Annotated in this window: 40 protein-coding genes and 3 pseudogenes; 19 read left to right on the top strand and 24 right to left on the bottom strand. The window is 73.3% G+C overall.

Going from position 1 to position 48,786, the window contains the following annotated elements; all coding sequences use genetic code 11:
* Positions 1 to 372 precede the first annotated feature (372 nt).
* Complete coding sequence (locus tag ACIPXC_RS31020; protein ID WP_401624688.1) at positions 373 to 1,029, bottom strand: hypothetical protein; 657 nt, start codon at positions 1,027 to 1,029, stop codon at positions 373 to 375.
* A 194-nt stretch (positions 1,030 to 1,223) separates the two neighbouring features.
* Between ACIPXC_RS31020 and ACIPXC_RS31015 the strand changes: the two genes are divergently transcribed.
* Both ACIPXC_RS31015 and ACIPXC_RS31010 read left to right on the top strand, forming a co-directional pair.
* Complete coding sequence (locus ACIPXC_RS31015; protein ID WP_401624686.1) at positions 1,224 to 2,216, top strand: helix-turn-helix domain-containing protein; 993 nt, start codon at positions 1,224 to 1,226, stop codon at positions 2,214 to 2,216.
* Positions 2,217 to 2,339: 123 nt separating this feature from the next.
* Positions 2,340 to 2,855: a hypothetical protein gene (locus ACIPXC_RS31010; RefSeq protein WP_401624684.1), complete on the top strand. Its 516-nt coding sequence runs from the start codon at positions 2,340 to 2,342 to the stop codon at positions 2,853 to 2,855.
* A gap of 61 nt (positions 2,856 to 2,916) precedes the next feature.
* Here ACIPXC_RS31010 and ACIPXC_RS31005 read toward each other — a convergent pair whose 3' ends face one another.
* Positions 2,917 to 4,176, bottom strand: a complete 1,260-nt coding sequence (locus ACIPXC_RS31005) for an amidohydrolase (RefSeq protein ID WP_401624682.1) — start codon at positions 4,174 to 4,176, stop codon at positions 2,917 to 2,919.
* A 166-nt stretch (positions 4,177 to 4,342) separates the two neighbouring features.
* Here ACIPXC_RS31005 and ACIPXC_RS31000 point away from each other — a divergent pair, with 166 nt between their 5' ends.
* Positions 4,343 to 4,516 carry a thiazolylpeptide-type bacteriocin gene (locus tag ACIPXC_RS31000; RefSeq protein WP_007268044.1) on the top strand — a complete coding sequence of 58 codons (174 nt, stop codon included), beginning with the start codon at positions 4,343 to 4,345 and terminating at the stop codon, positions 4,514 to 4,516.
* A 78-nt stretch (positions 4,517 to 4,594) separates the two neighbouring features.
* On the opposite strand, the gene ACIPXC_RS30995 is transcribed toward ACIPXC_RS31000, so the two are convergent.
* The 14 genes from ACIPXC_RS30995 to ACIPXC_RS30930 all read right to left on the bottom strand — a co-directional run bounded on the left by ACIPXC_RS30995 (position 4,595) and on the right by ACIPXC_RS30930 (position 23,953).
* Positions 4,595 to 6,532 carry a TOMM precursor leader peptide-binding protein gene (locus ACIPXC_RS30995; protein WP_401624680.1) on the bottom strand — a complete coding sequence of 646 codons (1,938 nt, stop codon included), beginning with the start codon at positions 6,530 to 6,532 and terminating at the stop codon, positions 4,595 to 4,597.
* The gene (locus tag ACIPXC_RS30990) at positions 6,529 to 7,284 is read right to left on the bottom strand and encodes an ABC transporter permease (protein WP_401624678.1); all 756 of its coding nucleotides are present in this window, start codon (positions 7,282 to 7,284) and stop codon (positions 6,529 to 6,531) included. Before ACIPXC_RS30990 ends, ACIPXC_RS30995 begins: the two co-directional genes overlap by 4 nt.
* Positions 7,281 to 8,249 carry an ABC transporter ATP-binding protein gene (locus tag ACIPXC_RS30985; RefSeq protein ID WP_401624676.1) on the bottom strand — a complete coding sequence of 323 codons (969 nt, stop codon included), beginning with the start codon at positions 8,247 to 8,249 and terminating at the stop codon, positions 7,281 to 7,283. The genes ACIPXC_RS30990 and ACIPXC_RS30985 overlap by 4 nt, the downstream gene beginning before the upstream one ends.
* A gap of 68 nt (positions 8,250 to 8,317) precedes the next feature.
* Positions 8,318 to 9,427, bottom strand: coding sequence for a peptidase M50 (locus ACIPXC_RS30980; RefSeq protein WP_401624674.1), 1,110 nt, complete (start codon positions 9,425 to 9,427; stop codon positions 8,318 to 8,320).
* Entirely contained in the window at positions 9,424 to 10,500 is a 1,077-nt protein-coding gene (locus ACIPXC_RS30975) for a lantibiotic dehydratase C-terminal domain-containing protein (protein ID WP_401624692.1), read from the bottom strand. Before ACIPXC_RS30975 ends, ACIPXC_RS30980 begins: the two co-directional genes overlap by 4 nt.
* A complete protein-coding gene (locus ACIPXC_RS30970) occupies positions 10,497 to 13,241 on the bottom strand; it encodes a lantibiotic dehydratase (RefSeq protein WP_401624672.1) in 2,745 nt (914 codons plus the stop codon). The genes ACIPXC_RS30975 and ACIPXC_RS30970 overlap by 4 nt, the downstream gene beginning before the upstream one ends.
* A 13-nt stretch (positions 13,242 to 13,254) precedes the next feature.
* Positions 13,255 to 14,811: a SagB family peptide dehydrogenase gene (locus ACIPXC_RS30965; RefSeq protein WP_401624670.1), complete on the bottom strand. Its 1,557-nt coding sequence runs from the start codon at positions 14,809 to 14,811 to the stop codon at positions 13,255 to 13,257.
* A 40-nt stretch (positions 14,812 to 14,851) separates the two neighbouring features.
* Positions 14,852 to 16,846, bottom strand: coding sequence for a TOMM precursor leader peptide-binding protein (locus ACIPXC_RS30960; protein WP_401624668.1), 1,995 nt, complete (start codon positions 16,844 to 16,846; stop codon positions 14,852 to 14,854).
* Complete coding sequence (locus ACIPXC_RS30955) at positions 16,836 to 19,193, bottom strand: TOMM precursor leader peptide-binding protein (RefSeq protein ID WP_401624666.1); 2,358 nt, start codon at positions 19,191 to 19,193, stop codon at positions 16,836 to 16,838. The genes ACIPXC_RS30960 and ACIPXC_RS30955 overlap by 11 nt, the downstream gene beginning before the upstream one ends.
* 144 nt (positions 19,194 to 19,337) lie before the next feature.
* On the bottom strand, positions 19,338 to 21,053 hold the full coding sequence (locus tag ACIPXC_RS30950; RefSeq protein ID WP_401624664.1) for a BTAD domain-containing putative transcriptional regulator: 1,716 nt from the start codon (positions 21,051 to 21,053) through the stop codon (positions 19,338 to 19,340).
* Between the two features lie 553 nt (positions 21,054 to 21,606).
* On the bottom strand, positions 21,607 to 22,155 hold the full coding sequence (locus ACIPXC_RS30945; RefSeq protein WP_401624662.1) for a GNAT family N-acetyltransferase: 549 nt from the start codon (positions 22,153 to 22,155) through the stop codon (positions 21,607 to 21,609).
* Between the two features lie 102 nt (positions 22,156 to 22,257).
* Positions 22,258 to 22,524, bottom strand: coding sequence for a DUF4235 domain-containing protein (locus tag ACIPXC_RS30940; protein ID WP_401624660.1), 267 nt, complete (start codon positions 22,522 to 22,524; stop codon positions 22,258 to 22,260).
* Positions 22,525 to 22,862: 338 nt separating this feature from the next.
* A complete protein-coding gene (locus ACIPXC_RS30935) occupies positions 22,863 to 23,135 on the bottom strand; it encodes a hypothetical protein (protein WP_401624658.1) in 273 nt (90 codons plus the stop codon).
* A 110-nt stretch (positions 23,136 to 23,245) separates the two neighbouring features.
* Positions 23,246 to 23,953 (bottom strand): TetR/AcrR family transcriptional regulator, encoded by a 708-nt coding sequence (locus tag ACIPXC_RS30930; protein ID WP_401624656.1) that lies wholly within the window; start codon positions 23,951 to 23,953, stop codon positions 23,246 to 23,248.
* A 113-nt stretch (positions 23,954 to 24,066) separates the two neighbouring features.
* Between ACIPXC_RS30930 and ACIPXC_RS30925 the strand changes: the two genes are divergently transcribed.
* The 5 genes and pseudogenes from ACIPXC_RS30925 to ACIPXC_RS30905 all read left to right on the top strand — a co-directional run bounded on the left by ACIPXC_RS30925 (position 24,067) and on the right by ACIPXC_RS30905 (position 28,771).
* A complete protein-coding gene (locus ACIPXC_RS30925; protein WP_401624654.1) occupies positions 24,067 to 25,314 on the top strand; it encodes a saccharopine dehydrogenase C-terminal domain-containing protein in 1,248 nt (415 codons plus the stop codon).
* Between the two features lie 255 nt (positions 25,315 to 25,569).
* Positions 25,570 to 25,695, top strand: a pseudogene (locus ACIPXC_RS30920) (serine hydrolase); the annotation flags it as partial.
* 133 nt (positions 25,696 to 25,828) lie between these two features.
* Entirely contained in the window at positions 25,829 to 26,578 is a 750-nt protein-coding gene (locus ACIPXC_RS30915; protein ID WP_401624652.1) for a DUF72 domain-containing protein, read from the top strand.
* 178 nt (positions 26,579 to 26,756) lie between these two features.
* Complete coding sequence (locus ACIPXC_RS30910) at positions 26,757 to 27,674, top strand: class I SAM-dependent methyltransferase (protein ID WP_401624650.1); 918 nt, start codon at positions 26,757 to 26,759, stop codon at positions 27,672 to 27,674.
* A complete protein-coding gene (locus ACIPXC_RS30905; RefSeq protein ID WP_401624648.1) occupies positions 27,671 to 28,771 on the top strand; it encodes a hypothetical protein in 1,101 nt (366 codons plus the stop codon). The genes ACIPXC_RS30910 and ACIPXC_RS30905 overlap by 4 nt, the downstream gene beginning before the upstream one ends.
* Positions 28,772 to 28,849: 78 nt before the next feature.
* On the opposite strand, the gene ACIPXC_RS30900 is transcribed toward ACIPXC_RS30905, so the two are convergent.
* From ACIPXC_RS30900 to ACIPXC_RS30875, 6 genes are all read right to left on the bottom strand, one after another.
* Positions 28,850 to 30,226 (bottom strand): cytochrome P450, encoded by a 1,377-nt coding sequence (locus ACIPXC_RS30900; protein ID WP_401624690.1) that lies wholly within the window; start codon positions 30,224 to 30,226, stop codon positions 28,850 to 28,852.
* A gap of 38 nt (positions 30,227 to 30,264) precedes the next feature.
* Positions 30,265 to 30,885, bottom strand: a complete 621-nt coding sequence (locus tag ACIPXC_RS30895) for a GTP-binding protein (RefSeq protein ID WP_401624646.1) — start codon at positions 30,883 to 30,885, stop codon at positions 30,265 to 30,267.
* Positions 30,866 to 31,225 (bottom strand): DUF742 domain-containing protein, encoded by a 360-nt coding sequence (locus tag ACIPXC_RS30890; RefSeq protein WP_401624644.1) that lies wholly within the window; start codon positions 31,223 to 31,225, stop codon positions 30,866 to 30,868. The genes ACIPXC_RS30895 and ACIPXC_RS30890 overlap by 20 nt, the downstream gene beginning before the upstream one ends.
* On the bottom strand, positions 31,222 to 31,626 hold the full coding sequence (locus tag ACIPXC_RS30885; RefSeq protein ID WP_401624642.1) for a roadblock/LC7 domain-containing protein: 405 nt from the start codon (positions 31,624 to 31,626) through the stop codon (positions 31,222 to 31,224). Before ACIPXC_RS30885 ends, ACIPXC_RS30890 begins: the two co-directional genes overlap by 4 nt.
* Before the next feature lie 6 nt (positions 31,627 to 31,632).
* Positions 31,633 to 33,138, bottom strand: a complete 1,506-nt coding sequence (locus ACIPXC_RS30880) for an ATP-binding protein (protein ID WP_401624640.1) — start codon at positions 33,136 to 33,138, stop codon at positions 31,633 to 31,635.
* Between the two features lie 639 nt (positions 33,139 to 33,777).
* A complete protein-coding gene (locus ACIPXC_RS30875; protein ID WP_401624638.1) occupies positions 33,778 to 34,380 on the bottom strand; it encodes a TetR/AcrR family transcriptional regulator in 603 nt (200 codons plus the stop codon).
* Positions 34,381 to 34,490: 110 nt separating this feature from the next.
* On the opposite strand from ACIPXC_RS30875, the gene ACIPXC_RS30870 reads away from it, so the two are divergent.
* The 4 genes from ACIPXC_RS30870 to ACIPXC_RS30855 all read left to right on the top strand — a co-directional run bounded on the left by ACIPXC_RS30870 (position 34,491) and on the right by ACIPXC_RS30855 (position 38,697).
* A complete protein-coding gene (locus tag ACIPXC_RS30870) occupies positions 34,491 to 35,273 on the top strand; it encodes an SDR family NAD(P)-dependent oxidoreductase (protein ID WP_401624636.1) in 783 nt (260 codons plus the stop codon).
* Between the two features lie 585 nt (positions 35,274 to 35,858).
* Entirely contained in the window at positions 35,859 to 36,296 is a 438-nt protein-coding gene (locus ACIPXC_RS30865) for a hypothetical protein (protein ID WP_401624634.1), read from the top strand.
* Positions 36,293 to 38,104, top strand: coding sequence for an alpha/beta hydrolase (locus ACIPXC_RS30860; protein WP_401624632.1), 1,812 nt, complete (start codon positions 36,293 to 36,295; stop codon positions 38,102 to 38,104). Before ACIPXC_RS30865 ends, ACIPXC_RS30860 begins: the two co-directional genes overlap by 4 nt.
* On the top strand, positions 38,101 to 38,697 hold the full coding sequence (locus ACIPXC_RS30855; RefSeq protein WP_401624630.1) for a hypothetical protein: 597 nt from the start codon (positions 38,101 to 38,103) through the stop codon (positions 38,695 to 38,697). Before ACIPXC_RS30860 ends, ACIPXC_RS30855 begins: the two co-directional genes overlap by 4 nt.
* Positions 38,698 to 38,798: 101 nt before the next feature.
* Here the strand turns inward: ACIPXC_RS30855 and ACIPXC_RS30850 are convergent, their stop codons facing one another.
* The gene (locus ACIPXC_RS30850) at positions 38,799 to 39,992 is read right to left on the bottom strand and encodes a glycoside hydrolase family 64 protein (protein ID WP_401624629.1); all 1,194 of its coding nucleotides are present in this window, start codon (positions 39,990 to 39,992) and stop codon (positions 38,799 to 38,801) included.
* 87 nt (positions 39,993 to 40,079) lie between these two features.
* Between ACIPXC_RS30850 and ACIPXC_RS30845 the strand changes: the two are divergent.
* Together ACIPXC_RS30845 and ACIPXC_RS30840 are read left to right on the top strand one after the other, a co-directional pair.
* Positions 40,080 to 40,442, top strand: a pseudogene (locus ACIPXC_RS30845) (amidase family protein); the annotation flags it as partial.
* 127 nt (positions 40,443 to 40,569) lie between these two features.
* Positions 40,570 to 40,824: a hypothetical protein gene (locus tag ACIPXC_RS30840; RefSeq protein WP_401624627.1), complete on the top strand. Its 255-nt coding sequence runs from the start codon at positions 40,570 to 40,572 to the stop codon at positions 40,822 to 40,824.
* A gap of 153 nt (positions 40,825 to 40,977) precedes the next feature.
* Here ACIPXC_RS30840 and ACIPXC_RS30835 read toward each other — a convergent pair whose 3' ends face one another.
* On the bottom strand, positions 40,978 to 41,883 hold the full coding sequence (locus tag ACIPXC_RS30835) for an oxidoreductase (protein WP_401624625.1): 906 nt from the start codon (positions 41,881 to 41,883) through the stop codon (positions 40,978 to 40,980).
* A 101-nt stretch (positions 41,884 to 41,984) separates the two neighbouring features.
* Between ACIPXC_RS30835 and ACIPXC_RS30830 the strand changes: the two genes are divergently transcribed.
* From ACIPXC_RS30830 to ACIPXC_RS30810, 5 genes and pseudogenes are all read left to right on the top strand, one after another.
* Positions 41,985 to 42,983 carry an ArsR family transcriptional regulator gene (locus tag ACIPXC_RS30830; protein ID WP_401624623.1) on the top strand — a complete coding sequence of 333 codons (999 nt, stop codon included), beginning with the start codon at positions 41,985 to 41,987 and terminating at the stop codon, positions 42,981 to 42,983.
* A gap of 522 nt (positions 42,984 to 43,505) precedes the next feature.
* Positions 43,506 to 45,035, top strand: coding sequence for a xanthine dehydrogenase small subunit (locus ACIPXC_RS30825; RefSeq protein ID WP_401624621.1), 1,530 nt, complete (start codon positions 43,506 to 43,508; stop codon positions 45,033 to 45,035).
* Positions 45,032 to 47,503, top strand: coding sequence for a xanthine dehydrogenase molybdopterin binding subunit (gene xdhB, locus ACIPXC_RS30820; RefSeq protein ID WP_401624619.1), 2,472 nt, complete (start codon positions 45,032 to 45,034; stop codon positions 47,501 to 47,503). The genes ACIPXC_RS30825 and xdhB overlap by 4 nt, the downstream gene beginning before the upstream one ends.
* Before the next feature lies 1 nt (position 47,504).
* A complete protein-coding gene (gene xdhC / locus ACIPXC_RS30815) occupies positions 47,505 to 48,362 on the top strand; it encodes a xanthine dehydrogenase accessory protein XdhC (RefSeq protein ID WP_401624617.1) in 858 nt (285 codons plus the stop codon).
* Between the two features lie 175 nt (positions 48,363 to 48,537).
* A pseudogene (locus tag ACIPXC_RS30810) lies at positions 48,538 to 48,696 on the top strand (class I SAM-dependent methyltransferase); the annotation flags it as partial.
* Positions 48,697 to 48,786: the final 90 nt, after the last annotated feature.

Raw genomic sequence — 48,786 nt, 5'->3', positions numbered from 1 at the left:
GTCCCGCACCGAGAGGACCACTGCCGGACCCTGGCGAACGCGCGGGGCCGGGCCGGAACGTCCCCCCTCGCGGCAGGGTGTCCAACCTCACGGCTCAATCGGCTGTGGCGCGTCCCGCAGGGCTGGGGCTGGGACTGGGGCTGGTACGGCGACACCCCCTATCCCCATGAAACCGAGTATGGCAGTACCCGGCTTGGCAGAGTGGGCACCTGGTGTGCGACAGGCGTCGTGCAGGGCACGGATCGCGGTGCGACGTGCCAGAGTCCGGCCGAGGTGAGGACGGGCCCGGCCGGACTCTGCGTGCGTGGGGTGCTCCGGTTCAGGGAACAGGGGGCTGTTGACGCCGTCGTGGCGGGGCGCCGGTGAACGTCGTCAGCCGGCGCAGGAAGCGCGCTCCTTGTCGGTCATGGGACGCGAGCGGGCGATGAGGGCGCCGTTCCCAGTGGGCGCGGTGAAGTCGGCGTCGGTGACGATGAACGCCCGGTACTTCTTACCGTGGATCTTGAATGTGTGGCTCTTGCTGAACTGGAGCCGGAACTGCCCCGTCGCATGACCCATTTCGGCGGCGCGGCTGAGCCAGCCCACGCTGCAGGCGGGCACCGGAAGGCTGTTGGTCTGCGTGACCGTGCTGGAGCGCGACCAGGTCTTGGTGTAGGTGGAGGTCACCGCGAACTCGACGGTCTTCCACAGCTGGGTCTTGGCACTGGTGCTCACGGCCAGGCTGTCCGTGCTGCCCACGGTGTCCGACCAGCTCATGGAGTGGGTGAGTACCTGCGCGCTGTAGTTGAAGGCGGTGTCTCCGACGGGTCGTTCGGCCGCGTGCGAGGTCTGGTACGTGGAGGTGTCCCACGTGACCGTGCAACCGGTCCCCTGCTGTTCGAACTCCGCGCACATCTGCAGGATAAAGGCGCCCTGCTCGGTGTTGGCGCTGACCGTGTACACGCCGGCGGCGGAGGCCGGCGAGGCGACGGACGCGAACAGGCCGGTGACGAGCCCTGTCACAACGACAGCACGTCGGGTTCTACGCACGGAAGGTCTCCTTCTAAGGAAAACGGAATGGCAGCAGAGGACGGCGGGGCCCACGGGCCGGGAGCCGGGAGCCGGGAGCCGGGTCCAAGGCCGCTTCCCCGCGTCCCGCCCGACAGCGCGGGCCCGGTTCGCCGCTCGGCAGGAACCCATCGTCCGATGCCGGCGGCGTCAGGCGTGAGTGCTAGAACATGCACATGCCGAAAGAATTCTTGCAAGCCGTGAAGACGGCACCCCCACACCGGGTCGCGGCACTTGTCGACGAGAACACCAACCCGTTCGAACTCGGCTGTGCGATCGAGCTCTTCGGCCTGCCCCGACCTGAAATCGGCAAGCTGCTGTACGAGTTCACCCTCTGCGCACCCGACACCCACACCCCGATGCGCAACCGTTTCTTCGCGCTGTCGGAGGTCGCCACCCTGGAGGCGGCCGACGCGGCCGACACCCTGATCGTCCTCAGCAGGCCCGACGTACACGCGCCGCGCCGGCCCGCGGTGCTCGACGCCATCAGCCGGGCCCACGCGCGCGGCGCACGGCTGGTCTCCTTCTGCAGCGGTGCGTTCGCCCTCGCCGAGGCCGGTGTCGTCGAAGGGCGCCGTGTCACCACGCACTGGCAGTGCGCGGACGCGCTCCGGTCCCGCTTCCCCGGCGTCATCGTCGAGCCCGACGTGCTGTTCGTGGACGACGGGGACATCCTCACCTCGGCAGGCAGCGCCGCTGCCCTCGACCTCGGGTTGCACATCGTCCGCCGGGACCACGGTGCGGAGACGGCCAACGACGTCAGCCGGCGTCTGGTCTTCGCCGCCCACCGCGACGGCGGGCAGCGGCAGTTCGTGGAACGCCCGGTGCCCGAAGTACCCGACGCGTCCCTGGCTCCCGTCCTGGCCTGGGCCCAGGAACGGCTCGACACCCCGCTGACGGTGTCCGACCTCGCAGCGCGGGCGGCCGTCAGTACCACGACGCTCCACCGCCGCTTCCGAGCCCAGCTGGGCACCACTCCCCTCGCCTGGCTCACCGGGGAACGCGTCACCCTGGCACGCCGGCTGTTGGAGCGCGGCGAGTCCCGCATCGAGCTGGTCGCGCGCCACAGCGGCCTCGGCACTCCGGCCAACCTCCGCGTCCTGTTACGCCGCGAGACCGGGCTCTCGCCGTCCGTCTACCGGCACCGCTTCGGCCCGGGAGCCGTGTGACGGGTCCGGCGACCCGCGGCAGCAGTTCACGTCCGGTGGCTGCCGGCCCGCTGCCCCTTGATCCCCGCAGCTGAGTCCGACCAGGTTTGCCGCCGACAACGGACGATCAAGCAGGTGGGGAGGATGGCGGGGCTGGACGACCTGGTGCGACTGTTTGGCCTGCCACCGGCCCGAGTGTCCTCTCCGGACGACTGGGCCGAGGTCGAGAGCCATCTCGGCTCGGCGCTACCGGACGACTTCAAGGCGTTCCTTGACTCCTATGGCACCGGCGCGATCTGCGGCGAGCTGGTGGTCTTCCACCCCCTGGGATCCAGCCCGCTGCTGGAACGGATGCGGAAGATCCACGAGTCGTTCGGCCAGTCGTGGCGACGCGGCTCGGACGCCTACCCGTTCCGCTTCCACCCCACCTCGGGCGGCCTGATCTCCTGGGGATACGACTACTCCGGTGACGAGCACACGGCCGTGCCCGGTGCTATCGCGGTGGTCGACCCGCAGGGCGCGGTGGTTGCCGTGTACACGCCCGGGGCGGTTGCGCAGCCGCAGTCGCGCGTCGACAACGAGAACACGATGAGGCTGGACCCGATCCGGTCCGGGAACGGCGCCGCGGAGCACGCGGCGGGCACCCGGGCCGGCCGCTGACCGCCCGCGCCCGCCCGCCCGCGCCCGCGCCCGGGCCTCGTCCGCCGACGACCGGAGCGGGTCAGGGGCGGGTCAGGCGGGTCAGGGCCGCGGCGGTCAGGGCGCGGACGGCGGACGGCAGGGCGGTGCGGACGTCCGGGGCGAAGTCCGGGGCGTGGTTGGCGGGGAGGGCGGCCAGCTTCTGCGCCGCCGTCGAGCCGGGCGCACGGGACCAGGCGGCCGGGCCGACCGTGCCCACCATCCAGTAGCCGAGCCGGATGCCCCGCTCGCCGTGCACGTCCGCGCCCGCGTCACCGAAGAGCGCGAAGTCCTCCGTCGCGAGCGAGGGCGGCCACATCGCCACCCGCTCCGCCCCGAACTCGGCCGTGTGCGCCTCCCGTACGGCGGACGTCAGTGCCGGATCCGGGTGCGTGACGGGGGACCCCGACAGCCGGACGACTTCCGGATCGCGGGGGCAGGCCGCGGCGGCGCACTCGGCGCGCACGATCCGCTCCACGGCCGCGGCGGCCCGGGCCAGCGAGGCCTCGCTCACCGCCCGTATCGTCAGGGCCAGTTCGGCGCGGTCCGGGATGACGTTCGCCCGCTCCCCCGCCCGGAAGGAACCGACGGTCACCGCCACCTGGTCGGCCGGGGCGGCCTCCCGTGCCACCACCGTCTGGAGCCTGGTCACCACGTGTGCCGCGGTCACCACCGGGTCCACCGCGAGGTGCGGGGCGCCCGCGTGCCCGCCCCGGCCGTGCACCACCACCCGGAGGGTGAGGCTGCCCGCCGTCATGGGCCCGTACCCGTGCGCCACCATCCCCGCGGGCAGCGGCGCCGCGTGCTGGGCCAGGACGTCGTCGGGCCGGCCGCACCGCCGGTAGAGACCGTCGGCCAGCATCGCCCTGGCCCCCTCCAGCGTCTCCTCGGCGGGCTGCCCGGCCACCACGAGGGTGCCGCGCCAGGCGTGCGGCGTCCGCGCGAGCAGTTCGGCCGCGCCCGCCGCCGCGGCCAGGTGCAGATCGTGCCCGCAGGCGTGCGCAGCCTCCCCGTCGGCCGCGTACGGCAGCCCGGTCGTCTCCCGTACCGGCAGGGCGTCGAGTTCGGCCCGCAGCAGGACCGTCGGCCCGTCCCCGTTGCGCAGCACGCCCGCCACACCGTGTCCGCCGATGCCGCGCACGGTCGCGTACCCCGCCGACTCCAGCCGTCCGGCGAAGCGGCCGGCCGTGCGCCGTTCCGCTCCCGACAGCTCCGGGTCACGGTGCAGTTCCAGGTAGAAGGCCGTCAGGTCGCGCAGGTGCTCGTCGAGCCCGGCGAGCGGTACGGGGGCGTGGCCGGTCATGGGGCCATGATCGGCCCATGGGACCGCGGCGGGCACGGCAGGGCGCTGACATCCGGTGTCAGAGGAGTGTCAGCACTGCGACGGGTCCGTTGACGGCGGCACCGGCTCTGATGGGTGCAGGCACCGGGCACGGCCCGGTGCGGTCCCCTCACCAGAAGGAGTCACCATGGAGAAGTCGCCCCTCGCCTCGCTCGCGGACGAGATCCTGGAGCTGGAGTCCGAGACCTTCGAGATCTCCGACTACTCGGACGCCAGCGAGGTCGTGCTCGCCGGTTCCACGAGCTGCAGCTCCACCTCGACCTGCTCCTCCACCACCAGCACCACCTCCTGCTCCGCCTGACCCGTCGGGCCGCGGACAGACGGATGCCCAGGTCCCCGCAGCCGCGGGGACCTGGGCATCCGCCCGTCGGGCACGTGCCTACGGGAACGGGTGCGGGACCAGGCGGACTTCGGCGTCGGTGAGGTCGGCCGTCCGCAGTCCCGCCCGCCGGGGCGCGGTGCGCAGGCGCGGCAGGTACGGGGCGCGCTGCCGGGACCAGCCGAAGTCGATCGGCAGCAGACCGGGCACCACCGCGCAGACCGTGTGCAGACCGATCCGCCGCTGTTCCGGGGTGGTCTGGTCGACGACGATGACGTCGTGCCCGGCACCCGTCAACTCCCTCACCACGTACAGCAGATCGTCGCGGAGGTCGCCGGTGCGGGGCCGTCCGTGGTCCGTCCAGGACCGGTAGATCTCGTCCATCGCACGGACGGCGACCGGCTCCCGGTAGGTCCGTACGTGCTCCGCCATCACCGGCAGCCCGTACAGCTGGGCGTGGTCCTTCAGGTGCAGCACCCTGGCGAAGTCGGCGGCCATCGCCTCCAGTTCGCCGCGTCGTTCCTCGACCTGGCGCGGCAGGTGCGGGATGTAGGTGAGCACCTCCGACAGCGCGGCCTCCACCGCCGTCGCCGGGTCGAGTGCGGCGCCTGCGCCGAAGGAGAACAGTCCGGGGCCGCCGTCGCGCCGCACCGCGAGCCCGGTGACGACCGGGACCGCCAGGTCGACTCGGTTGTCGAAGGCGTGCACGTCGTAGCCCTGGAGCGCCGCCCGGTCGGCCATCGTGCGCACCGCGCTCCCCGGTACGCTCGCCAGGTCGATCTCGGTCAGCGGCAGGCCGCCGTACCAGGCGAGGAGGAACGCGTCCCGCTCGACGAGTTCGAGCAGGGCGCCGAGCAGCGCCTCCTCCGGGCAGCTGCCGATGGCGCAGCCGTTGGAGCACTCGAAGACGAAGTTGTCGGCGGCGACACCGGCGCTGTAGTGCACCAGCCGGGCCGGGACCAGGACGGGACGGTCGTCGCGCAGCGAGTGCCCGTACACCCACGGGATCGGCCGCTCGGGGTCGAAGGGGGACACCAGCGGGTCGTCGCGGTAGGTCTCCGGTGCGTAGAACCCGCACTCGGCCGGGTCGAGCGCGCGCTCGCCGAGTTCCGCGTAGGAGGCGGTGAGGAGGGTGTTCCCGGTGCGGCGGTGGGTGCCGGCGTACCGTTCCAGCCCTTCCAGGTGGGCGAGGTCGCGGCTGGCGGCGAAGCTGTTGGCCTGTCCGCTCCACGTGACGTCCGTCAGGCCCGCGTACCCGCGCATGAAGACGCTCCCCGCGACCGGGGCGGTGGTCGGCGAGGTGACGTTCAGCCAGGTCCCGCCGCCCAGCGCCCCGGTCACCGGGTTGGCCAGCGCCGCGTACGGCATCGGGTACGAGGAGGCGGCGCGCAGCCGCTGTCCGCCGGGGCCGGGCCTGGGCCGGGACGCCGGGGTGAAGGGCCGCGGCGCGTCGGTGCCCCGCGGGCCGCAGTCCGGGCACAGCGGGTCGGCCAGCAGCGGGTACGTCCGGATCCGCAGCGTCCCCAGGTCCAGGCGGGACACCTGGGGCAGGGCGCGGTCGGCCGCGGCCCCGGCGGGTGCGGCGACCCGGCCGCCGTGGACGGCCTCGTGCAGCGCGTACACCGCGTCGTGCGCGTACGGGGAGAGCCGCGGCCATTCGGGGCCGGTGGGCGTGCCGGGCCCGTTGCCGGTCTCCAGCGCGTCGCGCTCGCTGCGGCTGCGCAGCCGCTGGCGGCGCATGGCCAGGCACTGGCCGCACGCCGGTGCGCTGCCGTCGCCGCCCCACGGGCCGACCAGCACCTCCCGGGCGGTGAGGTGGACGGTGGCCCGGGGGCGGACCGCGGCGAACGGGTCGGCGGTGCGCGGTCCCAGGGCGTCGTGGACGCCCAGGGTCACCACGACGGCGCCGAGCGGCTCCAGCGCTGCCGCGAGGTTCCGCCGGGCGGCTTCCAGGGGCGTCCCGTCCGGTGCGGGCGGAGGTGGCGGGGGCGTGGTCATGTCCGGTTGCTCCAGCGGAAGGTCCTCAGCCCGATGGCGCCGAAGAGCAGGGCGAAGCCGAGGAGTACCGCGCAGCCGGTGCCGATGTCGGCGAGGGTCCCGGCGCCGGTGAGCGCGCCGGTGGCGGCGTCGTTGAGGTAGCGCAGCGGCAGGACGAGGGAGACCGACTGCAGCCAGGACGGCATCATATCGAGCGGCAGGAACGAGCCGGACAGGAAGGCCATCGGGACCATCAGGCAGTTGGCGATGGCGGCGACGGCCTCCGGGGTGTTGGCGTAGGTGCCGACGATGACGCCTATGGCGAGGAAGGCGGTGATGCCGAGCACCAGAGCGGGCAGCACCAGCGGCCAGCGTCCGTCCAGGGTCAGCCCGAAGCCGGGGAGCATGGCCACCGCGACGAACACGGCCGCCTGTGCCACGCCCACGACCAGGGCCAGGACGTAGCGCGAGGCGAGTACGGTCGTCAGCGGGGTCGGTGTCAGCCGGATCAGGCGGAGCAGGTCGTCGCGCCGCCACTGCATCAGGGTGAAGGCGATGCCGAAGACGGCCGCGTTGGCGACGCCCCAGGACATCACCCCGGGCGCGATGTACGAGATGTAGGGGCGGCCGGTCTCCTCGACGTCCTGCCCGCTGAAGATCAGGCCGAAGACGACCAGGAAGAGCAGCGGGAAGGCGAAGGTGAAGAAGAGGGTGGCCTTGTCCCGGACCTGCGCCCGGTAGCCGGCGCCGGTCAGGGCCGTGTATGCGCTCATGCCTGGTGCTCCGTCTGCGTGTGGGGGTCGGCCTGGGGGCCGGGGTGTGCGGCGCCGGTGAGTTCGAGGTAGACGTCCTCCAGCGTCGCCGTGCGGGTCATCACCCCGTCCAGTCCGGTGAGGGTGTCGACGGCCTGGAGCACCTTGCCGGGTGTCGCGGTCTCCAGGACGAGCGAGCCGCCCTGGAGGACGGCACGGTCCACGCCGGGGAGCGCCGCGGCCTCCTCGACGGCGAGCCGGCCGGCGGGCAGCAGCAGGCGCGAGGGCGCGCCGGCCGCCGTGACCAGCCGGTGGGGCGAGTCGAGTGCGGCGATCCGGCCTCCGACGAGGATGGCGACCCGGTCGCACAACGCCTCGGCCTCGTCGAGGTGGTGGGTGGTGTAGACGATGGTGCGGCCCTGGTCCTTCAGGGCGCGCAGCACCTCCCACAGGTCGCGCCGGGCCTGTGGGTCCAGGGCGGCCGTCGGCTCGTCCAGGAAGATCAGCTCCGGTTCGTGGACGAGTGCGGAGGCGATGGCCAGGCGCTGGCGCTGGCCGCCGGAGAGGTTCTCCACCATGACGTCGCGCTGTCCGGTGAGTCCGACGCTCTCCAGGGTGCGGTCCGCGGCCGCCGGGTCCCGGCGGTAGAGGCCGGCGACGGTGGCGAGGTGCTCGCGCGCGCTCTGGCGTACGAAGAAGGCCGAGGCCTGGGTCTGGACGCCCATCCGGGGCAGCAGGGCGGTGTTGCGGGGCCAGGGGCTCTGGCCGAGGACGGTGACCGTGCCGTCGTCGGCCTGGCGCAGGCCCTCCATGATCTCGATGAGGGTGGTCTTGCCGGCTCCGTTGGGGCCGAGGAGCCCGAAGAACTCACCGCGGATCACGTCGAGGGAGACCCCGTCCACCGCCCGGCGGTCGCCGTAGCGTTTGTGGACGTCCCGGACGGCGATGGCCGGGGAGTCGGGCGGCTGGGTGCTGTCTGTCGTCATGGGTGGTGCGTCCCTCTGTGTCTGTCGTACGGGATGTTCGGGGTCTCGTGGTTCGGGGTGTCGTGGGTTCAGGTGGTGGCGGCGTACCAGACCGCTCCGGTGAGGCCGGCCGCCAGCAGCAGGACCAGCGCGGTGGAGCCGACGGCGTATCCGAGGTAGAGCCTTCTGGCGCGCGGCGGGTATGCGGCGGCGGCGGTCCGGTCGCGCATCCGTAGTCGGAGGTACCCCGAACTGGCGGGTGCCAGCCGGGTAACGCGCAGGCCGTGGCCGAGCATCGTGTAGCCGTCCAGCGGGGGCAGCGGGATCAGGTTGACGAGTGCCTGGGCACTGCCGATGAGCAGCAGTGCGGCGAGGGTCCGCCGGGTGGGGTCGTCGCCCGCGGGCAGCGCCGCCCACCAGAGCCAGAACGGCAGCAGGAACAGCAGGTTGGCGAAGGCTCCGGCGGCGGCGACCGCCAGCTGGTGCCGACGCCGTTCCAGGAAGCGGTAGTTGTCGACGGTGCAGTACATGATGGCGACGGGCAGCCGCCAGCGCAGTCCGATCTCGCCGACGGTCCCGCCGACGTGGCGGGCGGCGATGCCGTGTGCGAACTCGTGCAGGGCCGTGCTCAGCCACATGAGGGTGGCCACGGCGAGCAGCGGCGCCGGATGGCGCAGCAACCAGACGAAGGCGGCGCCGAGTTCACCCAGGGACAGGGCGAGCACGGTCTCCATGGCGAGGCAGCCGAGCAGCAGTGCGCCGAGCACCGCCGGGTGCAGGAGCGGTCGCAGCGCGCGGTGCAGCCGGGCCGTGGTGGCGTCGGCGTCCGCGACCAGGCGCAGCGTGCCGCGCAGGAGGGTGCCCCGCAGCGGCCTGCCGGAGGTCCCGGGGGCCGGGACGGGGTCCGGGTCCGGGCCGCCGGCGAGCAGCCGGCGGCTGCCGAGGAGGGCCAGCAGGTGCTGCCAGTTGCCCTCGCCGAGCCGTCGCCCGAAGACGCGTCCGTACTCGGTGCCGATCTCCGCCAGGCTGCGGGTGCCGTCCAGCCGGGAGACGAGGAAGTGCTCCTTGGGGCCGATCTCGAACGAGGCCCCGGAGACCGGGTCCTTGACCAGGTGCACGGTCGCGGGCCCGTCCAGGAGCGGCGGGGAGAGCAGGACCTCGGGCCGCAGCGCGGGCCGGTGGTCCAGGAGGCCGGTCATGTGGCGGCCGCCGTTCCCCCGGCCGGGACCCCGTCCTCGCGCAGGACCCGCCCGAGCAGGTGGGCCAGGTAGGCCTCGTCCCGGATGGTGACGTGCAGCCGGTTGTTGGTCATGTGCATGTACGGGGAGAGCAGCAGCGGCAGGGCCTCGGCGGGGTCCGTCACCCGTTCGTCGCGGGTGCCGTCCCAGGAGCGGAAGACGAGTTCCCCGGCGACGGCGAGGGCCTCGGCCCGCTCGCGCAGCTCCTGGCAGTGCTCCGCCCACCCGGCGAGGAAGGCGGGGAGCCGGCCGGTCTCCCCCGAGGCGAGCGCGGCACGTACGGCGGCGAATCGGCGGCCCAGCCCGGGCGCGGTCTGCCCGTAGGTCCGGTCGTACTCCTCGGATCCGATGAACCCGGTGCCGGGGAAGGCCCGGTGCCAGAACTCGTAGTAGCGGTCGAGATATCCGGCGAGTTCCTCCCGGTCGGGCAGGAAGACGCCCGCCATGACCATCATCAGCTGGGCGGAGGTGCCCAGCAGGACGGTGCGCAGGTGCAGGTTCATGCGGTGCAGGGCGTCGATGACCAGATCGCTGGAGCGGGCGAAGTGCCATTCGGCGAGTTCGACGCCGGCCGGGCCGCCGTACTTGCCGTACTCGGGTTCGTAACGTTCACGGGAGTACGCGTTGTTCGGCCGAAGGTTCATCCGGCCGTCGGGCCCCGTGAAGGCGGCCCGGTCGCCCTCCGGGAACTCGATGTCGAAGAGGGCGTTGTAGAACTCGTTGAGGAATCCGGAGTCGACCTCGTAGAGGGCCGGCCGGGCCCTCAGGAAGGCGGCCACGGCCACCTCGGAGCGTCGCCGGACCTCGGCCTCCGCCTCCGGTGTGGCGGGGCGCAGCCGGAGCCGGACGTGCGGGCCCTCCAGCCAGTAGTTGATGAAGAAGTGGCCGGCGAGCAGGCCGTCGGCGGTGAGTCCGGCGATCAGCGGCCGGACGCACTGCACCAGCAGGGGCTGCGGGTTGGCGGCGTAGAAGATGTGCAGGGCCTGCCAGGCACCGCGGGTGTCGGCGCGGGTGCCGGGGGTGGACGGGGTCATCTCGGACATCGCGTGCCGCCTTCCTGGTCTGCTGTGTCTCGGGGGGTGGTGAAGGTCTCGACGGCCAGTTCGGCCACGTGCGCGCCGCGTGCCGAGTGGACGTGCAGGCCACCGGGGTCGGGGAGCATCTCGCGGAAGACGACCCGGTGGGCCGGGTCGCGCAGCAGCGTCTCGAAGGCCGCGAGCGACAGCAGGCTCGCGAAGTCGACGTGGCTCGGCTTGGCTCCGGCGGCCGACGGTCCGGCCGAGACGGTCGCGAACACCTGCTCCGGCAGGCCGTGGGCGTGGCGCCAGCGCTGCCAGTCCAGGAAGTGCCCCGCCTCCTGGGCCCCTTGGACGGGCAGGTCGCCGGCGGTGGTGGTCCAGCTGCGGCGGCTCAGCACGACGTCGCCGTGGACCACTCTGGGCCGGGTGGTCACGTTGTCGTGCGCCGCGCCCTGCGGTACGCCCGCCCACACGTCGAGCGGTGACATCGACGACGGGGACAGCAGCAGCAGCGTGCGCGGGATCGCGGGCAGCGCGAGCGGCACCAGATAGCCGAGGTAGACGGGGACCACCTCGCGGCCCAGGCGGCGCGAGCGCAGCACCACGCGTCCGGTGTCCGGCACGTGCTCGGCGTACAGGTCGTCCAGGTGCAGCCGGCGCTCCGGCGGGTGGGTGCCGCTCTCGCCCGGGCAGACGATCTCGTACTCGGTCAGCCGTCCGTGCAGGTTGAGGTTGGTGGTGACGGGGCCGCCGGTGACCTCGGCGAGGACCGCGCCGGGCGGGGTGATCGACTGCGCGGTGGCCCGCAGGGCGTCGGAGAGGTCCGCGGCCGTCCCGTCGTAGACGTGGGTGAAGCGGCTGAAGGGGAAGGACAGGCCGCCGTAGGAGCGGTTCAGCACGGTCAGCGGGGTGCCGTCGGCGGGATCGCCGCCGAACTGCAGGTGATGGCAGCGCGGGGCGAACCGCGGTGCGATCGTGCCGAGTTCGTCCGCGACCACCGCGATGTCCGCCTCGTCGAGGCGCAGTACGGCCGTGGCGTCGCGGCCGTGCTCGGCCTCGTGCACCGCCCAGGCCTGCCGCATCCGGCCGACGAACGTGCGGCGCGCCGCGTCCAGGGCGCGGATGCCCGGCAGGCCCAGCCAGTTCTCCTCCGGAACGTACTCGCCGTGCTCGTCGAAGGGCCTGCGCCGGGCGGTGAACGACAGGTACTGGTCGAAGAAGTCCTCGTGGAAGTCGTGCACCAGCCCCAGGAGGTCCTCGCACCGGCCCCCCGCCCCGTAGCGGGCGGTGAAGAAGCCCTCGAAGGTGATCCGCTGGGCCAGCGTGAGGTCGAAGGCGGGCAGGATCCGCTCGACGGCCCGCAGCGCGGTCCAGTCGCGCGGCGGGCAGGGCAGCTCGCGGCCGGCGCTCACGTCCTCGTAGAGCAGGGTTTGCGGCAGGGCCGCGTCCGGTGCGCCGAGTTCCGCCTGGGCGCGGTGCAGGCCGCTGCGCAGCGCCCGCAGCAGACCGGCCCGTTCCGCGTGCCCCGCGGCCGGGTAGTCGGCCAGGGCGGCGGCGGGCGCTTCGAGCAGGGCGGCGAGCCGGTGGGCCCAGGGACGGTCCAGCGAGGCCAGTGCCTGCCGGAAGGAGCGCAGCGGGTCCTCGTCGTGCACGTGGGTGTCGAGAAGGGGTACGCGCACCAGGCCCAGCTGGAGGAGGGCGGAGACGTACGCCTCGCACTCCGCGGGGCCCGCTGCGTGCTCGGCCGCGAGCCAGTCCGTCAGTTCCCCGTGGCGCAGCTCGGGACGCTTGGCGAACAGGCCGAGGAGCCGTTCCAGGGTGCCGCTGCGGCGCAGGAAGAACAGCCGGTCCTCGACCGCGTCGAAGGTGACGGCGGCGGCGTCGTCGCCGGCCGTGACCGACCTGCGCACATACCGGATCCGGTCGTCCTCGTGGCCCCAGCCGGAGGCAGGGCGCAGCGGCAGGTCCCGGCGGCGCTCCGGGTCGGCCAGGATCAGCTCGGCGAGCCGGGCGAGGACCACGACGTTGAGCCGGACGTGGCTGCTCCACGTGTCGGCCACCCGGATCCCGTCCGGTCCGTCCTGGCCCGCGGTGTCCGTGAAGCGCCCGGTGGCCACGGCGGTGAGGGTGCTGAACGGGCTCGTCTTGCAGGCCGTGCGGTACACGTACGACAGGACGGACCGCTCGGCCTTGCGGGCCCGCCCGGTGGGCACGCCCTGGGCGCGGGCGTATCCGTCGAGCTGGCCTTCGAGCACCGGCGAGGCCAGCAACAGGCCGCGGCGCAGCCGCTCGTCGGCGACCAGGGCGCGCAGCGCGGTCCGGTTGCGGGCGAGGTCGGCGGTGAGCAGCGGCGGCCCCTCGGCCAGCAGTTTGTCCAGCAGGCGGCGCCGGTGCAGCCAGCCGGCCAGGTCCTCGGCGGCGGCCTCGTCCATGGCGGCGACGGCTTCGACGGCGGTCTCGGTCGAGGCGTCCGGCCTTGCCGGGAGCCGGTCGTTGTGGATCTGGCGGCGCAGCCGCAGCAGTGCGCGGCGCTGGGCGGCGCCCGGGCCGTCGGGCGCCGGGTCGGTGGCCGCGACGGCCGCGTGGAGCACCTCGCCCAGCCGTTCGGTGCCCTGGCGCAGGCCGGTCTCGGCGGCGAGGACGTCCTCGGCCCAGCGGCGGGTTCCGCCCGCGCGCAGCACCTCGACGTCGGACAGGGCGAGTCCTGCGACGCGCAGCATGAACCGGTCGCCCACGTGCCAGTCGGTGGTGTTCATTTCCCGTCCCCCTTCAGGCGATCTCGTGGCGGAAGTCGGCCGGGTGCGGACGCTCGTGGCCCGCGAGCATGATCAGCAGGGGTGCCTCGTCGGTGCCGGTCAGTCCCAGCTCCTCGATGTAGGAGATGTTGTCGAAGCCGAGGGCCACGCCGGCGCCCAGGCCGTGGGCCGCGGCCGTGGTGTAGAAGGTCTGCGCGACGGCTCCGACGGCGCCGCCCACGAGCCGGTAGCCACGGTCGCCGACGCCGTCCAGCACGGCGGTGGTGCGGACCGTCGGGACGAGCACCGCACCGGCCTGTTCGAGGTTGTAGTTGGACAGGAAGTAGGTGCGCTGCAGGAAGGGGCCGGGCGGTCCCGGCCTGACCGGGCGCAGGGTGTGCGCGGCCCGGTCGTAGGCGTACGTGCCGGGGGCGATGCCCTCGACGTGGTTGACGAAGGCGTACAGCGAGGTGAGGGCGGGACCGCCGGGGGGCTCGGCCTCCGTTCCGTACCGGGTGGCCGCGCAGTCGGCCAGCAGGGCGGCGAGCTGTCCGGCCGCGACCGGGCGGGAGGCGTCGAAGCGGCCGAAGCTGCTGCGGCGCTCGCGCAGGGCCCGGGTGACGGTGACCGGCGGCGCGGGGGGAACGGGCAGGGGCAGCGGATCCGTGCCGCGGGGCGGGAAGGCGGCCGCCGCGTCCAGCGCTCCCGGCGCCGGGCGGTCGGCGGCGCGGCCCGCGGTGGCCCCGTGGATGCGCCGCAGCGTCTCGAACTCCAGGACGCGGCGCGAGCGTTCGAGATCCCGGTGGCGGGTGGTGGCGCCGGTCGCCCCACCGTGCCCGGCCTCCCGCACGCCCTGCCAGGTCAGGGGGACGACGGCGAAGACGCCCTCCTCCTCGGGCTGCACGCCCAGCAGCCGGGCCAGGTGTTCCTCGTCGAACCACAGCACCGGGTCGATGCGCAGCCCGTACTGCGCCGCCCACAGCCGCCAGGTCTGCACGAGCGCTCCGACGTCCATGCTGACTGCGTGGAAGGAGAAGCTGTTGTACTTGAAGGCGTTCTGCCAGTACTTGACGCTGAGGACGAGGTACTGCGTGGCCTGCCCGGCGGGACCCGCCCCCGGGCCGAGGGCCTCCCGGACGTCGCCCGTGACGTCGCCCGCCAGCAGCCGGCGCAGCCCGTGCCGGTGCGGCGCGTAGTGGTAGAGGCCGGGTGTCAGCGGTCCGCCCGGGCCGGCCGCCCAGTGGACGGCCACCGGGTAGAGGCCGCCGCCCGAGGCGGTGCCGCGCGACCAGTTGGCGTGGGTGTAGTGCGGCAGGGCGGCCAGGTCGGTGTTGGCCTGGACCGCGAGCCGCCGGCCGGTGAGCCCGTACGAGTCCCCCAGCATCCCGGACAGCAGCGGCAGGGTGAATCCGGGTGCGGCCTGCGGCGGGGTGGCCGGCGGGAGCGGCGCGGGCAGCGGCAGTGTCTCGGCGTCCGGGTGGAACTTGGCCTTTCGGGGGCGGTCGGCCCAGTCGGGGACGAAGTCGGCGGGCTCCATGGGCACCCGGCCGCGGTGCATGATCTCGTGGGCGTAGACATGGGCGTGGCCCATGGGTCCTCCTGCGTTGGGGGCGGACGCCGGCGGTGGCCGGTCAGGGGAAGGGGTGCGGTGCCGGGTTGAGGTCGCCGGGCTCCAGGGGCCGTTCGCGCAGACCGGCGGTGAACAGGCCGGTCCGCATCCGCGGCATGCCGAGGGCCCGCTGCCGGGACCACCCGAAGTCGATGGGGAGCAGTCCGGGGACGAGCACGCTCACCGTGTGCAGTCCGAGGGCCCGCTGCTCGGGCATCGTCTGGTCGACGACCACGACGTCGAACCCCTCGGCCGTGACCGCCGCCACGCACCGTTCCAGGTCGGTGCGCACGTCGTCGGAGGCGGGAGCGCCCCACGCGTCGGTCCGGTCCAGCTCGGCGACGGTCCGCAGGCGCTCACGGTCGGTGCGGGTGCCGGTTGCGGTGCCGGTGCCGGTTGCGGTGCTGGTTGTGGTGCCGGTACGGGGGTTGCGCAGCAGGAAGTCCGCGTGCACGCCCATGTCCGGGATCCCGTAGACGAGCGGATGGTCGTGCAGTGCCGTGACCAGGTCGAAGTCGGCCGCCATGGCGCGCAGCCGGGTCTCGTCGCGCTCGGTGCGCCCGGGCAGGTTGACGGCGTCCGTGGCGATCTCGCACAACGCCGAGGCCAGGGCGGACTCGGGGTCGAGCCCGGCGCCGGCCCCGAAGCACATCCGTCCGGGGCCGCCGTCGAAGCGTTCGGCGACCGCCGTGACGACGGGGATCGGGAAGGTGATCCGCGTGTCGAAGAACCGGGCCCGGTAGCCGTACATCGCCAGCCGGTCGACCATCGCGCGTGTGGAGGGCCGGGTGCTGCTCGCCGGGTCGATCTCCGGCAGTGGCTGCCGTCCGTACCAGGTGAGCAGGAACGCGTCGCGTTCGACGACCTCCATCAGGCCGAAGTAGGCGGCCTCGGCCAGACTGCCGCCGGAGGCACAGCCGTTGGAGCTCTCCTGCACGAACCGGTTCTCCAGGCCGGGGGCGTGGTAGTACGTCAGGATCTCCGGGACCAGGCGGGGCACCCGGTCGCGCAGCGACCAGCCCCACACCCAGGCGATCTCCCGCTCCGGGTCGAAGGGCCGCACGCGCGGGTTCGCCCGGTGGAAGGCCTCGCTGTAGAGGCCGACGTCCCGCGGGTCGACCGCGTCGGCCCCGAACCGCTGAAGGGAGCCGGTGACGCTCGTGGTCCGGGAGCGGGCGCGCATCCCGGCGTAGCGCTCCAGCCCCTCCAGGACCCCCACGTGCGCGCTGCGGGCGAAGGAGTCCGTGTGGCCGCCCCAGAACGTCTCGCGCAGGTACTCGCCCGAGCGCATGGAGAAGCAGCCGATGGTCGCCGAGGTGGACGTGGACGAGACGTCCTGGACGAGGGAGGGTCCGAGCGCCCCGCACAGCGGGTTCGCGAAGGCCGCCACGTCGATCCCGTACGACTCGACGGGCCGGGTGCGGAACACCCCGGGCCGGTGTTTCGGCGCCGGAGCCAGATCGGGCACCGCCGCGGCGGCGGTGTCCTCGCCGGGGGTGGCGCAGAGCGGGCACTCCGGATCCGGGACCAGCGGGTACCGGCGTACACGGCCGGTCCGCAGGTCCAGCAGCCGGACGTCGGGGAAGACGCCGGGCGCCGGGGCGCCGGGGCGGGGCTCCCGGGCGGCCGTGATCAGCGCGGCCAGTGCCAGGGCGGCGAAGGGGTGGGCGTAGGGCCAGTCCCCCGCGGCCCGGGTGCCGCCGCCGAGTTCGAGGGCGTCGCGGAGCGCCACGGACCGTACCGCCTGCCAGCGGCGTTCCAGGCAGCGGGCGCAGCCGCCGGGCGGCCCGACGACCGCCTGGTGGCCGTACAGGTGTACGGGCACGGCCGCCGCGTCGCTGCCCTCCGGGGCGGGCCGGGTGAAGGCGTCGCCGAGTCCGAGGGGGGCCGGCGTGGTGCGGGGGCCGCCGAGTTCGGCGAGGGCGCGGTCGAGCTGCGCGGTGAAACGGGCCGCCGCGTCGGGGCCGAGCGCGTCGGCGAGGCCGGGTCCGTGGGCCGTCAGCGGATCAGTGGTCATCGCCCGGCTCCTGGGCGGTGGTCAGCAGCACTCTGGCGGTGTGGAGTCCCGCCGAGGCCAGGTCCGGGGTTCCGGTGGGGACGAGGTAGGCGTCGCGGCCCGCGGCGCGCAGCCGGTCCAGCACCTGCGGCCAGTCGGCAGCGTCCTGGCCGGGGTCGGTGGTCGCGCCGTCCGGCGAGGTCGTGAGCGTGCGGGCGTCGAGGTCGGCCAGCAGCGGATCACCGGTGTCGGCCGGTCCGCCGGGTGCGGCCTCGTCCTGCTCGTACTGCACGGCGCCCAGCAGGTCCCGCAGCGCCGTCACGGTGGCCGTCCGCCGGTCCTGGCCGGCGCCCACGGCCCAGCGTTCGCCGGCCCGGGCGAGCAGCACCGCTACCCCGGAGCGGGCGGCCTCGCCCAGGTCGAGGAGCTCGACGTCCGGCACGAGCCGCCGCGCCGACCGTACGAGGAAGACGAGTTCGGCGTCGGCGGTGCCGGCCGCGTCGTCTGTGCCGGCCGCGTCGTCCGTGTCGTGCGTCAGCGGTACGAGCACGGCCGCGGCCCCGCGGACCGCCCGCAGCAGGGCGTCGTGGGCCAGGGCGGACAGCAGGCCCGCGGCGGCCGCGTCGGCGGGCGAGGGGCCGGCGCCGGCGCCGGCGCTGGTGCGTTCGAACAGCCGGTCGGCGTTGTGCGGGCCGAAGGGGCGGACGGCTCCCGCCGGCACGAGGGCGGACTCCTTCGTGACGAGGGAGACGGCCCGCTGCCAGGCGGCGGCCGTGCCCGGCAGACCGGAGGCGATCGTCAGGGAGCCTTCCGCGACCGCCGTGGCTGCCGCGTCCGCGCCCCCGTCGCGGGTGGTGACGCCGTACGCGGGGACGACGTGCTCGGCGTAGACGAGGGCCGCGGCGTCCAGGGCCCGCATCCGGGCCCCGGCGACATGGTGGACGTCGAAGGCCGCGACGGACCGGGAGCGCGCGGGGCCGGTGCCGAGCTCGACCGCGGTCAGTTTGAGGGGGATCTGGGTCAGCGGCTCGTCGGCGTAGCGCGTGAAGACGCCGGTGTACGGGCGGACGAGCGCCTCGGAGCGCCGGTTCAGCTCCTCCACCAGGGCGTCCGCCGCGCGTGCGGTCTCCAGGGTGGGCAGGGCGGGCGTGCCGGTGGTGCCGGCCTCGGTGAGGTCCACGGGGGCCACGGGGGCCACGGGCCGGCTCGCCGTCTCGGTGTCCGGGGCGCAGAACGGGCAGCGCGGGTGGGCCAGGAGCGGCTCCGCGGTGACGTCCAGCGAGGCCACGTCCTGCACGATGACCTGGCCGGCGGTCTCGGCGGGCAGGGCTCCGGAGGTGGCCCGGAAGACCTCGTAGCCGAGCAGGTTGCCGATCATCGCGGCCAGCGGCCCGCCGGGCTCCGGGCCGGACGCGGCGGGCCCGCCCGGCAGGGCCAGGGTGCTCCACAGCTCGGCCGCCGCGGCGCCGTCCCGGCCGGCGGCCGAGCCGAGCCGAAGTGCGGCGCAGGCCCAGCAGCCGGCGGTGCCGGGCGTCATGAGCGGGCCGATCACGGCGTCGGAGCCGTAGGACCAGGCCGGCAGGAGGGTGCGGCCGGCCGGGACGCCGGCGCGCAGCAGCGGCAGCAGGCGGGCGGGCGCGGTACGGCCACCGGTGACGACCACGAGGTCGTAGTCGGACAGGTCGGTCCAGGCGGGCTCCCGCCCGGGGGCCACCGGCAGGGTGCGGAGCTCGGCCGGGCAGCCGTCGGCGACGGCCTCGGCCACCTCGGCGTCGAGCGCGGGCGTGCCGGACGCGGGGGTGGCGGGGGCGGGCGGCGTAGGGGTGTCGGGCGCGGGGGTGGCGGGGGCGGGCGTGGCGAGGGCAGGTGTCACACCGACGACCGCGCAGCCGTTGCGTATGAGGCTCGACGCGCACCAGCGGGCGACGTCGTCGTCCCCGAGCACGGCCACGCGGGTCTCCCGGAAGCGCAGGAAGCGGGCTTCGGCGTCGTCGGCGTAGTGGTCGGCGTAGGCGATCTGGGGGGCGTACCGGCGGGCCACGTCGGGGGCGGGAGCGGCCTGCGCGGCCGCCGGTCCGGCGGGGGTGGTGACGGGCCGTGCGAAGTCCCGGTCGTACAGGGTCCGGACGAGTTCGCCGACCATCGCCCGCTGTGCTTCGCCGAGGCCCCGGCACAGGTCGTCGACCGAGTGCTCACCGGTGAGGTGGGGGACGATCAGCGTCGCGAAGCGGTACGCGGACTTGGCGGTGAGGCGGAAGCCGCCGTCCGCGTTGTGGAACAGCACGCCGTCCGGCGTCTCGGTGAACAGCACGTCCCGGCGGATCCGGGGACGGGTCGCGGCAACGGCTTGGTAGCTGGCGTGGGCCATGGGAACACCCCTGGGTGCGGTCTGGGCGGGATCGGGGGAAGCCTGGAACGGGGAGGGAACGGGGGCGGTGCGGGGAACGGGATGCAGCGGGAGGGCACGGACGGCGGGAGCCGTGGCGTGCGGCCCCGGCACGGGCCGGAGGAGTCAGCGCGGCGCTGCCGCCGCCGTGCTCTCGTGCCTGCGGGCGCGCCGACGCGCGTAGATGCGGAGCAGCTCGTGCATGCGGTACGGGCCGGGCGGCCCGTCCTCCAACAGCCCCGCCTCCACGAGCTGTTCGAGTACCGACTCGTCCTCCCCGGCCGACGGGTCCCCGGCCCCGGCGCGGGCACCCAGCCGGAGGAACGCCTCCCGCAGGTCGGGGGCGAGGGCGTCGAGGGCCTGCCCCAGTACCTGGGGTACGGAGAGCCCGGCGTCCTCCGCGAGCGCCAGCCGCGCCGTGGGATCCTCGGCGAGCCAGGCCGCGCAGGCCGCGACCGAGAGGCCGGGCCGGGTCAGCAGCCGCCCTGCGGCGATCCGCAGGGCGAGCGGGAAGTGGCCGCACACGGCGGCCAGTTCACGGGTCGCGGCGGGCTCGGCCGCGACCCGTTCGGCGCCGACGAGTCCCGCGAGCAGTGCGTACGCCTCGGCGGACCGGAGCACGTCGAGCCGGTGCACGGCGCCGCCGTGCGTGGCGACGACCGCAGCCAGTTGGCGCCTGCTGGTCACGAGGACGGCGGCGTCCTCCGCCGCGGACAGCAACGGCAGCACCTGCCAGGCGCCGGCCGCGCCGTCCAGGACGACCAGCCTGCGCTCCCGTGCGGGCTCCGGCACGAGCCGCACCGCCTCCTCGACGGTGACCGGGGTGCCGTCCGGCCGGACCAGTTGGACGGTGAACACGCCGCCGGGGAAGGACTCCTGCACCTCGTGCGCGGTCTGGCGGGCGAGCGCGGACTTGCCGATGCCAGGCGCCCCCGAGACGACGACCAGGCGCGGTCCGTCGGGGGCGGTGAGCCGGGCGGCCATGACCCTGCGGTCGCTCGCGCGCCCGGCGAAGGCGGGGACGGGCGGTACCGCCCGGGACGGCCGGGCCGGGGCGGACGCACCCGAGGGCAGCGCGGGGACCCCGGTCGCGCCGGCGGGGCGCGCGGGTTCCGGCGGGGCGGGCGCCAACTCCTCCGCGCGCAGGATGGCGAGCTCCAGGCGGCGCAGCCCCGGCCCGGGGTCGATGCCGAGTTCGTCCCGGAGCCGGTCGCGGACCGTGCGGTACTCGGCGAGCGCTTCGGCCTGCCGTCCGGTGCGGTAGAGCGCCTCGACGAGCTGTTCGGTGAACCGTTCGCGCACCGGTTGCCGGCGGGCGCTCTCGTACAGGTCGACGAGGACCTGGTGGCAGTTGCCGGCGGCGAGTTCGAGGTCGCAGACCCGTTCCAGCACCCGCAGCCGTTCCTGTTCGAGGGCGGGCACCGCGTCGTCCTGGAGCATGTGCGAGGCAACGTTGGCGAGGGGCTGGCCCTGCCAGAGGGAGAGCGCCTCGCGCAGCCGGTAGAGCTCCTCCCCCGGGCCGTCCGCCGCCCCGGCGCGGGCCGCGAGCGTACGGAACTGCACGAGATCGAGGGTTCCGGTGTCGCAGTGCATCCGGTATCCACCCGGGACGGCCTCGATGGTGGTCGCCGATATGCCGTATTTGGCGAACAGTCGGCGCAGCCGCAGGACGCACGTCTGCAGGGCGGCGCGGGCCGTGGCGGGCGGTTCTTCGTCCCATACGGCGCGCAGCAGGTAGGCGGTCGACACCACCGCGTTCGGGTGCAGCAGAAGTGCGGCGAGAAGACTGGTCGGCTTGGACGGTTTGAGGACGACGGTTTCAGGGCCGTGCGCAATGCTCAAGGGCCCCAATAGCTGGAACCGGATGATTGATCCCCCGTGTCGGGACACGCATTCCCCCAATGGGGAGCATGGCGGGGGCGGTGGTCTGCCGGTTCTTCGAGTTCGTCACACGCCGGAAATAGTCCGGACCAATCCCGAGGTCGCCGTCCGCCCCCCGTTGGGCGGTGAATAACGGGAACACTACATAACGGATCTTGCGTAAGTCGAGTCGACGGATGAATCCTTTCCTTCCCGCCGACCTTTTCTCCCTTCTCCGTAACCTGGGCGCTTCGCGGAGTTACCGCCGGTTCGTCAAAACCGTTAAGCTGTAAACGAATTACCGTGGCGGCGCCATCCAAGCACGATGTCGTGATCGAATTAAGGTGTATATCGCGCCACTGATATGGCCGATCCTCGACCTTGCGGCGGACCCCGCACCCGGGGGCTTCCGAATTGCACCGGTGCACCGGGGCGCTCGTGAGCGGATCGCCGGGCGTGGCAGGGGACATCGAGGAGGCCCTCCGGACCGACCGGTTCGGCTTCACGCCGGGCGGGGTGTCCGGCGGCGGACCGGTCAGGCCGAGGGGGCGATCGGGGAGCGCACGCCAAACCACTGCTCGGCGCCGAACTCCTCGAACCGCTCCACCTCCGTGAAGCCAAGCTTCGCCGCGAGGCTCAGGGAACGGTCGTTGGCGCTCTGGGTGCACAGGACCACGGGCTCGCCGGGACGCACCGCGGTGAACCAGTCGAGGGCCGCCGCGCAGGCCTCCGCCGCGTAGCCGCGGCCCCAGACGTGCGGCAGGAAGGTGTAGCTCAGTTCGGTCTCGCCGGCCTCCGGACGGACGCGCCCCGGACGGCTCGTGTCGCGCGGGTCGAGCGTGATCATGCCGATCATGGTGCCGTCGAGGTCCACCACGAAGAATCCCGGCCGCCGCCCGGGCACCGCGGGCATCGCGCGGTCCAGCTCGTCACGTGGGCGAGCGCCACCCAGGTAGGTGCGCACCTCCGGCGAGGCGAACAGCTCGATGAACGCCGGGCGGTCCCGCGCCTCGGACTCGCGGAGCACGAGCCGCTCGGTCCGCAAGGGGGCGGCCGGCCAGGCAACGTGTTCGAGTGCGGTCATGGGGGGCAACGTACCGTACGCCCGGGCAGGGCGTCGCGGTCCGCAGCCGCGCACTCACGGTCGGCACGCGCCGGGGCTCACGATCGGCCGCGCCGGAGCCGGTCAGTCCGGCCACGTGCCGGTGAGGCGCCTGACGGCCACGGCTCCGCCGCGGTCGACGGCCGCCTTGACCGCGGCGAAGACGGCGCCCTGCAGGGCCGCGGCGATGAGGATCTCGCGCCACCTCCGGTCCTCGTCGGTAGCGTTCGGTGCGTCGTCCTCGTGGCCGAGCCGCATCCACAGGTGTTTGAACGCGATGCCGGCCAGCGCGCCTCCGAGGGCGCCGAGGACCATCCCCACGGGCTTGTACGCGACGGTCGAGGCCTTCATCGCTTCCTCCTGGGCGGTTCCGGGTCCTGTTCCGGGTCCTGTTCCGCTTCCCGTTCCGCCCTGCGCCTGCCCGGTCCGGCGCCCGGCTAACGCGTGGGGCCTGCGTCAGCCGGGCGCGGCGGCGGGCAGACGCGGACCGGGAGCCGACCGGCCCCATTCCGACCGGCCCGATTCCGACCGGCTCGTCGCAGCGCTCCGCCGGCGGCCGTGCCGCTCGCCCCGCGCCTCGGCCTGGTGGACCGCGCCCGGGACCTCGTGACGGGCGGCGGCCTGTGACCCGGACGGACGCACCGGGCGCCGCCCTGCGCAGGTGAACGGTCCGCTGCGGCAGCGTCGGTTCAGTCCCGCGCGGCGGAACCGGCCGGCTCCCGCGGCGCGGCCTCCGGAACGTCCTGGGCCCGGGCGGCCGAGGGGGCCGGCCAGGCGGTGGGCCGCTCGGTCCAGAAGGTGCCGGAGACGGCGCGGCGCGCGAGCATCAGCAGGAGTCCGGCCAGGCTCAGGCCGAGGGCGATGACCAGGGGCGGGCCGAGGCCGAACCACGCGGTTCCAGCGTACGAGTTGGCCGGGTCCGCCATGTCGGCGACCGCTTCCACCAGCAGCCAGACCAGCATGCCCGCGCCGACGAGGGGACCGGCATAAGCTCCCCGGTCCGGATCCGGCCCCGGTCCAGATCCGGACCGGCCCAGATCCGGCCCAGAACCGACCCCGGCCCCGGCCCGGCTCAGCCCCGGGCGTCCGCCAGCTGCCGCTCCGCGGTCTCCAGCAGCATCTCCAGCGCGACCGGGTAGGCGCTGTGGGGCATCCGGGCGGCCAGCAGCCCCGCGGTGGCCGCGATGTTCGGGTAGTCGTCCGCCGGCAGGCGTGCGTACGTCGACTCCCAGCGTTCCTCGTCGGACGCGCGGGCCCGGTCCGTCAGGGCGAGGGGGCCCGCGTCGAGGGCCGCGAAGGCCAGGCTCTGGTCGATGTAGGCGTGGTAGATCCGCACCGCGTCCTCGTCGCCGAACCCGGCACCGCGCAGGATGCCCAGGATCGCCTCGTCCGCCGCGATCTCCCGCGGGCGGCCGGTGACCCGGCTCGCGGTCAGCAGGGCGGCCTGCGGGTGGGCGAGGTAGGCAGCGTGGATGCGCAGCCCGAGGGCGCGGAGGTCGTCGCGCCACCGTCCGGTGGGGGCCCACCCGGCCAGCGCCCGGCCGATCAGCTCCTCGCCCATGGCCAGGGTGAGCCCGTCCATGCCTTCGAAGTACCGGTAGAGGGTGCTGGGGTCCGCGCCCAGGGCCGCGCCGAGCCGCCGGGCGGACAGGCCCGCGCTGCCGTGCTCGCGCACCATCCGCAGTGCCGTCTCGACGATCAGCTTCTCCGAGAGCACTGTCCCCTGCCGCGTCGGCCGACGCCGCCTGCGGGCCTCCTCCGGCACCACGTTCTTCGCCATCTCGCCCGCCTCCGTGACAGCCGACCCTTATGCCAACACCATTGACCTTAACTCGGGGCGCGCGGTTGCATCAGCCCCCTGAGGCGGACGCCTCACCGAGAAAGGACCGAGCCATGCGTGTTCTGCTTGTGGGTGCCGGCGGTGTCGGGAGCGCGATCACCAGGATCGCCGCCCGCCGCGGCTTCTTCGACCACTTCGTCGTAGCCGACTACGACCTGGCCCGCGCGGAGGCCGCCGTCACGGCCCTGGGCGCCGACGAGCAGCGCTTCAGCGCGTGCCGCGTTGACGCCTCCGACGAGGCGGCGGTCACCCGGCTGCTCTCCGAGCGCGGATGCGACGTACTGATGAACGCCACCGACCCGCGCTTCGTGATGCCCCTGTTCCATGCCGCGCTGGCGGCGGGCAGCCACTACGTCGACATGGCGATGTCCCTCTCCCGCCCGCACCCGGAGAACCCGCACGGCGAGTGCGGGGTGAAGCTCGGCGACGAGCAGTTCGAGCGGGCCGCGGAGTGGGAGGAGTCGGGCCGCCTGGCGCTCGTCGGCATGGGTGTCGAGCCCGGGCTGTCGGACGTCTTCGCCCGCTACGCGGCCGACGAGCTCTTCGACGACATCGAGGAGATCGGCATCCGTGACGGAGCGAACCTGACCGTCGAGGGCTACGACTTCGCACCGTCCTTCAACATCTGGACGACCATCGAGGAGTGCCTGAACCCGCCTGTGGTGTACGAGAGCGAACGCGGCTGGTTCACCACGGAGCCGTTCAGCGAGCCGGAGGTCTTCGACTTCCCCGAGGGCATCGGGCCGGTCGAGTGCGTCAACGTCGAGCACGAGGAGGTCCTCCTCGTCCCGCGCTGGGTCGGGGCCCGCCGGGTCACCTTCAAGTACGGCCTCGGCGACGACTTCATCGGCAAGCTCAAGGCGCTGCACGCGCTGGGCCTGGACTCCACCGTCCGGGTCCCGGTCCGCGGGGAGGACGGCGCCGAGGTGCGGGTCTCGCCGCGTGACGTGGTCGCCGCCTGCCTGCCCGACCCGGCGACGCTCGGGGACCGCATGACGGGGAAGACCTGCGCCGGTACCTGGGTCAAGGGCACGAAGGACGGCCGGCCGCGCGAGGTGTACCTCTACCACGTGGTCGACAACCAGTGGTCCATGCGCGAGTACGGCTCGCAGGCCGTCGTCTGGCAGACCGCCGTCAACCCGGTGGTGGCCCTCGAACTCCTCGCGACCGGCGTGTGGTCCGGGTCCGGTGTCCTGGGCCCCGAGGCCCTGCCGCCGCTCCCGTTCCTCGACCTGCTGACGGCGTACGGCTCCCCCTGGGCCGTGCGCGAGCAGGGCCCCGCCGCCGCCCTGGGCCACTGACCCGGGGCGGCGGCGGGGGCGGGGCGCGGGGGACGCAACCGGATTGATCATCTTTGGCGGCTTTGTCACCACGTGACCGCCGAGGGAAGAGGAGAGGCGACGTGGAGCAGACCCGTCGTGCCGTACTGACTCCGGGAGCGGGGGTGGCGCTGACCGCGTCGCCGCCCGGGCGGCGACGCCCGGGCGGCGACGCCCGGCGCGGAGGGCGAGGCCGTCCGGCGGCTGCGGGCGCTGGAGCGGGAGTACGGCGCGCGGGTGGGGGCGTACGCGCGGGACACGGGCACGGGCCGGACGGTGCGGTACCGCGCCGACGAGCTGTTCCCGATGTGCTCGCTGTTCAAGACGGTGGCCGCGGCTGCCGTGATGCGGGACCTGGACCGTGACGGCGCCTTCCTCGCCCGGCGGATCCACTACACGCTGGACGACGTCACCTCCGCGGGCCTCGGCGCACGGCGGCCTCCTCCTCGCACCGGGGCGGAGGTGTGCCGGGCCGCGCGGCGGGCAGGCGCACGGCATGACCGTGCACGTCGGCACGTCCGGCTGGCAGTACCGCGACTGGTCGGGCGTCCTCTATCCGCGGGACCGGCCGCAGCGCCTGTGGCTGGAGGAGTACGCCGCTCATTTCCGCACCGTGGAGAGCAACGCCGCCTTCTACCGGCTGCCGTCACCCCAAACGTTCGCCCAGTGGCGCGCCCGCACCCCGTCCGGTTTCGTCATGTCCGTCAAGGCCGGGCGTTTCCTGACGCACGTCAAACGCCTGCGCGAGTCGGCCGAGCCGGTGCACCGGCTGATGGCGCACGCCGTCCACCTCGGCGACCGGCTCGGACCGGTCCTGCTCCAGCTGCCGCCCACCCTGCCGGCCGACCCGGACGCGCTCGACGCGTGTCTGGCCTGTTTCCCGGCCGGTACGCGCGTCGCGGTCGAGCCCCGGCACACGTCCTGGTGGACGCCGGAGGTGCGCTCGGTCCTGACCGGCCGCGGCGCGGCCCTGTGCTGGGCCGATCGCGGGTCGCGGCCCGTGACGCCACTGTGGCGCACCGCGGACTGGGGGTACGTACGGTTCCACGAGGGCCGCGCCCGCCCCGCACCCCGGTACGGCAGAACGGCCCTGCGCAGCTGGGCGGCCCGGATCGCGGACACCTGGCCGGCGGACGCGGACGTCTACGCCTACTTCAACAACGACGCGGGCGGGGCGGCCGTGGCCGACGCCCGGTCGTTCCTCCGGCTGACATCCTCCCCGGCGCCGGAACACGCCCACGCGTGACGCCAACCAGCACTCAGAGCAAGGATCTTGACGGTACCGTGCTGCTCCTGCGGGCTGACGTGGTGCCCGTGAAGTGCCACGATGGTCCGTGCTTCAACAGTGTGCCGTTCGGGACGCCACGAGAGCGGCGCGGCGCGTCCCGGAGGGCAGCCCTACCCCACGAAAGGGCGGACACCCCATGCGCGTTACACCCTTCGTACGGACCTTATGCGGCGACCCCGGTTCGGCCGCGGACGACCCGGTGCGCCTCTATTACAGCCGCAAGACCCAGGAGATACTGCACAAGTACGGTCCGGGCCCACGCGTCCACTTCCACGTGGGGCTGTACCCGGACGGCCCACCGGAGACCACCGTCGCCCAGGACACCCTGAAACAGGGACTGTTCGCCGCTCAGGAGCGGATAGTCGACCACGCGGCCCGCACCTGGGGCGCGTACGAGACGCCTCCCCGGCGCCTGCTCGACATCGGCTGCGGGCTCGGCGGCACATCGCTCTACTGGGCCCAGGAGCACGGGACTTCGGTCACCGGTCTCACCGTCGCGGCCGAACACCTGCCCATCGTGCGGCACTTCGCCCTGCACACCGGAGTGGCCGACCGGGTGAGGCCCGTTCTGGCGGACGTGCACGACCTGGACGAGACACACGCGTACGACGCCGTCTACGCCAACGAGAGCAGCGGCTACACCGACCGGGCCCGCCTGTTCGAGGTCGTCGCCAAGGCGCTGGTGCCCGGCGGCTGGTTCGGTATCCAGGAGCACTTCGCGGGCGCCTCCGAGTGGCGGGAGTTCATGGACGGCTACTACCGGACACGGCTGGGACGGCGCGGGGAGTACCTGGCCGCGGCCGAGGCGGCCGGCTTCGAGCTGGTGCAGGACGAGGACGTGACGGACGCCGTGGCGGAGTTCTGGGTGCAGTCCATGGCGTGGAACACCGCCGAACTCGACCGGCTCAGAGCGGGCTCCGGCGCCGAGGCCGGGGCCTGGACGGACGACCGGCTCGAACAGTCGACGATCGCGCACAGCAAGTTCTTCCGGCTCTGGCGCGAACACGCCGTGGAGACACGGCTGTTGCGTTTCCGGATCGGCGGTGGCCGATGACCGCGCCGCCACGGCCCTCGCGCCTCGGTCCGGGCCTGCCGTCCTTCTACTGCCCGCTGCCGCGCGACCTCCTCCATCCCCGGGCGAAGGAGGTGGAGACCCGGGCCGTCGAGTGGCTGGACGCCTTCGGCCTGTACCCGGATCCGGTCGAGCGCGCGTGGGGACTGGCCACCCACAGCGCCGACTTCTCCTGCCGGATCATCCCCGACGGGGACGTGGACGCCGTCCTGCTGTTCACGCAGTGGAACTACTGGGCGAACGCCGTCGACGACTGGCAGGACTCCGGTGCCCACGAGGCGGACACGGCGGCCGTCGTCGAGCACGGGGTGCGGCTGCTGCGGACCGTCGAGGACCCCGGGGCGGCCGTGCTGCCCGACGGGCCCATGACCCGGGCCCTGCTGGACCTGGTGGGCCGTACCCACGCCATGCTCACCCCGTACGAACTGCGCAGGTTCGTCGAGGGGACCAGGGACTGGCTGCTCGGAGCGGCCTGGCGGTCCGCCCGGGCCGAGGCGGGTTCCATGCCGGGGCTGAACGACTTCGTCGCCATGGGGCCGCTGGCGAACGGCACCCGCTTCTCGCTGACCTGGTCGGACGTCGCCCGTGGGGACCGGCTGCCGGCGGACGTCCTGTGCTCTCCCGCGCTGACGGCCCTGACGGACGCGGCCGGTTTCGTCGTCAGCGCGGACAACGACCTGTTCTCCTACGACAAGGACGACCATCTGGAGCCGCGCGAGGTGAACCTCGTCAACGTCCTCGCGCAGCAGGAGGGCTGTTCCCCGGCCGAGGCGGTACCGCTCGCCGTGGCCCTGCGTGACCGGGTGATGGTCCTCTTCACCGGGCTGCGGGCCCGGCTGGCGCACGAGGCGGGCCATGACGACGGCGCACTGCACCGTCACCTCGCGGCGTTGGGTCACTACGTGGCCGGCTCCATCGCCTGGCAGGCCGGTGCGCCCCGGTACGCCAGTCCGCGCAACCGGTACGAACTCCCTTCGCCCGATGCCCGGTTCGCGCTCCGGTACGCCGAGCACCCCAGTGCCGCCGAGGCCCCGGTCCCGCCGGCCCTGGCGTCCTGGTGGCGGCAGCTCCACACCTGAGCGGAAAGGGGGCGAGGCCCCCGGCCGGTGCGGCCGGGGGCCTCGCGGGTGGCGCTCGGGACGGCCGGTCGAGCCGGGTCAGCGGCGACCGAGCAGCCGGCGCCACCAGCTGACGCCGCGGCGCCTGCGGCTGCCGCCGGACACCGGCCGCGCGGGCGGAGCCGTCGGCTGCGGCGGGATCACCGGGTGGACGGGGTGCCCGGCAGGCTGCTCCACCGGGAGCTGCGGGGCCGGGGGCGGGGGCGCGGCGGAGCGCGGGGCGAACCGCACCGGCAGCGCCAGCAGGTGACGGGACATGAGGGTGCCGCGCCACTGCAGCTCGCTCACGTCGACCGCCAGCTCAAGGTCGGGCAGCCGGTCCAGCAGGACCTCGATGCCGGTGTCCGCGATGGCGCGCCCGATGTCCTGACCCGGGCATTCGTGCGGGCCGCTGCTGAAGGCCAGGTGGGAGCGGTTGCCGTGGACGGAGGCGGCCGGATCGGGCCGGATCTGGGGGTCGGCGTTGCCCGCGGCCAGACCGAGCAGGATCATGTCCCCGGCCTTGACCTGCCGGCCGCCGAGCACGGTGTCCCCGGTCGCCCAGCGGCCGATGATCGTGTTGATCGGCGGGTCGTCCCAGAGGACCTGCTCCAGCGCGTCGGGCAGGGTCATGTGGCCGCCGGAGAGGCTCGCCCGGAAGCGCGGATCGGTCAGGACGGTGCGCAGCGTGTTGGCGATCAGGTTGGCGGTGGTCTCGTACGCCGCGATGAGCACCACACGCAGGTGCATGAGCACTTCGGTGTCGGTCAGGTCGGCGGGGTGCTCGATCAGCCAGGAGGCGAGGTCGCGCGCGGGCCTGGCCTTGCGCTCGACGACGAGGTTCTCCAGCGTGGTGGTGACGTAGCGGTCGCTCTCAAGGGCCGTCTCCGTCCCCTGGAGCATGTCGCGAGCCGCTTTGACCAGCAGCGGGCCGTGCTCGTCGGGCGCCCCGATGAGCTGGGTCATGACCAGCATGGGAAGCTGGTCGGAGAAGGCGGGCACCAGGTCCGCGTACCCCTCGGCGGCGATCTGGTCGACGAGGTGGTTGGCGAAGCGGGTGACGTAGCGGCGGATGCCGCGCTTGTCGAAGCGTTCCAGGGACTCCACGACGGCCGAGCGCAGCCGTTCGTGGACGGGCCCGTCGGTGAAGTTGCAGACCGGCACCCAGGAGACCATGGGGCCGAGCGGGGTGTCGGCCGGCACCCGGCCCTCTCTCATGTCGCGCCAGCCCCGGGGGTCGCGGGCGAACCGCGAGGACGTGCGCGCCACGTCGAGATTCTCCCGGTGGCCGAGGACCAGCCACGCCGGGAGGTCCCCGTTGACGAGCACCGGGGCCACCGGGCCGTGCTCGGCCCGCAGCTTCTCGTACAGGGCGAACGGGTCCGCCTGGGCTTCCGCTCCGTGCAGGCGGTACAGGCCGCCCGCGGTCGCCGCCATGTGGGCGGGGCACTCGGGCGGCGGGACGGGGGTGGTGCTCACATTGCCTCCTGGGTGGCTGCCTGGGAGTGCAGGTAGCGCATGAGGGTCAGCAGGACGTCGCGGGACGATTCCCGCCTTCTGGCATCGCAGGCGAGGATGGGGACGGCGGGCGGCAGGTCGAGGGCCTCGCGCAGTTCCTCCAGCGGATGCTCGGGGGCGTCGGGGAAGGAGTTGACGGCCACCACGAAGGGGACACCGCGCTCCTCCAGTCGGCCGATGACGTCGAAGCTGATCTCCAGCCGACGGGTGTCGAGGAGTACGACGGCGCCGAGCGCCCCCTCGAAGAGCCCGCGCCACAGGAACCAGAAGCGTTCCTGGCCCGGTGTCCCGAACAGGTACAGCACGAGTTCGTCGTTGATGCTGATGCGGCCGAAGTCCATGGCCACGGTGGTGGTGATCTTGCGGGCGACGCCCCAGGTGTCGTCGACACCGACCCCTGCCCGGGTCATCGTCTCCTCGGTCGTCAGCGGCTTGATCTCGCTGACGGCGCCGACCAGCGTCGTCTTGCCCACGCCGAAGCCGCCGACGATGACGACCTTCACGGCCGCCGCGGCCGACTGCGGCAGGATGTCCGCCGCGCACGGCCCGGCGGGCGGTTCAGAGCTTCTGAAGTCCATCGATCACTGCCTCGATCAGAGCAAGGTCGGGTAGCTGCGCGGTGGGAATGGGCGGTCGGATGTACACGCGCCTGGCGGCCATCAGGTCGCCGACCAGCACGGTGACGACGCTCACGGGCAGGCCGGCGTACGCGGCGATCTCGGCCACCGACAGCGGTGACTGGCACATCCGCAGGATGGAGGCCTGCTCGGGCTGCATCTCGGGGCGGGGAGGCCCCTTGGCCACCACCAAGGTCACGAGGTCGAGCTGGACGGAGGTGGAGGGTCCGCTGCGTCCGCCGGTGATGACGTAGAGCCGTTCGGGACTGCCGTCCTCCCAGCTTGAGGGCGGCTCTTTCACGCGGGCTGCCCGTCGTGCCGGGGCGGGCTGCTCAGGTGGTCCCCCATTCGGGTCACCAGGTTGCGCATCTGCGCGCCCATCAGGCCCGCGTCGACGCCCTCGTCGGCCAGGACCGCGAGGTAGGAGCCGTCTCCGGCTGCCATGAGATAGAAGAACCCGCCGTCCATCTCGATCACGACCAGCCGCATTCTGCCCTCGGAGCTGGGCAGTTCGGCGGCCACCGCGCCGGCCAGGCTCTGCAGGCCCGCGCAGGCGGCCGCCAGCCGGTCGGCGGTGTCCGTCTCGGCGCCGTACTGCGCCACGCAGAGCCCGTCCGCGGACAGCACGATCACGTGCCGCGTCTGCGGCACGCCGACGGCCAGGTCCTTGAGCATCCAGTCCATACTGCTTCGCTGAGTCATCACTGTTTACGCCCCTTTGGTCGCTGAACCCGACGCGTCCTGGGCGCCCGGCGCGTCCTTGCCGGGCTCGCCCGACAGGCCGCTGTGGAAGGCCTCCAGCCACATTCCGGGGCCGTTGTCGTCCGTCGGCTGCGGCCTCGCGGCCGGTCGGACGTCGGAGGTGGTGACGCGGTCCTTCCGGCGCCGCTGCGGCAGGCCGGTCGCGGTACGTTCGGTGGTCGGCCCGCCGTCGACGGGCATCGGCCCGAGCGCCGGAGCCGGCGCGGGCCGCGGCACGGACACGCCGGCCGACGTCGCGTCGACGGGGTGCTCGCGCGGTGTGGCGGAAACCGCCCTGGGCCCGGAGGAGGAGCCGATGCCGTGGGCGAGGCCGGTCGCCGCGGACGCGGTGGTGATCAGGTGCTGCGGCACGATGACCACGGCGCGGACACCCCCGTACGCGGAGGAGCGCAGCGACACCTGGAACCCGTACGCCTGCGCCAGCCGGCCGACGACCGCCAGGCCCAGCCGCGGTGTCTCGCCGAGGTCGTTGAGATCGATGCCGGACTGGGCCTGCGCGAGCATCCGCTCGGCGCGCGCCCGGGCCTCCTCGCTCATGCTCAGGCCGCCGTCCTCGATCTCCACGGCGATGCCCGACTGCACCTCGACGGCGGTGAGGTGGACCCGGGTGTGCGGCGGGGAGTACCGGGTGGCGTTGTCCAGCAGTTCGGCGAGGGTGTGGATCAGGGGTTCGACGACCGGGCCGACGACGGCGACCTCGGTGACTGAGTGGAGTTCGACCCGCTGGTAGTCGATGATGCGCGACATCGCGCCGCGCATGACGCTGTAGAGGGTGACGGCCCTGCTCCACTGGCGGCCGGGGCGCGCACCGCCGAGGACCGAGATGGAGTCGGCGAGCCTGCCGATGAGGGCGGTGCCGTGGTCCAGGCGCAGGAGATCGCCGAACACGTCCGGGTTGCGGCCGTGCCGGTCCTCCATCTCACGCATCTCGTGCGCCTGCTGGTGGACGATGGCCTGCACGCGGCGGGCGACGTTGACGAAGGCGCGCTGGGCCGAGTCGCGCAGGCTCTCCTCGTTGTCGACGGCGTCGACGGAGTGGGCCAGTACGGCTTGCAGCGCGGCCCGGAAGCGGGGGGTGAGGGCGGCGTCGTTGCCCCAGCGGTTGCCCGGTCCGGCGCGACCGCCCAGGGAGGTGAGCACCTCCTCGGCCGGCTCGCCGCGGCGCAGCCGGTCGATGGCCTCGGGGAGCACCACGGCGGACAGGCGGGTCGCCTCGGTCTCCTGGCGGGCCAGGGTGTGCTGGAGCGCGGCGATCCGGGCGGTCCGGTCGGCGAGCGCGCGCCCGCGGCGCAGGGCCTCGACGAAGAGGGCGGCGGTGCACAGGGCCCCCGCGGCGATCAGTACCGTGCCGACCGGCCCGGAGGAGGAAACAAGCGCCCCGACCAGGCAGACGGCGGCCAGGGAGGCGATCGCGGGCAGTGCCCGGCCCGCTCCCCCCTCCGGGCGGGCCATTTCGGGTGGAATGTCTCTTTGCTCCATCGGCGTCCTCGAATTATCGGAAAAGGGTGACCTTCTGACCGGTGGGCGGGAGCATAACTACGCCCAACTGCCCGCACGTGCACTTTCGTTGGAGTTCATCGGACCGGAGGAACCGTTATGCGCCATCGATGGCGGCGGATTCCGGCCCCGGCGGCGGACGCCCCTCGGCGGGCGGCGACGTTGGCGGAGGTCGACGGCCCGCCGGGGCCCCGGCGGGCCGGGTGGTCACCCCCCGGCCGCCTCCGGCAGCGGGCGCGCCGCGCGGCCGCGAGGTGGCGCCGCGAAGTGAAATGCGCTAGCGCGGGTCCGCGAAGTGGCGCCGGCCACCCGGAGCGCGGGCCCCGCGACGGGGAGGCAGGGGAAGCAGAGGGAGCAGAGGAGGCAGGGGAGGCATCGCGGGGCGGAGGGGCGCCCGGGCACCGGACGCCCCCGGGCGCCCCAACCACGGGGCGAGGTGCGGTGCCGGGCGCCGCGGGCCGCGCGCCGCGGGCCGGGCGGGACTTCGGGGACGCGCCCCGGGGCGCGTCCTGCCCGATCGGCGGGACGCGCCCCGCGGGTACGGCGACGCCGCGGAAGCCGCCGTCAGGAGCCGTTGGGCAGCTGGACGCCCCGTCACCGCGAGGGCGCGGCGAGGCCGGTGAGCAGGACGTCGAGGGCGAGGTCGGTCGCCTCGGCCAGCGGGGTGTCCTCCAGCAGGGATCCGACGGCCAGGGCCGCGAGGCCGTGCACCGTGGAGAAGGCGACCTGCGCGAGGCGGTCCGGGTCGCCCGCCCGCACGACGCCCTCCTGCTGGGCCAGGGCGATGAGTCCGGCGGCGATCCGCAGGCTCTGGTGACCCAGTTCGCGCAGTTCGGCACTGGAGTCGTCGGCGTGCTTGACCGTGAACATCAGGCCGAGCAGCGGGGCGTTCGCCACCGCGAAGTCGATGTAGGCCCGCCCCATGCCGGCGAGCCGGGCGGTGACGGGGCCGGGCTCCTCGACGGCGGCCCGCAGGCCCTCGTTGAGGCGGGTGAAGCCACCGACGGCGAGCGCGTCGAGCAGCGCCTGCCGGTCGCGGAAGTGGCGGCCCGGCGCCGCGTGGCTGACACCGAGGTCCCGCGCGAGGGCGCGGAGGGACAGGCTGTCCGCCCCCGTCGCCGCGAGGACGGCTTCCGCGCGGGCCAGCAGGGCCTCTCGGAGGTTGCCGTGATGGTAGGGCGCATCGGCGTCGGCCAAGGCGGCCTCCCCTCGCTCGATGTTGTCATTGACAACAATGTTTGCTCTGTCTACATTCAAAGTATCGTCCATCTCGGCCGGAACACCCGAACGGAGCGCCGACCATGTCTATGGCATACCGCGTAACCACAGCCCTGATCACCGGAGCGAGCGCCGGACTCGGCGTCGAATTCGCCCGGCAGTGGGCGGAGCGCGGAGCCGACCTCGTCCTCGTCGCCCGCCGCGTCGAGCGGCTGGAGGAGGTGGCGGCCGACCTCCGGCGCCGCTACGGGGTGCGGGCCCACGTGGTCGCCGCCGACCTCGCCCGGCCGGGCGCCGCGGCCGCGCTGCACGCGGAGCTCGACGGACTCGGGCTCACCGTGCACACCCTGATCAACAACGCCGGCTTCGGCAGCCACGGCCCCTTCGCGGACCAGGACCCCACACGGATCAACGAGATGATCCAGCTCAACGTGACGGCGCTGACGGAGCTGACCAGGCAGTTCCTGCCGGACCTGACAGCCGGCGGCCGGGGCGCCCTCGTCACCGTGGCCAGCTCGGCCGCCTACCAGCCGACCCCGGCGATGGCGGTCTACGGGGCCACCAAGGCCTTCGTCCTGAGCTTCACCGAGGCCGTGGCGTACGAGACGCGCTCCTCCTCGCTGCGGGTGCTCGCCGTCTCGCCCGGCCCGGTCCGTACGGAGTTCTTCGACGTCGTCGGCAGCCGGGACGCCGCCGTGGGGCGGATGGCCACCCCCGAGCAGGTGGTCACGGCGACCCGGCGTGCGCTGGAGCGCGACAGGACGCCCCCCAGCATCGTCGTCGGCCTCGGCAACCGGCTCTCGGCCACGGCTTCCACGCTGGCCCCCCGCCGCCTGGCCCTCACGGTCGCGGGACGGGCGCTCAAGGCCTGACGCGCCGGCCGGGGCGCCACTCCCCGGCGCGCCCGAGGCGTCGGACTCGTCCGGGCCGGCCGGCCGGCGCACACCGGTGTCCGGGGCCCCGACGGCGGGGCACCCGGATCCCGGCGGCCGCGGGTGAAGATCCTGCACGAACTGCACGTCACCGACCGGGCCGCGGCCGCCCTGCAGATCGAATCCCTCGTCCATGCGCACCGCCCCGCACAGGTCGTCGTCGAGCTGCCGAGCCGTTCCCCCTCCCCCATGACCTTCAGCGCGCCGGCCCGGGCCCGCCGGATGTGCCAGAGCCAGGGCATTCCCCTCGCGGCGACCGGACCCGGTGAACAGGCCCCCTGCCCCTCTTCGACCACGAGGCCGACGCGGCCCGCCCCCGGTCACTGGAACACGGCGCACGCCACGACTACTGACCGCCGGAGGTCGCCGAGCGGCGGACCGGTCGGGAGGCGGTCGCTTTCCACCGTCATCCACCCCCTTGTGCGCGCTCTGTACGCGCACACCGTTCCCGATCGCACACACGTGCGCAACCTGCGTTAGTCTCTGCGGGCGCGGAAACGGAACGCAGACGTAGACGGGGGAGCCGTGTCCTATTCGGAGCGCTGGCAGGAGCTGTTCGGACCGGCCGACGACGGGCCTGCGATGAGGCTCGCCTCGGCGGCCCCCGATCCCGGGACGGGCGGGGGCGGGGGCGGGACCGGAAACCTCCAGCACACCAAGGGTCCTTGGACCAGCGCCTCCGGTACCGCCGGCGACCTGCGCACCAACACCGAGACGAGCCGCGCCGCGCTGGGCCCCGGCCACGAGGGCGTCGAGGCGGGAGCCGCGGGCCTCAGCTCCGTCACGGCGCTCAAGAGCGTCCTGACGTCCTGGGAGGAGCGCCTGCAGTCGGTGCGGGACGAATGCGAGCAGCTCAAAAGGACCCTACTGAAGGTCGCCAAGGAGATGGGCGAGACGGACGCCGCGGTCGATGCGTCCTTCAAGGGCGTCGACGGCGGATCCAAGGCGGACGAGAAGCGATGACCGGAACCCTCACCTGGAAGCAGCTGCGCGACCTCAAGACCTCCGAGTTCACGGAGGCTGGCGACAAGTGGCACGAGGTCTCCGACCGCGCGGACTCCGACCGTGTACGGGTCGACCGCGCGATGTCCGCGAAGCTCCGTGAGACGCAGGAGAGCGAGTCGGCGGAGGCCGCCCTCGGCAGGCTCCAGCGCCTCAGCCGCAACTTCCAGTACCTGCACAGCGAGTGCGGGCTGGTCCGTACGGCGCTCAACGGGCTCGCCAGCGATCTGGTGGAGCCGCAGACCCAGTTGAAGCAGGCCCTCGCGGACGCCGCCGCCCTGAACTTCACCGTCCACGACGACGGTTCCGTCAGCTATCCCGCCGCCGAGGTCGAGGACCTGACCGGCGCGAAGAAGGAGGCGCCGGGCAGCAAGGTCCAGGGCAGCTCCCGCCTCCCCCTGGAACCGCCGGGCCTCGGCCAGCAGGGCCAGTCGCCGCTCTACCCCGGCTACTCGGGCTTCAAGCCGCTGAACCCGAACGCGGCGAAGGCGCAGGACGTGGCCGACCGTGTCGCCCGGGCCGTACGGTCCGCGGGCGAGATCGACGCCCGCTACGCGAAGACCATCACCGGTCTGAAGGCGGAGAAGGGCCTGGACGTCACCGAGGCCACCCTGAAGGACGTCGCCCGGGACACCTCCGACGTCCGCTCCACCGCCGGCATGTACCTCGGTGAGAACGTCCCGGAGGACAAGAGCCCCGCCGAACGCAAGAAGTGGTGGGACGGACTGACCGACGAACAGCGCCAGGAGTACCTGGAGATCGCACCCGACCTGGTCGGCAGCCTGGACGGCGTCCCGGCGGTGGCCCGCGACGAGGCGAACCGCAACTACCTGCCGGTCCTCATCGACGACCTGGCGCGCCGGGGCGGCGACGACGCGGAGACGAAACTCAACGCCCTCCGTATGATCCAGGACAAACTCGGTGAGCCGAGCCGCCCGCCGATGTTCCTCCTGGGCATCGGGGACGAGGGCAACGGGCGCGCGATCGTCTCGTACGGCAACCCCGACACCTCCAAGCACGTCTCCGCGTACGTCCCCGGTCTCATGACCAAGCTCAACGACGAGTTCGTCACGGACACGATGAAGCGGGCCCAGGACACGGCCAAGGGCGCCCAGCGCGTGGACCCGTCCAGCGCCTCGATCATCTGGCTGGGCTACGACGCCCCGCAGCACATCGACGTGGCGACGCGGGGCGACGCGCAGCGGGGCGCCCCGGCGTACAACCAGTTCATGGCGGGTCTCTCGGCGACGAACCAGAGCGCCGATCCGCACGTGACGGCCATCGGGCACTCCTACGGCTCACTCACGGTCGGCATTGCCGCCAAGCAGTCCGGAGGCATCCCCGGCGTGGACGACGTGATCCTGCTCGGCAGCCCCGGCGTGGACGCGCAGAAGGCGACCGAACTCGGCGTCGGCAAGGACCACGTGTTCGTCGGCGCCGCCGACAACGACCCGGTCACCCACCTGCCCTCGAAGGACGAGGTGGCGCTCGGCTGGCTGACGGGCGGCCCGGTCCTGGGAGTCGCGGTCGCACGTGACCTCTTCGACATCGGCAACGACGACGTGTACTTCGGCAAGGACCCGGCGAGCAAGGCCTTCGGCGCACAGCGCTTCCTGGTCGACGACGGGCCGAGGATGGTCATGGACGGCGGGGGGTTCGACGCCCACTCCCAGTACTTCACCCCGGAGAAGGACCAGGTGTCGGCGGACAACATCGCCACCATCGTCGCCGGCCACCCTGAGAACATCGTGAGGGAGAAGCATCGATGAAGCGCATCACGCGGACCGTTCGCCTGGCCTGTGCGATGGCCATGGCCGGCGCACTGCTCGCCGGGTGCGGGCCGACCGGCGGCACCAAGGACGAGCGAGGGACAGTGGCAGGCATGGACATGCAGGGAGCGGCGGAGCGCGCCGACGAGATGCTCTACGCGACGGTCGGGGCGATCAAGCCTGAGATCGAGTGGGTCCACGACACCACGACGACCGGCAGCTGCGACGTGACGCGCTACTGGACCGTGATGACGATCGTCTCGCCGCAGCGCCGCGGCAACTTCCTCGGTGTGGTCGAGGGGTTCTGGAAGGCGAGCGGCTACCGGATCAAGACGGTGAACCCGAGCAAGGACATGCCCGCGATCTACGCCACGTCCCCGGACGGCTTCGGCATCAGCGTCCTCTTCGGCCACCAGGGCCAGGCCTTCTTCGAGGTCACCAGCCCCTGCGTGAAGAACTCGAAGGTGGCCCCGCCGACGAAGCCGGCGAACGGCGCCACGTACGAGGGCGAAACGGCAGTCCCCACCCCCAACGTCCGCTCCGATTTCTGGTCCGCCGAGACCCCCGTGCCGGGCACCACGCCCTCGCCGTGAACGCCGGCGGCCCGGCAAGCCCGCTCTTACGGACACTGTCCGCGTGAGCGGGCCTCCGGCCCGGGACGGGCGCGGCCCCGGCCGCGCCCGTCCCGCTGCTGTCAGTTGGACGGTTCCAGCGTCATGAAGGCTTCCCTGGGGTCGCCCTCGTGCACCAGCGACTCGTGGGCGCCGACGTCGTCGAAGGCGAAGCCGTATGCCCTGCCGTCGGCCATCTGGGCGTGGATGATGCGCGAGTAGTGGTTGGTGACGGCGTCCCGGTAGAAGCCGGAGCCGTTCGCGTCGGGCTGGTTCGGGTTGGTCAGGAGCGTCGAGCGGTTGAAGCCCGCGCACAGGGTCCGGGAGATCGGGCCGCGGACGTTGTCGTTGGGCGCGTCCAGCAGCTTGTAGCAGCCGAAGACGCTGTCGGAGTCGGGCTTCTGGAAGCTGGTGACCACCGCTCCCGAGCCGTTGGTGAAGTTCATGACGTTGCCCGACACCCGGCCGTAGTACTTGGTGTCGGGCTGGTTCGCGAACGGCGTCACGGTGAGGGTGGAGGAGCTGTACTTGCTCCAGACCCGGTTGATGTAGTCGTTCATCGCGCCGGGCGGGATCCCGCCCGCCTCGATGCCGTGGCCGGGCGCCAGCGCTCTCAGCACGGTGCCGTCCGGGCGGCTCTGGATCAGGCCTCCCCAGCCGGCCGCACGCAGGCCGCCGAGGACGGCGTCGTACCCGCCGGCCTTGAGCCGGCCGGTGTTCTTGACCGTACCGTCGGGTGCCTTGGCGCCGACCGCGTACGGCGCCGAGAACATGTCGACCTGGGTGCTGTTGATCCACAGGCCGGAGTCGTTGAGCGTGTACTCGGACCAGTTGAACAGGATGTCGTGGTTCGGGTCGGAGGGGTTCTGCACGGCGGGCTGCACCAGGCCGCCGGCGGCGAGCTTGAAGACGAGCTTCTTCCCGACGGAGAAGTAGACGCGTCCGGAGAACTTGGGCATCCGGATCGTCCTGGTCTGCCCGTTGGCCGGGCCCGCTATGGACGCGTCGGGCGCGGGGGTGGGCGGGTTGCCGCCCGCGGGCCAGGGGTGGAACGTGCCGTTGGCGTCGGCCCAGCCCTGCTGCCCCGTCGCGAGCAGGGTGCCCAGGTTGTAGACGTACACGGGCTCGCTGCGTCCCGAGTTGTTCTTGATGGTGAGCGGGATGGTCGCCGGCACGGCCTCGGCGGACGGCGGCAGACCGAAGAACGTCAGACCGGCTCCGACGAACAGGGCCGAGACGCCGAAAGCCAGCACTTTCGACAAGCGGAACACTCTCATCCTCCTTGCGTGTGGGGGGACCTGCCGCCCGCGATATGACATGGCGAGGCGCAGATCGATGTATTGAAGCGTGAGAGCGCTCTCAGCGTGCGATTGTGTTCAACTTCTGTCAATACTCTTGACACAGCGGTACCTCAGGGCCCTCCGTGGCAAGACCCACACGCACGCGTTCGCCTACGGACTGACCACCCCTCAGACCGCCAACGCCTGGGACCGCGGCCGGGTGGCCAGGCGGCCCCAGCGGGTTCGGCCGTCGACGTGGCAGCCAGGGCCGCCACGTTCGCACCGGGCACCGACACGGGCGGATCGATCCGGGTTCCCGCCGCACTGAACGGCATGGTCGGCCTGAAGCCCACGTACGGACTTGTTCCCCGGCACGGCGTGACCTCGCTGTCCTGGTCGCTCGACCACGTCGGACCCCTCCCCCGGACCGTGGCGGACACCGCTGTGATCCTGGGGGGGGCACTGGTCGGCCACGACCCGCGCGACCCGGCCTCCGTGGCCGTTCCACCGGCCGACCACCGGCCGACCACCGGCCGGTGGAACCGCCACGGACCTGACGGGACTACAGGTGGGCATGCCGGGCAACAACTACGTCGACCACGTGGACCCCGACGTGAAGGCCTCGGTGCGGCGGGCGATGTCCCGGCCGGCGGAGCTGGGCGCGCGGCCGGTCGACGTCGAGATCCCGATGACGCGCTACATCCGGCCGACCCACTGGGGGCTGATGGTGCCGGAGGCGCCGGCTACCACGAGCGGACGCTGCGCGCGCAGCGCGCCCGCACGCTCCTGCGGCAGGCGTGGCCGGACATGCTGGACACGGTCGACGTGATCGCCGCGCCCACCGTGCCCATCACCGCCGTGGCCGCCGGACAGACGGCCGTGACCTGGCACGACGGCGACTGCCGCGCTCCGGCCGACTCGTCCCCCGCGCCTGCGCGCACGCTCATCTCCGCCCTCCCCCTGGCACACCCTCGGACGGACATCATCCCAGGTGACGAGCGTGTACGGAGTCCAGGAGGGCCAGTTCGCCCGGCGAGAGCCGCAGGGCGCCGGCGGCCACGTTGGCGACGAGGTGTGCGGGGTCACCCGTGCCCGGGATCGCCAGGACGTGCGGTCCCCGCTGCAGCGTCCAGGCAAGCCGGACCTGCGCCGCACTCGCCCCGTGCGCGGCGGCGACCTGGAGCACCTCGGCGCTGTCGTCGCCACCGGCCCCGGCCTGCCGCCCGGTACCGGCGATCGAGTAGAACGGTACGAACGCGACGCCCTGCTCGCCGCACGTCCGCAGGAACTCGTCCTGCTCGGGCTGTACGCCGATCCCGTACATGTTCTGCACGCACACCACCGGTGCGATGGCCTGGGCCTCGGCCAGGTGGTGGGGGCGGACGTTCGACAGGCCCAGGTGGCGGACGAGGCCGGCCTGCCGGAGCTCCGCCAGCACGCCGAAGCGTTCGGCGATCGAATCGGTGCCGACGATCCGCAGGTTCACCACGTCGAGGTGGTCGCGGCCCAGCTGACGGAGGTTCTCCTCCACCTGCCCGCGCAGTTGTTCGGGCCGGGCGTGGGCCAGCCATTCGCCCGAGGGGTCGCGGCCCGGCCCGACCTTGGTGGCGATCACCAGGTCCTCGGGGTAGGGGGCCAGGGCGCGGTTGATCAGTTCGTTGGCGGAGCGCAGCGGGGAGAAGTAGAACGCCGCGGTGTCGATGTGGTTCACGCCGAGGTCCACGGCGCGGCGCAGGACGTCGATCGCCTGGCCGCGGTCGCGCGGGACGGCATCGCTGACGAGGGCCTCGCCGCTCTGGGCCAGGCGCATCGCACCGAAACCGATCCGGTTGACCGTGCGGTCGCCGAGCTTCCAGGTACCAGCCGCTGTGATCGTCTGTGAGGTCATGCACGGGATGATCGGTGCCGGGTAGGCTGCCGGCCCAGCGGTTAACGCATACGTGAATCCTCGGATCGGGTGGGCGGGTGGGGGGGGTGGGTGGGCGGTCGGTGCAGGCGGAACTGGCGTTCTCGGTGGGCGATCTGGCGCGGATGCGCTTCGTGGTCTCACCGATGTGGGAGGTCGGGCCCAGCATGCGCCTGCTCCGGTCGGGTCGCGAACACCCCGTGCACCGGGCCTGGACGGCGCAGGTACGGCCGCGGCTGACGGCCACCGGTCTCGACCGGGGCCTGCTCGCCGGGCTGGTGCCGCCCTCGGGGTACGTGCCCGACTTCCTCAATCCCGCGCCCACCGGCCCCTCCCCCACGCTGGAGGAGGAGCTCGCGGCGATCCGGGCCACGCCCGGCGGCCGGGTCCGCGGGGAGCTCGACCGGCTGCGTGCCGAGCAGGGACGTCCCGGCCCGGCGCTCCGAGGCCTGTACGACGACGTGCCACGCCATCTGGAGCGGCTGGTGGAGGAGATCCGCACCTACTGGGAACTGGCTCTGGCGCCCTACTGGGTGCGGATCAGGGCGGTGCTCGACGCCGACGTCTTCCACCGGGCGCGGCAGGTCGCCGAGCACGGCACGGGCCACCTCTTCAACGAGCTCCACGCTTCGGTGAGCTGGGACGACAGCGCCCTGCGGCTGGCCGACCGGCGCGGTCCGCTGTCGCGGGGGGCGGCCGGCACCGGTCTGCTGCTGATCCCCTCGGTGTTCACCGGGCCGGTCCCGTTCACCCGCGTGGCACCACCGGATCCGCCGGGTCTGGCCTATCCGGCCCGCGGTATCGGTGCGCTATGGGAGCCCCGGCCGGTCTCCTCGGGCGGCGCCCTGGCCGCCGTACTGGGCCGCTCGCGGTCGCTGCTGCTGGCCGAGCTGCACGCTCCGGCCGCCACGAGCGAACTCGCCCGCCGTACGGGGCTGTCGGCGGCCGGGGTGTCCCAGTGCCTCACGGCGCTGCGCGACGCGGGACTGGTCAGCGCCCACCGGGCCGGGCGTTTCGTGCTGTACGCCCGTACGTCCGTGGCCGAGGCGCTCCTGGAGGCCTCGGCCACGGGTGACGGGTGACGAGGGGCGGACGGGTGGCGAGGGGCGGCCGGGAGGCGGGTGGCGAGGGGCGGTCGGGAGGCGACGTGCCGTGCGACCGGCGTCATGTCCCGACGCGGCCGGGCGCCCTTGGTGACGCCCACGGATACCGGCGGTCGAGGTGGCCGGCTTTCCTGGGATCCACCGAACCGTGCTTGACCTATGAAGGCACGGCAACGTAACTTCGACCGCACCCGCTCGTGAGCTGCTGGAAGGAGGCGAAATCCGGATGTCGACCGTCTCCGCGCCGATTCGCCTCGCACACCAGATCGCCTGGGCTCCGGGTCGTGTAGCACACGGCTGCTGAGCAGCCCCTTCGTCGGCGCGCCCGTTTGGCGGCCCCGGCACCTTCTCGTCTATGCCACCCCTTACGGCACGTCGTCGCGTGCCGATGCGTCGCGCTGCGGTATTTCCGTATCCCGGGCTGCGACCACCGGAAGAGAAAGCTCCTGAAATGGCGACTTGGACAGTCCGATCGACCGTGCGCCGAAACGGGGACGTGCCGTGGTAGCGGCGCGGATCACGGTCAACGGGAAAGAAACACCGATTTCACCGGCGGCACCCCACACCACGGTGCTCGATTTCCTCCGCGAGCGGGGCCTGACCGGGACCAAGGAGGGCTGCGCCGAAGGGGAATGCGGTGCCTGTTCGGTCCTGGTGGCGCGTCCCGGGGTGAAGAAGCCCACCGACTGGGTGGCCGTCAACGCCTGCCTGGTGCCGGTCGCGGCGCTCGACGGCCAGGAGGTGGTCACCTCCGAGGGTCTCGCCACCACCGACGCATCCGGTGCGCCGGCCGTGCTGCACCCCGTACAGGAGGAGATGGCCGTCCGCGGCGGTTCCCAATGCGGTTACTGCACGCCGGGGTTCATCTGCAGCATGGCCTCCGAGTACTACCGGCCCGACCGGTGCGGGCACACCGACCGGGCCGAGCCGGCCGACCGGGCCGACGGAGCCGGCCCCTGCGCGGGAACCGGCACAGGCGGCGGAGACGGCCCGGGCGGCGGCTCCGAGCACGGACCGAACGGCTTCGACCTGCACGCGCTGAGCGGAAACCTGTGCCGCTGCACCGGCTACCGCCCGATCCGCGACGCGGCGTTCGCCGTCGGCATGCCCTCCGAGGACGATCCCCTGGCGCGCCGTCGCGAGCAGTCCCCGCCCGAACCGGTGGCCACCGCGTACGTCCGGGACGACGGCGCGTTCCTGCGGCCGGGCACCCTGGCCGACGCGGTGCGGCTGCTGCGCGAGCGGCCCGGCGCGGTCGTCGTCGCGGGGAGCACCGACTGGGGCGTCGAGGTCAACATCCGCTCCCGACGGGCGGATTGTGTGATCGCCGTCGACCGGCTGCCGGAACTGCGGGAGCTGCACGTCGGATCCGACCGCATCGAGATCGGAGCGGCACTGACCCTCACGGAGATCGAACGGCGCCTCGACGGTGAAGTCCCGCTGCTGGCGGAGCTGTTCCCGCAGTTCGCCTCCCGGCTGATCCGCAACAGCGCCACCCTCGGCGGCAACCTGGGCACCGGCTCGCCCATCGGCGACAGTCCGCCCGTACTGCTGGCGCTGGAGGCGTCGTTGGTGCTCACCGGCGCCGACGGCGAGCGCGAGGTCCCCCTCGGCGACTACTTCACCGGCTACCGGCAGAGCGTGCGCCGCCCCGGCGAGCTGATCCGCGCGGTGCGCGTTCCACGGCCGCTGGCGCCCGTCACGGCATTCCACAAGATCGCCAAGCGGCGCTACGACGACATCTCCAGCGTGGCCGTCGCGTTCGCCCTCGACATCGAGGACGGATCCGTCCGCACGGCGCGCATCGGCCTGGGCGGCGTGGCCGCGACCCCGATCCGCGCCCTGGCCACCGAGTCCGCCCTGGAAGGCAGGCCGTGGACGGCGGAGAGCGTCGAGGCCGCGGCGCGGGTGCTCAGCGCCGAGGGCACGCCGATGGACGATCACCGTGCGAGCGCCGCCTACCGCTCCGCGATGCTCGGCCGGAGCCTGCTGAAGCTGTACGCGCGAACCACCGAGGCGGTGTCGTCATGAGCCATCTGTCCCAGCGTCCCGAGAAGCCCGTGGTCGGTCTTCCGCTGCCGCACGAGAGCGCCGGCCTGCACGTCACCGGTGCCGCCCTCTACACCGACGACCTGGTGCACCGCACCAAGGACGTGCTGCACGCGTACCCGGTCCAGGTCATGAGGGCCCACGGCACGATCACCGCGCTGCGCACCGGGCCCGCACTCGCCGTGCCCGGCGTGGTCCGCGTACTGACCGCTGCCGATGTGCCCGGCGTCAACGACGCCGGGATGAAGCACGACGAACCGCTGTTCCCCGACACCGTGATGTTCCACGGCCACGCGGTCGCCTGGGTGCTCGCCGAGACCCTGGAGGCGGCCCGGCTCGGTGCGGCGGCCGTCGAGGTGGATCTGGACGAGAAGCCCTCCGTGATCACGCTGCAGGAGGCGATGGCGGCCGGGAGCTTCCACGGCGCCCGGCCGGTGATGGTGACCGGCGACGTGGACGCCGGCTTCGAGGACTCCGCCCACGTGTTCACCGGCGAGTTCCAGTTCTCCGACCAGGAGCACTTCTATCTCGAGACGCACGCGGCGCTGGCCCACGTCGACGAGAACGGGCAGATGTTCGTCCAGAGCAGCACCCAGCACCCGTCGGAGACGCAGGAGATCGTCGCGCACGTGCTCGGCCTGCACAGCCACGAGGTGACCGTGCAGTGCCTGCGGATGGGCGGCGGCTTCGGCGGCAAGGAGATGCAGCCCCACGGGTTCGCGGCGGTCGCCGCGCTCGGTGCCAGGCTCACCGGCCGGCCCGTCCGGGTCCGGCTCAACCGGACCCAGGACCTGACCATGTCCGGCAAGCGCCACGGCTTCCACGCGGCGTGGCGGATCGGCTTCGACGACGAGGGCCGCATCCAGGCCCTGGAGGCCACGCTGACCGCGGACGGCGGCTGGAGCCTGGACCTGTCCGAGCCCGTCGTGGCGCGCGCCCTGTGCCACATCGACAACACGTACTGGATTCCGAACGCCCGGGTCACCGGCCGCGTCGCCAGGACCAACAAGGTCTCCAACACCGCTTTCCGCGGCTTCGGCGGACCGCAGGGCATGCTGGTGATCGAGGACATCATGGGCCGGTGCGCACCGCTGCTCGGCCTGGATCCCATGGAGCTGCGCGAACGCAACTTCTACCGCGCGGGCCACTCGACGCCCTACGGTCAGCGGGTCCTGCACCCCGAACGGATCTCGACCGTGTGGCGCCAGGTCCAGGGCGACGCCCGCATCGCCGACCGCAAGGCCGCGATCGCGGCCTTCAACGCCGCGCACCCGCACACCAAGCGGGCGCTCGCGGTCACCGGGATCAAGTTCGGGATCTCCTTCAACCTCACCGCCTTCAACCAGGCCGGCGCGCTGGTGCTGGTCTACAAGGACGGCTCGGTCCTGATCAACCACGGCGGCACCGAGATGGGGCAGGGCCTGCACACCAAGATGCTGCAGGTGGCGGCGACGACGCTGGGCATTCCGCTGCACAGGGTGCGGCTGGCCCCGACCCGCACGGACAAGGTGCCCAACACCTCCGCCACCGCCGCCAGCGCCGGGGCGGACCTCAACGGCGCGGCGGTGAAGAACGCCTGCGAGCAGATCCGCGAGCGGCTGCTCCAGGTCGCCGGCACCCGGCTGGGTGCGAACGCCTCGGACGTGCGCATCGTCGACGGCGTCGCGCGCGTCCTCGGCGGCGAGGAGGAGCTGGCCTGGGACGACCTGGTGCGCACCGCGTACTTCCAGCGGGTACAGCTGTCGGCGGCCGGCTTCTACCGGACCGAGGGCCTGCACTGGGACGCGAAGGTGTTCCAGGGCTCGCCGTTCAAGTACTTCTCCTACGGCGCCGCGGCGGCCGAGGTGGAGGTGGACGGGTTCACGGGGGCGTACCGGATCCGGCGGGTCGACATCGTGCACGACGTCGGCGACAGCCTCTCCCCCATGATCGACATCGGTCAGGTCGAGGGCGGTTTCGTGCAGGGCGCGGGCTGGCTGACCCTGGAGGACATGCGGTGGGACGCCGGCGACGGTCCGCACCGCGGCCGGCTGCTGACCCAGGCGGCGAGTACGTACAAGCTGCCGAGCTTCTCGGAGATGCCCGAGGAGTTCAACGTACGGCTGCTGGAGAACGCCACGGAGGAGGGCGCGGTCTACGGGTCCAAGGCGGTGGGCGAGCCGCCGCTGATGCTGGCCTTCTCGGTACGGGAGGCGCTGAGGCAGGCCGCGGCGGCCTTCGGGCCCGAGGGGGTCTGTGTGGAACTGGCCTCCCCCGCCACGCCCGAGGCGGTGTACTGGGCGGTCGAGTCGGCTCGCGGGGGCGGCGCGGCGTACGGCGAACGGACCGGCCGCCAACAGGCGGACGGCAAGCAGGCGGACGGCCAACAGGCGGACGGCGAGCAGGCGAACGGCGAGCAGGCGGCCGGCGGTGCGGCCGGCGCCGGGGCGAGCGCGCCGAGCCATGCCTGACATGAGCTGGGTGGCCGCGGTCGCGCGGCTGCGGGCACGCCGGGAACCCGGCGTGCTCGTGACCGTCGCGACCGTGCGCGGCCACGCGCCCCGGCGGGCCGGTGCCAAGCTCGTCGTGGGACGCACCGAGGCCTGGGGGTCGATCGGCGGCGGCAACATCGAGGCCGTCGCCGTCGACCGGGCCCGCGAGCTGACCGGCGCGGTCGATCCGGAGCCGGAGCTCATGGAGTTCGCCCTCAATGACAAGGTCACCGGCCGCCACGGCGTGCAGTGCTGCGGCGGAGCCGTCACCGTACTGCTCGAACCGCTGCCGGTGGTCCAGGCCGTGGCGGTCTTCGGTGTCGGGCACGTGGGTCTGGAGCTGGCACGCATCCTGGCGCGCCACGACCTGGACCTGCACCTGATCGACAGCCGCCCGGACATGCTCACGGACGAGCGGCTCGGCGTGCTCGCGGACGCGGTGGCACACGTCCGGGTGCACCACACCCCGCTGCTGCCGGAGGAGGTGCTCGCCGAGCTGCCGTCCGGTGCCCACGTCCTGATCATGACCCATGACCATGCCGAGGACGCGGCGTTGTGCGACGCCGCGTTGCGCACCGCCGGTCTGGGCTCGATCGGTCTGATCGGCTCGTCGGCGAAGTGGGCGCGGTTCCGGCAGCGCCTGGCCACCGAGGGCGGGCACGACGAGGCCGCCATCGACCGGATCAGGACGCCGATCGGGATCCCGGGCATCGCCGGCAAGGAACCCGCCACGATCGCGGTGAGCGTGGCGGCCGACCTGCTCCGCCGCTTCGAACGGGATCCCGCCGAAGCGCACCGGGACACCCGGCCGAGCGGGGCCGCCGACGGCGCGGCTTGATCGGCTCCGGGCGGCCCTCCGTACACGACGCCGGGACGGTGCCCGGATCTTCGTGGGTTCTGCCAGTACGGGCGGCCGCCCGGCCCCCGTGGAGACTTCCGGACAGTGGCCGCGGCCGCACCCCGGGGACGGGGACGCCGCCGCCGGAGCATGCCGCGACGGGGAGGACATCGCAATGAGCGCGCAGCAGCAGTACGACGAAATCGGTGAGGCCTACGAGGGGTTCAAGGCCCTGCCCCTCGAACAGTACGTGGTGGTACCCAGCTTCCTGGCCCTGGTCGGGGACGTGAGCGGCAGGTCGGTCCTCGATCTGGCGTCCGGAACCGGTTTCTACCTCTGATCTTGCGCAGCGCTCCGTCCTTTAGGGCGGAGGTGAAGCGCATCCTTGGCCCGGAGGCGCGAAGCGCCGGAGTTCGCTGCGCCT

Source organism: Streptomyces sp. NPDC090021 (genome assembly GCF_044748225.1).
Taxonomy (GTDB): Bacteria; Actinomycetota; Actinomycetes; order Streptomycetales; family Streptomycetaceae; genus Streptomyces.
This window is presented reverse-complemented; position numbering and strand designations above follow the sequence as displayed.

What these genes read in the sequence shown, in the direction of transcription:
- ACIPXC_RS30850 (WP_401624629.1), bottom strand. Translation starts at nt 39,992, where the DNA reads ATGAGAGTGTTCCGCTTGTCGAAAGTGCTGGCTTTCGGCGTCTCGGCC.
- ACIPXC_RS30995 (WP_401624680.1), bottom strand. Translation starts at nt 6,532, where the DNA reads ATGACCACGCCCCCGCCACCTCCGCCCGCACCGGACGGGACGCCCCTG.
- ACIPXC_RS30990 (WP_401624678.1), bottom strand. Translation starts at nt 7,284, where the DNA reads ATGAGCGCATACACGGCCCTGACCGGCGCCGGCTACCGGGCGCAGGTC.
- ACIPXC_RS31015 (WP_401624686.1), top strand. Translation starts at nt 1,224, where the DNA reads ATGCCGAAAGAATTCTTGCAAGCCGTGAAGACGGCACCCCCACACCGG.
- ACIPXC_RS30940 (WP_401624660.1), bottom strand. Translation starts at nt 22,524, where the DNA reads ATGAAGGCCTCGACCGTCGCGTACAAGCCCGTGGGGATGGTCCTCGGC.
- ACIPXC_RS31010 (WP_401624684.1), top strand. Translation starts at nt 2,340, where the DNA reads ATGGCGGGGCTGGACGACCTGGTGCGACTGTTTGGCCTGCCACCGGCC.
- ACIPXC_RS30880 (WP_401624640.1), bottom strand. Translation starts at nt 33,138, where the DNA reads ATGGCCCGCCCGGAGGGGGGAGCGGGCCGGGCACTGCCCGCGATCGCC.
- ACIPXC_RS30975 (WP_401624692.1), bottom strand. Translation starts at nt 10,500, where the DNA reads ATGACCCCGTCCACCCCCGGCACCCGCGCCGACACCCGCGGTGCCTGG.
- ACIPXC_RS30910 (WP_401624650.1), top strand. Translation starts at nt 26,757, where the DNA reads ATGCGCGTTACACCCTTCGTACGGACCTTATGCGGCGACCCCGGTTCG.
- ACIPXC_RS30855 (WP_401624630.1), top strand. Translation starts at nt 38,101, where the DNA reads ATGAAGCGCATCACGCGGACCGTTCGCCTGGCCTGTGCGATGGCCATG.
- ACIPXC_RS30935 (WP_401624658.1), bottom strand. Translation starts at nt 23,135, where the DNA reads ATGCTGGTCTGGCTGCTGGTGGAAGCGGTCGCCGACATGGCGGACCCG.
- xdhC (WP_401624617.1), top strand. Translation starts at nt 47,505, where the DNA reads ATGAGCTGGGTGGCCGCGGTCGCGCGGCTGCGGGCACGCCGGGAACCC.
- xdhB (WP_401624619.1), top strand. Translation starts at nt 45,032, where the DNA reads ATGAGCCATCTGTCCCAGCGTCCCGAGAAGCCCGTGGTCGGTCTTCCG.
- ACIPXC_RS30915 (WP_401624652.1), top strand. Translation starts at nt 25,829, where the DNA reads ATGACCGTGCACGTCGGCACGTCCGGCTGGCAGTACCGCGACTGGTCG.
- ACIPXC_RS30870 (WP_401624636.1), top strand. Translation starts at nt 34,491, where the DNA reads ATGGCATACCGCGTAACCACAGCCCTGATCACCGGAGCGAGCGCCGGA.
- ACIPXC_RS30985 (WP_401624676.1), bottom strand. Translation starts at nt 8,249, where the DNA reads ATGACGACAGACAGCACCCAGCCGCCCGACTCCCCGGCCATCGCCGTC.
- ACIPXC_RS31000 (WP_007268044.1), top strand. Translation starts at nt 4,343, where the DNA reads ATGGAGAAGTCGCCCCTCGCCTCGCTCGCGGACGAGATCCTGGAGCTG.
- ACIPXC_RS30925 (WP_401624654.1), top strand. Translation starts at nt 24,067, where the DNA reads ATGCGTGTTCTGCTTGTGGGTGCCGGCGGTGTCGGGAGCGCGATCACC.
- ACIPXC_RS30930 (WP_401624656.1), bottom strand. Translation starts at nt 23,953, where the DNA reads ATGGCGAAGAACGTGGTGCCGGAGGAGGCCCGCAGGCGGCGTCGGCCG.
- ACIPXC_RS30895 (WP_401624646.1), bottom strand. Translation starts at nt 30,885, where the DNA reads ATGGACTTCAGAAGCTCTGAACCGCCCGCCGGGCCGTGCGCGGCGGAC.
- ACIPXC_RS30905 (WP_401624648.1), top strand. Translation starts at nt 27,671, where the DNA reads ATGACCGCGCCGCCACGGCCCTCGCGCCTCGGTCCGGGCCTGCCGTCC.
- ACIPXC_RS30965 (WP_401624670.1), bottom strand. Translation starts at nt 14,811, where the DNA reads ATGGGCCACGCCCATGTCTACGCCCACGAGATCATGCACCGCGGCCGG.
- ACIPXC_RS30860 (WP_401624632.1), top strand. Translation starts at nt 36,293, where the DNA reads ATGACCGGAACCCTCACCTGGAAGCAGCTGCGCGACCTCAAGACCTCC.
- ACIPXC_RS30835 (WP_401624625.1), bottom strand. Translation starts at nt 41,883, where the DNA reads ATGACCTCACAGACGATCACAGCGGCTGGTACCTGGAAGCTCGGCGAC.
- ACIPXC_RS30945 (WP_401624662.1), bottom strand. Translation starts at nt 22,155, where the DNA reads ATGACCGCACTCGAACACGTTGCCTGGCCGGCCGCCCCCTTGCGGACC.
- ACIPXC_RS31005 (WP_401624682.1), bottom strand. Translation starts at nt 4,176, where the DNA reads ATGACCGGCCACGCCCCCGTACCGCTCGCCGGGCTCGACGAGCACCTG.
- ACIPXC_RS30840 (WP_401624627.1), top strand. Translation starts at nt 40,570, where the DNA reads ATGCCGGGCAACAACTACGTCGACCACGTGGACCCCGACGTGAAGGCC.
- ACIPXC_RS30900 (WP_401624690.1), bottom strand. Translation starts at nt 30,226, where the DNA reads ATGGCGGCGACCGCGGGCGGCCTGTACCGCCTGCACGGAGCGGAAGCC.
- ACIPXC_RS30885 (WP_401624642.1), bottom strand. Translation starts at nt 31,626, where the DNA reads ATGACTCAGCGAAGCAGTATGGACTGGATGCTCAAGGACCTGGCCGTC.
- ACIPXC_RS30955 (WP_401624666.1), bottom strand. Translation starts at nt 19,193, where the DNA reads ATGGCCCACGCCAGCTACCAAGCCGTTGCCGCGACCCGTCCCCGGATC.
- ACIPXC_RS30970 (WP_401624672.1), bottom strand. Translation starts at nt 13,241, where the DNA reads ATGAACACCACCGACTGGCACGTGGGCGACCGGTTCATGCTGCGCGTC.
- ACIPXC_RS30960 (WP_401624668.1), bottom strand. Translation starts at nt 16,846, where the DNA reads ATGACCACTGATCCGCTGACGGCCCACGGACCCGGCCTCGCCGACGCG.
- ACIPXC_RS30980 (WP_401624674.1), bottom strand. Translation starts at nt 9,427, where the DNA reads ATGACCGGCCTCCTGGACCACCGGCCCGCGCTGCGGCCCGAGGTCCTG.